We start from the raw sequence: 56,276 nt of genomic DNA on the forward strand, positions 1-56,276 counted from the left end.
CCGCAACCCAAGCGCGCGCCTGGCCTGGTCGGAAGTGGACGACGACGTACTGCTGTTCGCCAGCGGCCAGAGCCGTTACCTGCCGGGCAAACTGCGCGAACTGCTGAAGATGATCTGCGCCGCCGACGCCCTGCACGTGGACAACCTGGGTCCGTGGCTGGCCGATGAAGATGGCCGCGACCTGCTATGCGAACTGGTCAAGCAAGGAAGCCTGGGGTTTGCCGATGAATAAAATTCGCGTACGTGTCGCAGACTGGCAAAAGGATATCGCCGAGATTCGGCGCATTCGTGAAGCGGTATTTATCGCTGAGCAATCGGTTCCACCTGAGCTGGAGTGGGACGCAGACGACGCTGGAGCCATGCATTTCCTCGCGCTGGAAGGCGACTTTCCGATTGGCACCGCTCGCCTGCTGCCCAGTGGCGAGATCGGCCGTGTGTCGGTCCTTAAGGACTGGCGCGGGCTGAAGGTCGGCGACAAGCTGATGGAAGCGGTGATGGGTGCGGCTGAGAAACGCGGCCAGACCCGGCAGTTCCTCAGCGCACAGGTGTATGCCGCGCCGTTTTATGAGCGGCTGGGGTTCAAGATCGTCAGCGGGGAGTTCCTGGAAGTCGGGATTCCCCATGTTGATATGGAGCGCGAGGGCTGACTTTAGAGCGAGTCGCGCCCTTCGCGAGCAAGCCCGTTCCCACATTTGATCAGGTTCGACCTCTGGAATGCGGTCAAGTGTGAGAGCAGGCTTGCTCGCGAAGGCGTCATCAGCAACACCCAAAAAGGCCCTGCCATCCACCGATGCCAGGGCCTTTTGCCGTCTACGATTCAACTTGCGCCCCACCAGGCCGATAAACTGGCACTATCAAGCCCAAATGACTGCAGAGATAACGGACATGTCCCTACGCACCCTAGTCGCCAGCCTGCTCATGGCCGTCAGTTTTTCAGCAATTGCAGCTACCGAAGTCCTACCCCTGAACAACCGCACCAGCGCCGACCTGTTGCCCGTTGCGCAGAATTTCATTGGCAAGGACGGCACGGTCAGCGCCTACGGCAATCAGTTGATCGTCAATGCCGAGCCGGACAAAATCCAGGGCTTGCGCGCCCTGCTCGCACAACTGGACACACCCTCCAAACGCTTGCTGATCACCGTCGACACCAACGAAAACAATCAGCAAACCAATAGCCACATCATCACCTACAGCACCGAAAGCCGTGATGGCGGGATCCAGCAAATCCAGGCCAGCGAAGGCGTGCCAGCACTGATCCAGGTCGGCCAGAGCGTGCCACTGACCACCTCCCAGCCCGACGCCTATGGCCGCCCACAGAACCAGACCCAGTACCGCAACGTCACTCAGGGCTTCTACGTGACTGCCAGCGTCACCGGCGAGACCGTACACCTGAGCATCAGCACCAATCGTGACCGCATGAGCCAGGAGCGTCCCGATGTAGTGAACGTGCAAAGCACCGACACAACTGTCAGCGGGCGCCTGGGCGAGTGGATCACCCTGGCCGGCGTCAACCGCCAGACCCAGGCTGACAAACAGGGCGCGACCCGCACCTACTCGACTCAAGGCCGGGATGACCTGACACTGCGGGTCAAAGTCGACCCCCTGAACTGAAGCACCAAAAACTGACTGATTAGTCGTATTAGACCAAAGATGTAGTGCTATAAAAAAAGCACTACAAAACATTTGACGATCCAAAAAAGCATGGGCATGATGGCCTCGCTCCCGCTAATCAGGGGCCCTGGCAAGGGCCTTCGGATCGTCGCTCTAAGCTACCCACCTGAGCCGATTCGTGTCTGTACCGCCCACAAGGCGTGTTTGACGAGGTTGCGACTGGAACGAAGTTGTCCCGAGGGACGGAAGCTAACCAGGTAACCCGGCAACACACTGATGGATCGTATCAAGGCCCACGACGCCCGAAGACTGTTCTCGGTTCGCCTCTACCTGCTCACTTTCTCCCTTGAGCTCATCGTTCATCCCGTCGCCTTCCCCGCCAAGCCCACTTTGACCGCCTAAGCTTCTGGTCAGCGAGCAGCCAAACCCACGCACTGAATACGTGGCTGGCAAACGGAATTTTCAACCCAGTAGTTTTTCCACAAAAGACGCGACGAGGTTTTTCCCCATGGCACTGACACGCGAACAGCAAATTGCAGCCCTTGAAAAAGACTGGGCTGAAAACCCACGCTGGAAAGGCGTGACTCGCGCTTACTCCGCTGCTGACGTCGTCCGCCTGCGCGGCTCGGTTCAACCTGAGCACACCTTCGCAAAACTGGGCGCCGAGAAGCTGTGGAACCTGGTCACCCAGGGCGCCAAGCCGTCCTTCCGTCCCGAGAAAGATTTCGTCAACTGCATGGGCGCCCTGACCGGTGGCCAGGCTGTGCAACAAGTCAAGGCTGGCATCCAGGCGATCTACCTGTCCGGCTGGCAAGTGGCTGCGGACAACAACTCCGCCGAGTCCATGTACCCTGACCAGTCGCTGTACCCGGTGGACTCCGTGCCAACCGTGGTCAAGCGCATCAACAACTCGTTCCGCCGCGCCGACCAGATCCAGTGGAAAGCCGGTAAAGGTCCGGGCGACGAAGGCTACATCGACTACTTCGCGCCAATCGTGGCTGACGCCGAAGCCGGTTTCGGTGGCGTACTGAACGCCTACGAGCTGATGAAGAGCATGATCGAGGCAGGCGCTGCCGGTGTTCACTTCGAAGACCAACTGGCTTCCGTGAAAAAATGCGGCCACATGGGCGGCAAGGTACTGGTCCCGACCCAGGAAGCCGTACAGAAGCTGACCGCTGCCCGCCTGGCTGCTGACGTTGCCGGCACCCCGACCATCATCCTGGCCCGTACCGACGCCAACGCAGCTGATCTGCTGACGTCGGACTGCGACCCGTACGACCAGCCGTTCGTGACTGGCGAACGCACTCAGGAAGGCTTCTACAAAGTACGCGCCGGTCTCGACCAGGCGATCGCCCGTGGCCTGGCCTACGCACCGTACGCCGACCTGATCTGGTGCGAAACCGCCAAGCCAGACCTGGACGAAGCCCGTCGCTTCGCTGAAGCGATCAAAAAGGAATACCCGGACCAACTGCTGTCCTACAACTGCTCGCCTTCTTTCAACTGGAAGAAGAACCTGGACGACGCGACCATCGCCAAGTTCCAGCGCGAACTGTCCGCCATGGGCTACAAGCACCAGTTCATCACCCTGGCCGGCATTCACAACATGTGGCACAGCATGTTCAACCTGGCGCACGACTACGCCCGCAACGACATGACTGCCTACGTGAAGCTGCAAGAGCAGGAATTTGCCGACGCGTCCAAAGGTTACACCTTCGTGGCGCACCAGCAGGAAGTGGGCACTGGCTACTTCGACGACATGACCACCGTAATCCAGGGCGGCTCCTCGTCCGTGACCGCGCTGACCGGCTCGACCGAAGAAGAACAGTTTCACTAAGTGACCTGAGCACACGGCCATTGCGGGCCCGATAGAAAGCTAACCGCAGTGCCGCACAACCTGACGCCCCGACTGGTTCGGGGCGTTTTTTTGCCCCGAGAAAACCCTCCTGCCCCAGCGAAGATCAGAATCTCCCACAATAAAAATGCGACCAACCTGATGTTTTGCGCAAAACCTTGATCCAGAGCGGTATTCACTTAGGAAAAATCGGTTAAAAGTTGCGCGCTAGCAACTTGCGCCAAACGGGCAAGTAACAACAACTTCCCCCGCGACGCGCCCAACACCCGCTTAAAACTCTTGCAAACAATATTCATTATCATTTAGAGCATTAAAACTTCGTTACACCCTAAACAAAACACAATTGATTAAAATCAAGCTAATGCCCGCAGCGTCTGGGCTCCAGCCCCATAAAGGTGCACTATGTCCTTAATTCAGCGAATAAATTAGCTACAGGAATTTTACTTGCTAGGTGTTTAGCCATAAAATCACCGCGATTGATTGCGCTGCGACATATCGTCACTGCGTCGTTACTTTTTCGAGCTCAGAGACCTTTGCTCTCTGTTAAGGATTTCCAGCATGACCGAAGCGACAGGACTCATGGCCCACAACTGGGGCTTTGCCATTTTCCTCCTCGGTGTTGTCGGCCTTTGCGCCTTCATGCTCGGTGTTTCCAGCCTCCTCGGGTCAAAAGCCTGGGGCCGCAGCAAAAACGAACCGTTCGAGTCCGGCATGCTACCTACAGGTGGCGCCCGCTTGCGGCTCTCAGCCAAATTCTATCTGGTCGCGATGCTATTCGTGATCTTCGATATCGAAGCCCTCTTTCTCTTTGCCTGGTCTGTGTCTGTTCGCGAAAGCGGCTGGACCGGATTCGTCGAAGCTCTCGTTTTCATAGCAATTCTGTTGGCAGGCCTTGTCTACCTATTTCGAGTGGGCGCCCTTGACTGGGCTCCGGAAGCTCGTCGCAAGCGGCAAGCGAAGCTGAAACAATGAGGCTTTGGCGATGCAATACAATCTCACCAGGATCGACCCGGATGCTCCTAACGATCAGTACCCCATCGGCGAACGGGAAACCGTCTCCGATCCGTTAGAAGACCAAGTCCACAAAAACATCTACATGGGCAAGCTGGAAGACGTGCTGAGTGGCGCGGTCAACTGGGGGCGCAAGAATTCCCTGTGGCCGTACAACTTCGGCCTTTCGTGCTGCTACGTGGAAATGACCACCGCCTTCACGGCGCCCCATGACATCGCGCGCTTTGGCGCCGAAGTTATCCGGGCATCGCCGCGCCAGGCGGATTTCATGGTTATCGCCGGCACCTGCTTTATCAAGATGGCGCCGATCATCCAGCGTCTCTACGAGCAAATGCTCGAACCAAAGTGGGTGATCTCCATGGGTTCGTGCGCCAACTCCGGTGGCATGTACGACATCTACTCCGTGGTTCAGGGGGTGGACAAGTTCCTGCCCGTGGACGTCTACGTGCCTGGCTGCCCGCCCCGCCCTGAAGCATTCCTGCAAGGCTTGATGCTGCTGCAGGAATCGATTGGCAAGGAGCGTCGCCCGCTTTCCTGGGTCGTCGGCGATCAAGGCGTGTACCGCGCCGAGATGCCGTCGCAAAAGGAACAGCGCCGCGAACAGCGAATCGCAGTCACCAACCTGCGCAGCCCCGACGAAGTCTGATCCAGCACCGCTTCTTTTATAGAACGAAAACCTGGCTTCATTCTTTACGTTGACCGAAAGCGATAAAAAACCATGACTACAGGCAGTGCTCTGTACATCCCGCCTTATAAGGCAGACGACCAGGATGTGGTCGTCGAACTCAATAACCGTTTTGGCCCTGACGCCTTCACCGCCCAGGCCACGCGCACCGGTATGCCGGTGCTGTGGGTGGCGCGTGCCAAACTCGTCGAAGTCCTGACCTTCCTGCGCAACCTGCCCAAGCCGTACGTCATGCTCTATGACCTGCATGGCGTGGACGAGCGTCTGCGTACCAAGCGCCAGGGGCTGCCGAGCGGCGCCGACTTCACCGTGTTCTATCACCTGATGTCGCTGGAACGTAACAGCGACGTGATGATCAAGGTTGCCCTCTCGGAAAGCGACTTGAGCATCCCGACCGTGACCGGCATCTGGCCGAACGCCAGCTGGTACGAGCGTGAAGTCTGGGACATGTTCGGTATCGACTTCCCGGGCCACCCGCACCTGACGCGCATCATGATGCCGCCGACCTGGGAAGGTCACCCGCTGCGCAAGGACTTCCCGGCGCGCGCCACCGAATTCGACCCGTTCAGCCTGAACCTGGCCAAGCAGCAGCTTGAAGAAGAAGCCGCACGCTTCCGCCCGGAAGACTGGGGCATGAAGCGTTCCGGCACCAACGAGGACTACATGTTCCTCAACCTGGGCCCGAACCACCCTTCGGCCCACGGCGCATTCCGTATCATCCTGCAGTTGGACGGCGAGGAAATCGTCGACTGCGTGCCCGACATTGGCTACCACCACCGTGGTGCCGAGAAGATGGCCGAGCGCCAGTCCTGGCACAGTTTCATCCCGTACACCGACCGTATCGACTACCTCGGCGGCGTGATGAACAACCTGCCGTACGTGCTCTCGGTCGAGAAGCTGGCCGGCATCAAGGTCCCGGACCGCGTCGACACCATCCGCATCATGATGGCCGAGTTCTTCCGGATCACCAGCCACCTGCTGTTCCTGGGTACCTATATCCAGGACGTCGGCGCCATGACCCCGGTGTTCTTCACCTTCACCGACCGTCAGCGTGCGTACAAGGTCATCGAAGCCATCACGGGCTTCCGCCTGCACCCGGCCTGGTACCGCATCGGCGGTGTGGCCCACGACCTGCCGAACGGCTGGGAGCGCCTGGTCAAGGAGTTCATCGACTGGATGCCCAAGCGTCTGGACGAGTACCAGAAAGCCGCCCTGGACAACAGCATCCTCAAGGGTCGGACCATCGGCGTCGCTGCCTACAACACCAAAGAGGCCCTGGAATGGGGCGTCACCGGTGCGGGCTTGCGTTCGACGGGTTGCGATTTCGACCTGCGCAAGGCGCGTCCGTACTCCGGCTACGAGAACTTCGAGTTCGAAGTCCCGCTGGCGGCCAATGGCGATGCCTACGACCGTTGCATCGTGCGCGTCGAAGAAATGCGCCAGAGCCTGAAGATCATCGAGCAGTGCATGCGCAACATGCCGGCAGGCCCGTACAAGGCGGATCACCCGCTGACCACGCCGCCGCCTAAAGAGCGCACCCTGCAACACATCGAAACCCTGATCACGCACTTCCTGCAAGTCTCGTGGGGCCCGGTGATGCCGGCCAACGAGTCCTTCCAGATGATCGAAGCGACCAAGGGTATCAACAGTTATTACCTGACGAGCGATGGCGGCACCATGAGCTACCGCACCCGGATTCGCACCCCAAGCTTCCCGCACTTGCAGCAGATCCCTTCGGTGATCAAAGGCGAGATGGTCGCGGACTTGATTGCGTACCTGGGTAGTATCGATTTCGTTATGGCCGACGTGGACCGCTAAGCATGAACAGCACGCTTATCCAGACAGACCGTTTCACCTTGAGTGAAACCGAGCGCTCGGCCATCGAGCACGAGCTGCATCACTACGAAGATCCGCGCGCAGCGTCGATCGAAGCCTTGAAGATCGTCCAGAAGGAACGTGGCTGGGTGCCCGACGGCGCCCTCTACGCCATTGGCGAGATCCTCGGCATCCCGGCCAGCGACGTTGAAGGCGTGGCCACGTTCTACAGCCAGATCTTCCGCCAGCCGGTCGGCCGCCACATTATTCGCGTGTGCGACAGCATGGTCTGCTACATCGGCGGCCACGAGTCGGTGGTCGACGCGATCCAGAGCAAGCTGGGCATCGGCCTCGGCCAGACCACTGCAGACGGGCGTTTCACCCTGCTGCCGGTGTGCTGCCTGGGTAACTGCGACAAGGCGCCGGCGTTGATGATCGACGACGACACATTCGGCGACGTCCAGGCCTCTGGCGTCACCCAATTGCTTGAGGGCTACCCATGACCCTGACTTCCTTTGGCCCGGCCAACCTGATCAAGCGTTCGGCCGAAACCCACCCGCTGACCTGGCGCCTGCGTGACGACGGCGAGGCAGTATGGCTTGACGAGTACCAGGCCAAGAACGGTTATGCCGCAGCGCGCAAGGCTTTTTCCGACATGGCCCAGGACGATATCGTCCAGACCGTGAAGGATGCCGGCCTCAAGGGTCGCGGCGGTGCTGGCTTCCCCACGGGTGTGAAGTGGGGCCTGATGCCCAAGGACGAATCCATCAACATCCGCTACTTGCTGTGCAACGCGGATGAAATGGAGCCCAACACCTGGAAAGACCGCATGCTGATGGAGCAACTGCCCCATCTTCTGATCGAGGGCATGCTGATCAGTGCCCGCGCGCTGAAAACCTACCGTGGCTATATCTTCCTGCGTGGCGAATACACCACCGCCGCCAAGCACCTGAACCGTGCCGTGGAAGAAGCCAAGGCCGCAGGCCTGTTGGGCAAGAACATCCTCGGTTCGGGTTTTGACTTCGAGCTGTTCGTGCACACCGGCGCCGGGCGTTATATCTGCGGTGAAGAAACCGCCCTGATCAACTCCCTTGAAGGCCGCCGTGCCAACCCGCGTTCCAAGCCGCCCTTCCCTGCCGCCGTGGGCGTGTGGGGCAAGCCGACCTGCGTGAACAACGTCGAGACCCTGTGCAACGTGCCGGCGATCATCGCCGACGGCGTGGACTGGTACAAATCCCTGGCCCGCGAAGGCAGCGAAGACATGGGCACCAAGCTCATGGGCTTCTCCGGCAAGGTCAAGAACCCGGGCCTGTGGGAACTGCCATTCGGCGTGACCGCCCGCGAGCTGTTTGAGGACTACGCCGGCGGCATGCGCGACGGCTACACCCTGAAAGCCTGGCAGCCAGGCGGCGCCGGTACCGGCTTCCTGCTCCCTGAACACCTCGACGCACAAATGTATGCCGGCGGCATCGGCAAGGTAGGCACCCGGATGGGTACCGGCCTGGCGATGGCGGTGGACAATACCGTGAACATGGTGTCGTTGCTGCGCAACATGGAGCAGTTCTTCGCCCGTGAATCCTGTGGTTTCTGCACCCCGTGCCGCGATGGCCTGCCATGGAGCGTCAAGCTCCTGATGTCCATCGAGAAAGGCGAAGGCCAGCCGGGGGATATCGAGACCCTGCTGGGCCTGGTCGGTTTCCTCGGCCCTGGCAAGACCTTCTGTGCTCACGCACCGGGTGCCGTGGAGCCACTGGGCAGCGCAATCAAGTACTTCCGCTCGGAGTTCGAAGCCGGCATCGCGCCCAAAAGCGCCGCCGTCCCGCCTCTGGCAAAGCCGATCGTAGTCGGCGCGTAACGCTTCAATAAGCGAAGGGTCCGTGCCCTTCGCTTTGTCATGTGCTGACGCCTTGAAGGCTGTGTTGATGCACATGAATAACAAGATTCCATTAGCCACGCCCGCTGACAACGGGCCAACGAAGAACTTTGAACCATGGCCACTATCCACGTAGACGGCAAAGCGCTCGAAGTCGATGGGGCAGACAACCTGTTACAGGCGTGTCTGTCACTAGGCCTCGACATCCCTTATTTCTGCTGGCACCCCGCGCTTGGTAGCGTCGGTGCCTGTCGCCAGTGTGCGGTCAAGCAGTACACCGACGAGAACGACACCCGTGGTCGTATCGTCATGTCCTGCATGACCCCAGCCACCGACAACACCTGGATCTCCATCGAAGATGAAGAGTCCAAGGCGTTCCGCGCCAGCGTTGTCGAATGGCTGATGACCAACCACCCCCACGACTGCCCGGTCTGTGAGGAAGGCGGTCACTGCCACCTGCAAGACATGACGGTGATGACCGGCCACAACGAGCGCCGTTATCGCTTCACCAAGCGTACCCACCAGAACCAGGAACTGGGCCCGTTCATTTCCCACGAAATGAACCGCTGCATCGCCTGCTACCGCTGCGTGCGTTTCTATAAAGACTACGCCGGCGGCACCGACCTGGGCGTCTTCGGTGCCCACGACAACGTGTACTTCGGTCGCGTTGAAGACGGCGTGCTCGAAAGCGAATTCTCCGGCAACCTCACCGAGGTCTGCCCGACCGGTGTGTTCACCGACAAGACCCACTCCGAGCGCTACAACCGCAAGTGGGACATGCAGTTCGCCCCGAGCATCTGCCATGGCTGCTCCAGCGGTTGCAACATTTCCCCGGGCGAGCGCTACGGGGAACTGCGTCGCATCGAAAACCGCTTCAACGGTTCGGTCAACCAGTACTTCCTGTGCGACCGTGGCCGTTTCGGCTATGGCTACGTCAACCGCGAAGACCGTCCGCGTCAGCCACTGCTGCCCGATGGTGCCAAGCTGAGCCTGGACGACGCGCTGGATAAAGCCGCCGACCTGCTGCGCGGCCGTAACATCGTCGGTATCGGTTCGCCGCGAGCCAGCCTCGAAAGCAACTACGCGTTGCGCGAACTGGTCGGTGCCGAGCACTTCTACAGCGGTATCGAAGCCGCTGAACTGGAGCGCATCCGCCTGGTCCTGCAGGTGCTGAACGACAGCCCGCTGCCCGTGCCGAACATGCGCGACATCGAAGACCACGATGCGATCTTCGTCCTCGGTGAAGACCTGACCCAGACCGCCGCCCGTGTGGCACTGTCCCTGCGTCAGTCGGTCAAAGGCAAGGCCGAAGAAATGGCCGACGCCATGCGCGTCCAGCCGTGGCTTGACGCCGCCGTGAAAAACATCGGCCAGCACGCGCTGAACCCGCTGTTTATCGCAAGCCTGGCTGAAACCAAGCTCGACGATATCGCCGAAGAGTGCGTGCACGCAGCGCCAGACGACCTGGCCCGCATCGGTTTCGCCGTGGCCCACGCCCTTGACGCCAGCGCGCCTGCCGTCGAAGGCCTGGACGCAGAAGCCGTGGCCCTGGCCCAGCGCATCGCCGACGCCCTGCTGGCGGCCAAGCGTCCTTTGATCATTGCCGGTACCTCGTTGGGTTCCAAGGCGCTGATCGAGGCCGCAGCCAACATCGCCAAGGCCCTCAAGCTGCGCGACAAGAACGGCTCCATCAGCCTGGTTGTACCGGAAGCCAACAGCCTTGGCCTGGCCATGCTCGGCGGCGAATCCGTGGACGCAGCCCTGCAAGCGGTGATCGACGGCAATGCCGACGCCATTGTGGTGCTGGAAAACGATCTGTACACCCGCACCGATGCCGCCAAGGTTGACGCTGCACTGAACGCCGCCAAAGTGCTGATCGTCGCCGACCACCAGAAGACCGCCACCAGCGACCGTGCCCACCTGGTGCTGCCAGCCGCCACCTTCGCCGAAGGCGACGGTACCCTGGTCAGCCAGGAAGGCCGCGCCCAGCGCTTCTTCCAGGTGTTCGATCCGAAGTACATGGACGCCAGCATCCTGGTTCACGAAGGCTGGCGCTGGCTGCATGCCCTGCGCGCAACCCTGCTGAACCAGCCGATCGACTGGACCCAGCTCGACCACGTCACCGCAGCCGTCGCCTCCAGCGCACCGCAACTGGCGCGTATCGTCGATGCCGCACCGTCCGCCGCGTTCCGCATCAAGGGCATGAAACTGGCCCGTGAACCGCTGCGTTACTCCGGGCGTACCGCCATGCGCGCTGACATCAGCGTGCACGAACCGCGTACTCCACAAGACAACGACACCGCGTTCGCCTTCTCCATGGAAGGTTACTCGGGTTCGGTCGAGCCACGTCAGCAGGTGCCTTTCGCCTGGTCGCCGGGCTGGAACTCGCCGCAGGCCTGGAACAAGTTCCAGGACGAAGTCGGTGGTCATATCCGCGCTGGCGACCCGGGCACCCGCCTGATCGAAAGCACCGGTGACTCGCTGAACTGGTTCGCTGGTGTGCCGCGTCCGTTCAACCCGGCCCAGGGCACCTGGCAGGTTGTGCCGTTCTTCCACCTGTTCGGCAGCGAAGAGAACTCTTCCAAGGCCGCGCCGGTGCAAGAGCGCATCCCGGCGGCCTACGTGGCGCTGGCCAAGTCCGAAGCCGACCGCCTGGGCGTCAACGACGGTGCCCTGCTCAGCTTGAACGTAGCCGGCCAGACCCTGCGTCTGCCGCTGCGCATCAACGACGAGTTGGGTGCTGGCCTGGTTGCCCTGCCAAAAGGCATCGCCGGCATTCCGCCGGCGATCTTCGGCCACACCGTTGACGGTCTGCAGGAGGCAGCGCAATGACTTGGTTCACTCCTGAAGTGATCGACGTGATCATCTCGGTGGTCAAGGCCATCGTGATCCTGCTGGCCGTGGTGGTCGCGGGCGCCCTGCTCAGCTTCGTCGAACGTCGCCTGCTGGGCTGGTGGCAGGACCGTTATGGTCCGAACCGCGTAGGCCCGTTCGGCATGTTCCAGATCGCTGCCGACATGCTGAAAATGTTCTTCAAGGAAGACTGGACCCCACCGTTTGCCGACAAGGTGATCTTCACCCTGGCACCGGTCGTGGCCATGAGCGCCTTGCTGATTGCCTTCGCAATCATCCCGATCACCCCGACCTGGGGCGTGGCGGACCTGAACATCGGCTTGCTGTTCTTCTTCGCCATGGCCGGTTTGTCGGTCTACGCGGTGCTGTTCGCCGGTTGGGCCAGTAACAACAAGTTCGCCCTGCTGGGCAGCTTGCGGGCCTCGGCCCAGACTGTGTCCTACGAAGTGTTCATGGGCCTGGCGCTGATGGGCATCGTGGTGCAGGTTGGCTCGTTCAACATGCGCGACATCGTCGAGTACCAGGCGCAGAACCTGTGGTTCATCATCCCGCAGTTCTTTGGCTTCTGTACCTTCTTCATCGCTGGCGTGGCCGTGACTCACCGTCACCCCTTCGACCAACCGGAAGCGGAACAGGAACTGGCCGACGGCTACCACATTGAATACGCCGGCATGAAATGGGGCATGTTCTTCGTCGGTGAGTACATCGGCATCATCTTGATCTCGGCCCTGCTGGTCACGCTGTTCTTCGGCGGCTGGCACGGTCCGTTCGGCATCCTGCCGCAGTTGGCGTTCTTCTGGTTCTTCCTCAAGACCGCGTTCTTCATCATGTTGTTTATCCTGCTGCGCGCTTCCATTCCGCGCCCACGATACGACCAGGTGATGGATTTCAGCTGGCGCTTCTGCCTGCCGCTGACCCTGATCAATTTGCTGGTGACTGCTGCCGTTGTGTTGTTGAACACGCCAGCGGGCGCGGTTCAGTGAGGATTTGACCCATGTTCAAATATATTGGCGACATCGTTAAGGGTACCGGTACCCAGTTGCGAAGCCTGGTGATGGTTTTCGGCCATGGCTTTCGCAAACGCGACACCCTGCAATACCCGGAAGAAGCGGTGTACCTGCCGCCGCGCTATCGCGGCCGTATCGTGCTGACCCGCGACCCCGACGGCGAAGAGCGTTGTGTAGCCTGCAACCTGTGCGCCGTGGCGTGCCCGGTGGGCTGTATTTCCCTGCAGAAAGCTGAAACCGAAGACGGTCGCTGGTACCCGGACTTCTTCCGCATCAACTTCTCGCGCTGCATTTTCTGCGGCCTGTGCGAGGAAGCTTGCCCGACCACCGCGATCCAGCTGACACCGGATTTCGAGATGGCCGAGTTCAAACGTCAGGACCTGGTGTACGAGAAAGAAGATCTGCTGATCTCCGGTCCCGGTAAAAACCCTGATTACAACTTCTATCGTGTTGCAGGTATGGCCGTTGCCGGTAAGCCGAAGGGCGCCGCACAAAACGAAGCCGAGCCGATCAACGTGAAGAGCTTGCTGCCTTAAGGAAGAAAGATGGAATTCGCTTTCTATTTCGCATCGGGTATTGCAGTGGTGTCCACGCTTCGCGTGATCACCAACACCAACCCCGTGCACGCCCTGCTCTACCTGATCATTTCGCTGATCGCCGTGGCCATGACCTTTTTCAGCCTCGGCGCACCGTTTGCCGGTGTCCTGGAAGTGATCGCCTACGCTGGCGCCATCATGGTGCTGTTCGTGTTTGTGGTGATGATGCTCAACCTGGGGCCCGCTTCGGTCGCCCAGGAACGCGTCTGGCTCAAGCCCGGCATCTGGCTTGGCCCGGTGATCCTGGCAGCCCTGCTGCTGGCTGAACTGCTGTATGTACTGTTCGCTCACCAGAGCGGCCAGGCCATCGGCCACACCACCGTAGACGCCAAGGCCGTGGGCATCAGCCTGTTCGGCCCGTACCTGCTGGTGGTCGAACTGGCTTCGATGCTGCTGCTCGCTGCAGCCATCACTGCCTTCCACTTGGGCCGCAACGAAGCCAAGGAGCAATGACGATGCCTGCTATCCCTTTGGAGCATGGTCTGGCGGTTGCCGGCATCCTGTTCTGCCTTGGCCTGGTCGGCCTGATGGTTCGCCGTAACATCCTGTTTGTGTTGATGAGCCTGGAAATCATGATGAACGCTGCTGCACTGGCCTTCATCGTGGCGGGTGCGCGTTGGGGCCAGCCGGATGGACAAGTGATGTTCATCCTGGTGATCAGCCTGGCAGCCGCCGAGGCCAGTATTGGCCTGGCGATCCTGCTGCAACTGTATCGTCGCTTCCACACGCTTGATATCGACGCTGCCAGTGAGATGCGCGGATGAACATGATCTTTCTGACTTTCGTATTCCCCCTGATCGGTTTCCTGCTGCTGTCGTTCTCCCGTGGACGCTGGTCGGAAAACCTCTCGGCCCTGGTCGGCGTGGGTTCCATTGGCCTGTCGGCGATTGTTGCCGCCTACGTCATCTGGCAATTCAACGTTGCACCGCCCGAAGCCGGTCACTACACCCTGGTGCTGTGGCAGTGGATGGCGGTCGAGGGCTTCAAGCCTGACTTCGCCCTCTACGTCGATGGCCTGTCGATCACCATGCTCGGCGTGGTGGTGGGCGTGGGCTTCCTGATCCACCTGTTCGCGTCCTGGTACATGCGCGGTGAAGCCGGCTACTCGCGCTTCTTCGCCTACACCAACCTGTTTATCGCCAGCATGCTGTTCCTGGTGCTGGGCGATAACCTGTTGTTCCTGTACTTCGGCTGGGAAGGCGTGGGCCTGTGCTCGTACCTGTTGATCGGTTTCTACTACAGCAACCGCAACAACGGTAATGCGGCACTCAAGGCCTTTGTCGTGACCCGGATCGGCGACGTGTTCATGGCCATCGGCTTGTTCATCCTGTTCCAACAGGTGGGCACGCTGAATATCCAGGAACTGCTGGTGCTGGCACCGCAGAAATTCCAGGTCGGCGACTTCTGGATCACCCTGGCAACCCTGATGCTGCTGGGTGGCGCTGTCGGTAAATCGGCACAACTGCCCCTGCAAACCTGGCTGGCAGACGCCATGGCCGGTCCTACCCCGGTGTCGGCACTGATCCACGCCGCTACCATGGTGACCGCCGGTGTCTACCTGATCGCCCGTACCCACGGCCTGTTCACCCTGGCGCCGGAGATTCTGCATCTGGTGGGCCTGGTAGGTGGCGTGACCCTGGTCCTGGCCGGCTTCGCCGCGCTGGTGCAGACCGACATCAAGCGGATCCTCGCCTACTCGACCATGAGCCAGATCGGCTACATGTTCCTGGCCCTGGGCGTCGGCGCCTGGGACGGCGCGATCTTCCACCTGATGACCCACGCCTTCTTCAAGGCCCTGCTGTTCCTGGCGTCCGGTGCGGTGATCGTTGCCTGCCATCACGAGCAGAACATCTTCAAGATGGGCGGCCTGTGGAAGAAACTGCCGTTGGCCTACGCCAGCTTCATCGTCGGTGGTGCCGCGCTTGCAGCCCTGCCACTGGTGACCGCAGGTTTCTACTCGAAAGACGAAATCCTCTGGGAAGCCTTTGCCAGCGGTAACCAAGGCCTGCTGTACGCCGGTCTGGTGGGTGCGTTCATGACCTCGCTGTACACCTTCCGCCTGATCTTCATCACCTTCCACGGTGAAGCCAAGACTGAAGCGCACGCAGGCCACGGCATCTCCCACTGGCTGCCACTGTCGGTGCTGATCATCCTGTCGACCTTCGTCGGCGCCATGATCACCCCGCCACTGGCTGGCGTACTGCCACAAAGCGTCGGGCATGCCGGCGGCGATGCCAAGCACAGCCTGGAAATCGCCTCGGGCGCCATTGCCATCGCCGGTATCCTACTGGCGGCCCTGCTGTTCCTCGGCAAGCGTCGCTTCGTGACTGCCGTGGCCAACAGCGGCATTGGCCGCTTCCTTTCGGCCTGGTGGTTCGCCGCCTGGGGCTTCGACTGGATCTACGACAAACTGTTCGTCAAGCCTTACCTTGCGATCAGCCATGTACTGCGCAAAGACCCGCTCGACCAGACCATTGGTTTGATCCCGCGTGCTGCCAAGGCCGGCCACACCGCCCTGAGCCGCACCGAGACAGGCCAATTGCGTTGGTATGCAGCTTCCATGGCGGCCGGTGCCGTGCTGGTGATCGGCGCCATCGTAGTGGTAGCGGTCTGATATGAACTTTGCGAACTTGCGAAAGGAAACGAGCCCGTCATGATTCTGCCCTGGCTAATCCTGATCCCCTTTATCGGCGGCCTGCTCTGCTGGATGGGTGAACGCTTCGGCGCCACCCTGCCCCGCTGGATTGCGTTGCTGACCATGTCCCTGGAACTCGCACTCGGCCTCTGGCTGTGGGCCCATGGCGACTATTCATTTGCTCCGGCACCGGGTGTCGATCCAACCTTCGCGCTTGAATTCAAGCACGTCTGGATCGAGCGCTTCGGCATCAACGTGCACCTGGCCCTCGACGGCCTGTCGCTGTTGATGATCCTGCTGACCGGCCTGCTGGGTATCCTCTCGGTACTTTGCTCCTGGAAAGAAATCGAGCGTCACGTGGGCTTCTTCCACCTGAACCTGATGTGGATCCTGGGCGGCGTGGTTGGCGTGTTCCTCGCCCTCGACCTGTTCATGTTCTTCTTCTTCTGGGAAATGATGCTGGTGCCGATGTACTTCCTCATCGCGCTCTGGGGTCACAGTTCTTCGGACGGCAAGAAAACCCGGATCTACGCGGCAACCAAGTTCTTCATCTTCACCCAGGCTTCCGGCCTGATCATGTTGGTGGCGATCCTGGGCCTGGTCCTGGTCAACTTCAACAACACCGGCGTGATTACCTTCAACTACGCCGACCTGTTGAAAACCAAGATGTCGATGACTACCGAGTACATTCTCATGCTCGGTTTCTTCATCGCCTTCGCGGTGAAGCTGCCGGTGGTGCCGTTCCACTCCTGGCTGCCTGACGCTCACGCACAGGCGCCAACCGCAGGTTCCGTGGACCTGGCCGGTATCCTGTTGAAGACGGCGGCCTACGGCCTGCTGCGTTTCGCCCTGCCGCTGTTCCCGAATGCTTCGGCCGAATTTGCGCCGATCGCCATGACCCTGGGTCTGATCGGGATCTTCTACGGCGCATTCCTGGCCTTCGCGCAAACCGACATCAAGCGTCTGATTGCCTTCTCGTCCGTTTCCCACATGGGTTTCGTACTGATCGGCATCTACTCCGGCAGCCAGCTGGCGTTGCAAGGCGCAGTGATCCAGATGTTGGCCCACGGTGTTTCAGCCGCCGCACTGTTTATCCTCAGTGGCCAGTTGTACGAGCGCCTGCACACCCGTGACATGCGTGAGATGGGCGGCATCTGGTCGCGTATCGCCTACCTGCCGGCGATCAGCCTGTTCTTTGCCGCCGCGTCCCTGGGCTTGCCGGGTACGGGTAACTTTGTCGGTGAGTTCCTGATCCTGATGGGCAGCTTCGTCAGTGCGCCATGGATCACCGCGATTGCCACTTCCGGCCTGGTGTTCGGTTCGGTCTACTCGCTGATCATGATCCACCGCGCCTACTTCGGCCCGACCAAGTCGGACGCCGTCCTCAAAGGGATGGATGCTCGCGAACTGATCATGGTGCTCGGCCTTGCGGTACTGCTGGTGTACATCGGCGTGTATCCGCAACCGTTCCTCGACACCTCTGCCGCCACGATGCATGGCGTGCAGCAGTGGTTGAGCACCGCCTTCACTCAACTCGCTTCGGCCCGGTAAGAGCGCTATGGAATTCACGATCCAACACTTTATCGCGCTTGCGCCGCTGCTGATTACCAGCCTCACCATTGTGGTGGTGATGCTGGCGATCGCCTGGCGCCGCAATCACTCGCAGACGTTCCTGCTGTCCACCGCAGGCCTGAACCTGGCCCTGCTGTCGATTATCCCGGCCCTCAAGGTCGCCCCGCTGGCGGTGACCCCGCTGGTCATGATCGATGACTTCGCGCTGCTGTACACCGCGTTGATCCTCGTTGCGACACTGGCCTGCGTCACCCTCGCCCACGCCTACCTCGGCGAAGGCGGCACCGGCTACCCGGGCAACCGCGAAGAGCTGTACCTGCTGATCCTGCTGGCTGCGGCCGGCGGTATCGTGCTGGTCAGCGCGCAGCACCTGGCCGGTTTGTTCATCGGCCTGGAACTGCTGTCGATCCCGACCTACGGCCTGGTGGCGTACGCCTTCTTCAACAAGCGCTCCCTGGAAGCCGGCATCAAGTACATGGTGCTGTCGGCCGCCGGTTCCGCGTTCCTGTTGTTCGGTATGGCCCTGCTCTACGCCGAAGCCGGCAGCCTGAGCTTCAGCGGTATCGGCCACGCCCTGGCCACCACCAGCATGCCTGCGCCCATCGCCCAACTGGGCCTGGCCATGATGCTGATCGGCCTGGCGTTCAAGCTGTCGCTGGTACCCTTCCACCTGTGGACCCCAGACGTGTACGAAGGCGCCCCGGCGCCGGTGGCCGCGTTCCTGGCAACCGCCTCGAAGGTTGCAGTGTTTGCGGTGATGGTGCGTCTGTTCCAGATCTCCCCTGCCGCCAACACGGGCGTGCTGAGCGACGTGCTGACCGTGATCGCCATCGCGTCGATCCTGTTCGGTAACCTGCTGGCCCTGACCCAGAACAACCTCAAGCGTCTGCTGGGTTACTCGTCCATCGCCCACTTCGGCTACCTGCTGATCGCCCTGGTGGCGAGCAAAGGCCTGGCCGTGGAAGCCATCGGCGTGTATCTGGTCACCTACGTGATCACCAGCCTTGGCGCTTTCGGTGTGATCACCCTGATGTCCTCGCCGTACAAAGGCCGTGACGCCGACGCCCTGTACGAGTATCGCGGCCTGTTCTGGCGCCGTCCGTACCTGACTGCCGTGCTGACCGTGATGATGCTGTCCCTGGCCGGCATCCCGCTGACCGCAGGCTTTATCGGCAAGTTCTACATCGTCGCGACCGGTGTCGAAGCCCACGAATGGTGGCTGGTTGCCTCCCTGGTGTTGGGCAGTGCCATCGGCGTGTTCTACTACCTGCGCGTGATGGTCACCCTGTACCTGATCGAGCCAAACCTGCGCCGTGTGGATGCCGAGCTGCACTGGGAACAGAAAGCCGGCGGCGTGATGCTGCTGGCTATCGCCCTGCTGGCATTCTTCCTGGGTGTGTACCCACAACCGTTGCTCACCCTGGTGCAGCATGCGGTGATGGCGGGTTGATCGCTTAGGCTCAAGCAGTAAACAGAACGGCACCTTAGGGTGCCGTTTTGCGTTTCTGGGAAAGGTTGAAGCCCCCTGCCCAGCTCAAGGAATATTCCTTACTGAAATGCCTCTGTGTCTGGCATCTACCTGCCAGAGCCGCTCGTATGGTGTATGCGCTTTAGGAAGAATCCCACACCAGGGTCACTTGACCCCTGGTACATGGGCCACCAAACTATACGCAGGCTACGTACAGAACATGGATGCTCTATTTATTGAACTGCCGCCCTTTGAGCGGTACCGCAAGGACTATCTGACTGACGAACTGTTTCACGGCTTCCAACAAGAGTTAATGAAGAACCCCGAAGCGGGAGCCGTGATGGAAGGCACCGGTGGGTTACGCAAGCTGCGCTTCGTCGATGAACGACGAAACAAAAGCAAGCGAGGTGGATTGCGCGTCATCTACTACTGGTGGTCAGGTGGCACTCAATTTTGGCTGTTTACGCTGTACGGCAAGCACGAGCAGAGCGACTTGAGCCAACAACACAAAAAAGCCCTCAAACACATGCTGGACAGGGAAATCAAAGCGAGAGGATTCACATGAACCGTGACATTTTTTCCGAACTGGTCGAAGGCTTCGATGCATTGGCCAATGAGCGCCAAGGCAAGGTCACACTACGTACTCATACCGTGCAGCAAAACAAACTGGCCCCTCTCACCGCTGAAGACGTCATTGCAGTACGACAACAACTCAATCTTTCCCGTGCTGTATTTGCCATGTACCTACGCACCAATACACGCACCCTGGAAAACTGGGAGCAAGGCCGCGCGCGACCTAATGCCCAGGCGGCCATACTGATTCGCCTGGTATCAAAGTTTCCGGATACGGTGGAACGATTGGCATTGCTAAGCTAATTATCTGCCTTAAAGACTGCTGAAGCGGTCTTTCACACATCAACAAAAACGGCACCTCACGGTGCCGTTTTACTATCCGACCTACCTCACTTACGCGCCGCCTCCCACGACTTGAGCAAATCGGCATAGTTCACGGTTTCACCCTTGGGTTTCTCGTTCGCCAGTTTCGGCTTCGGTGCGCCCGGCTGGTCGAACCAGTACTGGGCGTCGCGCTCGGGGTTCATCTTCGGTCCGCAGATCGGCTGCACCTTGGAGCGCTCCAGGCGCGTCATGATCGCGTCCTGGTCCTTGGCCAGGCCATCCAGTGCCTGTTGCGGGGTTTTCTCGCCGCTGGCGGCTTCCGAAATGTGGCTCCACCACAGTTGGGCCAGGCGTGGATAGTCCGGCACGTTGGTACCGGTCGGTGTCCACTGCACCCGCGCCGGGCTGCGGTAGAACTCCACCAGGCCGCCGAGTTTGGGGGCCAGGTCGGTCATGGCCTGGGAGTTGATGTCGGATTCGCGGATTGGCGTCAGGCCGACGATGGTTTTTTTCAGGGAGACGGTTTTCGACGTCACGAACTGCGCATAGAGCCAAGCCGCGAGTTTTTGCTTCTCAGGCGTGGACTTGAGGAACGTCCAGGAACCCACGTCCTGATACCCCAGCTTCATCCCCTCCTCCCAATACGGCCCGCGTGGCGACGGTGCCATGCGCCACTTCGGCGTACCGTCGGTATTCATCACCGGCAGCCCGGGTTTGGTCATGTCGGCGGTAAAAGCGGTATACCAGAAGATCTGCTGGGCGATATTGCCCTGGGACGGCACCGGCCCCGACTCGGAGAAGGTCATGCCCGCCGCTTCCGGTGGCGCATAGGCGCGCATCCAGTCGACATACTTCTGCGTGGCAAACACCGCGGCCGGGCCGTTGGTGTCGCCGCCGCGAGTCACGCTGGAACCCACCGGATGGCAGTCCTCGACCCGGATCCCCCACTCGTCTACCGGCAAGCCATTGGGCAGGCCCTTGTCGCCGCCACCCGCCATGGAGAACCAGGCATCGGTAAAGCGCCAGCCCAGGGACGGGTCTTTCTTGCCGTAGTCCATATGCCCGTAGACGCGCTTGCCGTCGATTTCCTTGACGTCTTCGCTGAAGAACTTGGCGATGTCTTCATAGGCTGACCAGTTCACCGGTACGCCCAGTTCATAACCGTACTTTTCCTTGAACTTGGCTTTCAGGTCAGCACGCTCGAACCAGTCAGCGCGGAACCAATAGAGGTTGGCGAACTGCTGGTCGGGCAACTGATAGATCTTGCCGTCTGGTGCGGTGGTAAACGAGATGCCGATAAAGTCCTTGAGGTCCAGGGTCGGCGAGGTGAAGTCCTTGCCTTCATTGGCCATCAGGTCGGTGATGGACTCGGTCTTGCCATAACGAAAGTGCGTACCGATCAAGTCGGAGTCATTGACCCAGCCGTCATAGATATTCTTGTCGGACTGCATCTGGGTTTGCAGTTTCTCCACCACATCGCCTTCCTGCAGCAGGTCGTGGGTCAGCTTGATCCCGGTGATTTCACTGAAGGCCTTGGCCAGTACCTTGGATTCGTACTCGTGGGTGGTGAGGGTTTCCGACACCACATTGATCTTCATCCCACGAAACGACTCGGCCGCCTTGATAAACCACTTCAACTCTTCAAGCTGCTGGGCTTGCGTCAGGGTGGACGGTTTGAACTCGCTGCCGATCCATTTTTTCGCGGCATCTTCATAGGCATCAGCCCAGGCCGCAGCACTCAAGCCGCTGAGGGCCAAGACGGCGGCCAATGAAATGCTATGTCGCAGCTTATTGTTTTTATCGAACATAGAGACCTCCTGGTTGATTTCAGACGGGACCGACAGATGCCCCGACCCATGTAGGAGCGAGCTTGCTCGCGAAAAACCCCAAGACACCGCGTTAATCCAGACAACCTGCGTTATCGTTGACGACTTTCGCGAGCAAGCTCGCTCCTACAGGGGTATGGGGACCACCTCAGCCCCAGCGCATCACAGACAACAGCCACACCACAGACAGCGCGGACGCCACCCAGATGCTCCAGCCGGTTACGCCAATCACCAGCAGGTGCAGGTAGGCGCTCCCGAGAAGACCGATAAACAAGCGATCACCACGCGTCGTGCTGATCGGTAACAAACCGCGCCGGGGAATACTCGGCGAACGCAGCTCCCACGTGGTCATGCCCGCCAACAGCAGGGCAATCGCCGCAAAAAACAGTGCCGTCGGGGTGGTCCAGGCCATCCATTCCATCATCGTTTCCTCAGACCCGACCCAGGGCAAAGCCCTTGGCCACATGGTTGCGAACAAACCAGATCACCAGCATGCCCGGCAAAATGGTCAACACCCCGGCCGCCGCGAGCACGCCCCAATCAATGCCGGAGGCCGATACCGTACGCGTCATCACGGCGGCAATCGGCTTGGCGTTCACCGAGGTCAGCGTGCGCGCCAGCAGCAGTTCGACCCAGGAAAACATGAAGCAGAAAAACGCTGTGACCCCGATCCCAGAGCCAATCAATGGGATAAATATCTTCACGAAGAACTTCGGAAAGCTGTAACCGTCGATGTAGGCAGTTTCGTCGATCTCTTTGGGCACCCCCGACATGAATCCCTCCAGAATCCACACCGCCAGCGGTACGTTGAACAGGCAGTGAGCCAGAGCTACCGCGATATGGGTGTCGAACAGGCCAATCGACGAATACAGCTGGAAAAACGGCAGCAGAAACACCGCCGGCGGCGCCATGCGGTTGGTCAGCAACCAGAAGAACAGGTGCTTGTCGCCCAGGAAGCGGTAGCGCGAAAACGCGTAGGCCGCCGGTAGCGCTACTGTCAGGGAAATAACCGTGTTCAGGCTTACGTAATACAACGAGTTGAGGTAGCCGGTGTACCAACTGGGGTCGGTGAAAATCACCTTGTAGTTGGCGAAGGTGAAGTCCTGGGGAAACAGCGTCAGCCCTCCGAGGATTTCGGTGTTGCTCTTGAAGGACATGTTCAACAGCCAGTAGATCGGCACCAGCAGGAACAGGATGTAGATCAGCAGTGGGATGACCTTGCGCTTGCTCATGTTGGCGGCCTCAGCGGTTGGCGTCGGAGTGGGTCATGGCGGTGTAGAACAGCCAGGACACCAACAGGATGATCAGGAAATACACCAGGGAAAACGCAGCAGCCGGGCCCAGGTCGAATTGTCCTATCGCCATCTGGGTCAAGGTCTGACTCAAGAAGGTAGTGGCATTACCCGGTCCACCGCCGGTCAGCACAAACGGCTCGGTGTAGATCATGAAACTGTCCATGAAACGCAGCATCACCGCGATCAACAGCACGCTCTTCATCTTCGGCAATTGGATATGTCGGAATACGGCCCAGGCCGATGCCCGATCAATCCGCGCAGCCTGGTAGTACACATCCGGGATTGCTCGCAGCCCCGAGTAGCACAGCAGCGCCACCAGGGACGTCCAATGCCAGACGTCCATCACCAGTACCGTGACCCAGGCATCCATGGTGTTGGCGGCATAGTTATAGTTGATGCCCATGGCATTCAGGGTCGAGCCCAACAGGCCGATATCGGCACGTCCAAAAATCTGCCAGATGGTGCCGACCACGTTCCACGGGATCAGTAGCGGGATGGCCATCACAATCAATACCAGGGACGACCAGCGGCCCTTGGTCGGCATGGTCAGGGCGATCGCGATACCCAGCGGGATTTCGATCAGCAGCACACAGGCCGAATAGATGAACTGGCGCAGCAGCGAATCATGCAGGCGCGGGTCAAGCAGCACCTGTTTGTACCAGTCAGCCCCGACGAAATAGCGGCTGGACTGGTCGAAGATGTCCTGCACCGAGTAGTTGACCACGGTCATCATCGGGATCACCGCGCTGAACGCCACCAGCAGGAACACCGGCAATACCAGCCACCAGGCCTTGTTGTTCTGCACCTTGTTCATGGCCGCACCTCCAGCAGGTAATCGTCGGCATACACCATCAGCCATTGCGCCGGAAAACTGATCGAGGCCCGCCCCTCGGGCACCGGCTTGTCTTCGGCCAGGCGTACTTTCAACGGCGCACCGTCGAGGTTGAGCGTCATGATCTTGTAGGTGCCCAGGTCTTCGACATGCATGACGTCGGCCTGCAACGCGTCGGGATTGGGCTCGTCCCACACATGGATAAACTCTGGACGAATCCCGACCTGAAGTTTCTTGTAGGCTTTTTCCGAAATCTGACGTTGCTGCAGCTCGGACAACGCCAGGTGAGTACCGGCAAAACGCACACCACCGGCGTCAGCCTGCACCTCAATCAGATTCATCCCAGGGCTACCGATGAAATAGCCGACAAAGGTATGACTGGGGCGCTCGAACAACTCCCGCGGTGTGCCGAACTGCACAATCTGCCCGCCGTACATCACCGCAATCTTGTCGGCAAAGGTCGAGGCCTCCAACTGATCGTGGGTGACGTAGACCATGGTGATGTTGAACTGCTCGTGGATCTGCTTGAGCTTGCGCCGCAGTTTCCACTTCAGATGCGGATCGATCACTGTCAGCGGCTCATCAAACAGGATCGCCGAGACGTCATCGCGCACCAGCCCACGGCCCATCGATACCTTCTGCTTTTCATCGGCGCTGAGGTTGCGGGCTTTTTTGCCCAACAGGTTCTGCAGGTCGAGCACCTCGGCAATTTCCTGCACCTTGCTGTGCACTTTCGCCTCGGCCATGCCCTGGTTACGCAGGGGGAATGCCAGGTTGTCGAACACCGTCATGGTGTCGTAGACCACCGGGAACTGGAACACCTGGGCGATATTGCGTTTTTCCGGAGTCAGGTCATTCACCACCTTGCTGTCGAACAGTACCTGGCCTTCCGAAGGGCTAAGCAGGCCAGAGATGATATTGAGCAACGTCGACTTGCCACAGCCCGACGGGCCGAGCAACGCGTAGGCGCCACCCTGCTCCCAGACGTGGTTCATTTCACGAATGGCGTAGTCCTCGGGACCGGCAGGCGTAGGGCTGTAGCTATGCGCCAGGTTCTGCAAATGGATCTCGGCCATCAGGCAACCCTCGCGACACGGCGCCCGGGCGCCTGGACCAAGCAGCCCTGGCCATCGAACACAAACAGTTTATGGGTGGGGATATAGATCCGGATCGGCGCATCGACGTCGTATTCGTGCACCCCAGGCAGGTGCAACACCAGTAGGAAATGGTCACTGCGTACATGCAGAAAGGTTTCCGAACCACTGATCTCCGCCACTTCCACGGTCACGGCCAGTTCCAGGTCATCGTCATTGCTGGGTACCAGGCTGATATGACTGGGGCGCACGCCAAAACGGAACTCGCCTTCACCAATCGGCCGCAGGTCCACATTCAATGGGAAGTGCACATCGTTGGCGAAGCTCACCTCGTTGCCGCTAATCCGCCCCGGCATCAGGTTGATTGGCGGTTCGGAAAACAGCTCGGCGGCCAGCACCGTTTGCGGCTGGTGATAGACCTCGGCGGCCTTGCCGCTCTGTATCACCCGGCCTTCATGGAGGATCGTGGTGGTGCCGCCCAGGGCCAGGGCTTCATTGGGCTCGGTGGTGGCGTAGATGGCGATGGTGTTGCGCGCCTTGAACAGCTCGCGCATTTCCTGACGCAGCTCTTCGCGCAATTTGTAGTCCAGGTTCACCAGAGGCTCATCAAACAGGATCAATTCGGCGTCCTTGACCAGCGCCCGGGCCATGGCCGTTCGTTGCTGCTGGCCACCGGACAGCTCCAGGGGATGGCGTTGCAGGAACTTGTCGATGCGCAGCATCTGCGCGGTTTCCAGCACTTTGCTCTGGATCAGTTCGTTGGACACCCCGGCCTGGCGCAAGGGCGAGGCGATGTTTTCGAACACAGTCATGGTCGGGTAGTTGATGAACTGCTGGTAGACCATCGACACATTGCGCAAACGCACGGGCTTGTGGGTAACGTCCACACCGTTCATCAGGATGCGCCCATTGTCAGGCTTATCCAGGCCGGCCATCAGACGCATCAGACTGGTCTTGCCGGACAGCGTACGGCCGAGCAGGACATTGAAGGAGCCTGCTTCGAAGCGCAGGTTGGCATCATCGATCCAGGTCTGGCCTTCGACAACGCGGGTGACATGTTCCAGGGTCAATGACATGACACGACCTTTTTATTATTGGAATTGTTCTTCCAAGGCCAGAGCGAGTTTCGTGCCAGAAATAAAAAGCGCCTATGGTTCAATAAGTTGAGGAAAACCGCCGTTCAGCCCTGAACAGAAATGAACATTCGCAACTGAACAATTGAACAACCAGCGGGTTGACAATGAACAGTTCTGAACAACACTGAATAAGCCTCACCAACGACACAGATCGAAATGTGGGAGCGGGCTTGCTCGCGATAGCGCTGGTTCAGGCACCTGACCTGCAACTGATACACCGCTATCGCGAGCAAGCCCGCTCCCACAATTTGATCGCTTTTCACCGTTAGATTGCGCAAGCCCCAAATAACAATAAAAAGAAGGTCTCCATGGCCGAATCCTTGCCCCACGACACCATCATCCAGGACTCCTGGCGCCGCTGCCGTGCCTTTGGCCTCGATCACCAAAGCGCCCCCAGCTTCGACCAACTGCCCGCCGAGGGCATCAGCCAATTGCTGGAAAGCCAACATTCCCTGGTGCAGACCACTCACCAGGAAGTCCTGCCCTATTACGAGAACATCCTCAGCAACTCCAATTGCCTGATCATGCTCGCCGACAACCACGGCCAGGTCCTCACCTCCTGGGGCACCCAACGCTTTATCGAGCCCAAGCTGGCACGAGGCTTCAATGCCGGGGCCAGTTGGCTGGAGCGCGCCACCGGCACCAATGCCATTGGTACCGCCCTGGCCTGCGCCCAGGCGGTGCATATCGAGCATGACGAACACTTCCTCAAGGCCAACCGCTTCATGACCGGCTCAGCGGCGCCGATCTTTGATGCCAACCGCGAGATCATCGCGGTGCTGGATGTCTCCAGTGACAGCTACCTGCCACCCTCCCACACCCTGGGCATGGTCAAGATGATGAGCCAGACCGTGGAAAACCGGCTGATCCTCAACCTGTTTGGCGGCGAGCACTTCCAACTGACTTTCAACACCGGCCTGAACAACCTCGACAGCCAGTGGGCCGGCCTGCTGATTTTCGATGAAAGTGGCCAGGTGCTTTCAGCCAACCGCCGTGCCGACAACCTGCTGGGCATCAGCCTGTCACGGGTGATGATCGACAGCCTGTTCAAGGTCTCGCTGCTGGAGTTGCTCAATCAGCCCGAAGGCCAGCCCTTTGCCCTACAGGCTGCGGGGCGCAACCGTTTCCAGTGCTTGCTCAAACGGCCCAAACAATCGCCGGTACAGGCCCGGATCTTTAGCGAGCCCGCCCCTGTAACCATTGGCCTGAAGACCCTGCACTTTGGCGACAGCCGCGTGGAAAAGGCCGTGCGCCAAGCCGAACGCCTGCTGGAAAAAGATATCCCGCTGCTGATCCACGGTGAAACCGGTGTCGGCAAGGAAGTCTTCGTCAAAGCCCTGCACCAGGCCAGCTCCCGCAGCCAACAGGCTTTTATCGCAGTCAACTGTGCGGCAATTCCTGCCGAGTTGGTGGAATCGGAGCTGTTTGGCTACGAAAAAGGCGCGTTCACCGGTGCCAACCAAAAAGGCAGCATCGGCCTGATCCGCAAGGCGGACAAAGGCACGCTGTTTCTCGATGAAATCGGTGACATGCCCCTCCCGACCCAGGCCCGGCTGCTGCGGGTATTGCAAGAGCGCTGCGTGCAACCGGTGGGCAGCAGCGAACTGTTCCCGGTGGACCTGCGCATTATCTCGGCCACCAACCGTTCACTGCGCGAGCAGGTGCAGATCGGCAGGTTTCGTGAGGATTTGTACTACCGTATCGGCGGCCTGACCCTGGAACTGCCGCCCCTGCGTGAGCGCAGCGATAAACAGGCGCTGTTCAAGCAACTATGGCAACAGCATCGCGAACCGACGCAATGGGCCGGCCTCAGTGCTGAAGTGCTGGCGTTATTCGAGCAACACCCTTGGCCAGGCAACTTGCGCCAGGTCAGCAGTGTGATGCAGGTCGCGCTGGCCATGGCCGAAGACCAACCAATCCGCCCGGAGCATCTGCCCGATGATTTCTTTGTCGACCTGGGCCAAGCCTCGCCTGCTACGCCATTGGTAATAGGCGATCTGGACGATATCCAGAACCTTCAGCAAAGACTGGCAGCGGTCGGCGGAAATATCTCCCACCTGGCGCGGGAGCTGGGGGTTAGCCGTAATACCTTATACAAGCGGTTACGCGCCGCTACGTAACGGTAACCGACCCTACGGGCAGCCAGCCTCAGATTTATCCGACAGCGTTTTAGGGTTGCTGCTCGGAAGATGCCCCAATAATCTTCGGCAGTCGCTGCAAATTCAGCGACCGGGTTTCGCAGCCCGGTTAAACTCTAGACGCACAGCGTCCACCACAAGATAACGGGCGCTTTTTTATGCCTGATGTCATGGCGGCTGTGCGCGGGATACCTTCGGGTATGCCGGGTTCCTAGAGTCCCGGTCTGCGAACCTGCGTACAGCTGCCACCCAGGTATCGTTTCGCAGCGATGGGTAGCAGTTCCATAACTCTGGGAGCCTTGCCATGATCAAACACAGCCCAAACCCGCCGTTAGACTCAACCTCGCTTCAGGCAGTTGCTCAACGAGCGATTGACTACTATCTGAACCCTCCTGCCGAAACCAAGCGGCCTACTGAAAACCACCGCCTTTTCACCGTGCGCGAAGGGTTAAATGCAGAGGTATTGTTGATCAACGCCTCGGAAGACCTTGCATCGGCTCAAGTATTGGCAACCCATTTGGCTTTTGAAGTAGACGGCACTGCACGGCGTGTGGCGCTAGGAATTTGTCGGATGCTGGAAGGAGTTGAGCTATTGGTGAACAGCGCCGTCGTTCAATGTGGAACTGAGCAAGAAAGAACAAGGCCCACTCACCATCCAGATTAGTCTGCGATAGCCCGTCCGCCATCGCTGGCAAGCCAGCGCCTACAGTTGAGCGGTGTTGATTGGCAAAACCAGCACAAATAAAAACGCCCCGAACCAGTCGGGGCGTTTTTATTCAGCTTGAAGCAATCAGCCGTCAGTCAGCCAAGCGCCAGGTCGTCCCGCCCTTCCCGTCTTCCAACACCACGCCCATGGCGGTGAGTTGGTCGCGGATGCGGTCGGATTCTGCCCAGTCCTTGTTGGCACGGGCATTCAGGCGCGCCTGGATCAGTGCGTCGACCTCAGCTGCATCCACACGCCCTTCGGCGCCGGCTTGCAGGAAGTCGTCGGCTTCCATTTGCAGAACGCCCAGTACGCTGGCCAGTTCTTTCAAACGGGCTGCCAAACCAGCTGCTGCATGCAGATCGCTCTCGCGCAGGCGGTTGATCTCGCGGACCATTTCAAACAGTACGGCGCAGGCTTCGGGGGTGCCGAAGTCGTCGTTCATCACGCTGGTGAAGCGTTCAACAAATGCTTCGCCACCGGCCGGAGCCACCACTGGCAGGCCTTTCAACGCGTGGTAGAAACGTTCGAGGGCGCCCTTGGCGTCCTTGAGGTTGTCTTCCGAGTAGTTGATGGCGCTGCGGTAGTGGCTCGATACCAGCAGGTAACGCACGACTTCCGGGTGGTACTTTTCCAGCACGTCGCGAATGGTGAAGAAGTTGTTCAAGGACTTGGACATCTTCTCGCCATTGATGCGAATCATGCCGCAATGCATCCACGCGTTGGCGTAGGTCTTGCCGGTGGCCGCTTCGCTCTGGGCGATTTCGTTTTCGTGGTGCGGGAACTCAAGGTCGCTGCCGCCGCCATGAATGTCGAAGGTCTCGCCCAGGCAGCAGGTAGACATCACCGAGCATTCGATGTGCCAGCCCGGACGCCCGGCGCCCCACGGCGACTCCCAGCTCGGCTCGCCCGGCTTGGTGCCTTTCCACAGCACGAAGTCCAGCGGATCCTGCTTGGCTTCGTCGACTTCGATGCGTGCACCGATGCGCAGGTCTTCGATCTTCTTGCGCGACAGCTTGCCGTAGCCCATGAACTTGGCGACGCGGTAGTACACGTCGCCATTGCCCGGGGCGTAGGCGTAGCCCTTGTCGATCAAGGTCTGGATCATCGCGTGCATGCCAGGGATGTGGTCCGTGGCACGCGGTTCCATGTCCGGCTTGAGGATGTTGAGGCGCGCCTCGTCCTCGTGCATGGCAGCAATCATGCGCTCGGTCAGCGCATCGAACGACTCGCCGTTTTCGTTGGCGCGATTGATGATCTTGTCGTCGATGTCGGTAATGTTGCGCACATACGTCAAGTCGTAGCCGCTGAAACGCAACCAGCGGGTCACCAGGTCAAAGGCAACCATGCTGCGGCCGTGGCCGATGTGGCAGTAGTCGTACACGGTCATGCCGCACACGTACATGCGCACCTTGTTGCCATCCAGCGGCTTGAAGACTTCTTTGGTCTTGCTGAGCGTGTTGTAGATCGTTAGCACGATGAATCCCTTAAGACTGAATCACTGACCCCACGAATCACGCAAGGTCACGGTACGGTTGAATACCGGAGCGCCTGGTTTCGAGTCCTTGATATCCGCGCAGAAGTAGCCTTCGCGCTCGAACTGGAAACGGTCTTCCGGCTGTGCTTCGCCCAACGATGGCTCGGCACGACAACCAGTGAGTACTTGCAGGGAGTCAGGGTTGATGTTGTCGAGGAAACTGGCGCTGTCTTCGGCCTTCTCAGGGTTGGCCGAACGGAACAGGCGATCGTACAGGCGCACTTCGCACTCGACGCTGGCCGCCGCCGGCACCCAGTGCACCACGCCCTTGACCTTGCGGCCTTCAGGGTTCTTGCCCAGGGTGTCCGGATCGTAGGAGCAACGCAGTTCGACGATGTTGCCATCGGCATCCTTGATCGCTTCGTCAGCACGGATCACGTAGCTGCCGCGCAGGCGCACTTCGCCGTTCGGCTCCAGGCGCTTGTAGCCTTTTGGCGGTTCTTCCATGAAGTCATCACGGTCGATATAGATTTCACGGGCGAACGGCAACTTGCGCACACCCAGTTCTTCTTTCTGCGGATGACGCGGCAGTTCGAGGTTCTCGACCTGGCCTTCCGGGTAGTTGGTGATCACGACTTTCAACGGACGCAGCACGCACATGGCGCGCGGGGCGTTGTGGTCCAGGTCCTGGCGAATGCTGAATTCCAGCATGCCGAAGTCGACCACGCCGTCGGAACGGTTGGTGCCGACCATGTCGCAGAAGTTACGGATCGACGCCGGGGTGTAGCCGCGGCGGCGGAAGCCCGACAGCGTCGACATGCGTGGGTCGTCCCAGCCAAACACGTGCTTTTCATCGACCAGTTGCTTGAGCTTGCGCTTGCTGGTGATGGTGTAGTTCAGGTTCAGGCGGCTGAATTCGTACTGACGCGGATGCGCCGGTACTGGCAGGCTGTCGAGGAACCATTCGTACAGCGGACGGTGACTTTCGAACTCCAGGGTGCAAATGGAGTGAGTGATGCCTTCGATGGCGTCCGACTGGCCGTGGGTGAAGTCGTAGTTGGGGTAGATGCACCACTTGTCACCGGTCTGGTGGTGATGGGCATGGCGGATGCGGTACATGATCGGGTCGCGCAGGTTCATGTTCGGCGAGGCCATGTCGATCTTGGCGCGCAGCACACGTGCACCGTCGGCGAACTCACCGTCGCGCATGCGGGTGAACCAGTCCAGGTTCTCTTCTACCGAACGGTCGCGGAACGGGCTGTTCTTGCCAGGCTCAGTCAGGGTGCCACGGTATTCCTTGGCCTGCGCAGGCGTCAGGTCGTCGACGTAGGCCTTGCCGGCCTTGATCAGTTCCACGGCCCAGTCGAACAACTGGTCGAAGTACTTGGAGGCGTAGCGCACTTCACCGGACCATTCGAAGCCCAGCCACTTGATGTCGCTTTCGATGGCGTCGATGTATTCCTGGTCTTCCTTGGCCGGGTTGGTGTCGTCGAAACGCAGGTGCGTGACGCCACCGAACTCCTGGGCCAGGCCGAAGTTCACACAGATCGACTTGGCGTGACCGATGTGCAGGTAGCCGTTGGGCTCTGGCGGGAAGCGGGTGACGATCTGCGTGTGCTTGCCCGAATCCAGGTCCGCCTGGATGATCGGGCGCAGGAAGTTGACCGGGACGGCAGGTCCGGTCTTGGAATTCGAGGTAGGGTCGACAGTGGGCTTGCTCATAAGATCCTTGAACAGACAGGTTCGTGGCCGGTTGGGGCCAGATAAAACAAAGGGCTTATCATAGCCGAAGCTGTCAAGCCGCTGACAGAGCAGGCTCAAAAACTGCTGCATTTATTGCATGGGCGGTAAAAAACCACCTCGAAATTCCTGCAGGGCACGCTAAACTGCGCGCCTTGGCAGTGTATTGCTGAACGGATGCAGGCGTTGAATACGCCCAACCCCACGAATTCCTTGAAAGAGTAGTGAACATGACTCAAGTCAAACTGAGCACCAACCACGGTGACATCGTCATCGAGCTGAACGCCGAGAAAGCGCCGACCACCGTCGCCAACTTCATCGAGTACGTCAAAGCCGGCCACTACGAAAACACTGTTTTCCACCGTGTCATCGGCAACTTCATGATCCAGGGCGGTGGTTTCGAACCCGGCATGAAAGAAAAGAAAGACAAGCGTGCCAGCATCCAGAACGAAGCGGACAACGGTCTTTCCAACGACAAGTACACCGTCGCCATGGCCCGTACCATGGAGCCGCATTCGGCCTCCGCGCAGTTCTTCATCAACGTGGCTGATAACAGCTTCCTCAACCACAGCGCCAAGACCGTGCAGGGTTGGGGCTACGCGGTATTCGGTAAAGTCACCGAAGGCACCGACGTCGTGGACAAGATCAAGGGTGTTTCCACCACCATGAAATCCGGCCACCAGGACGTACCAGCAGACGACGTGATCATCGAGAAAGCCGAGATCATTGCGTGATATTGCTGATTTCAGACTTACATCTGGAAGAGGAGCGCCCGGATATTACCCGGGCGTTTCTGGGTTTACTCAACGGCCGCGCCCGTAGTGCGCAAGCGTTGTACATCCTGGGAGATTTTTTCGAAGCCTGGATTGGCGACGATGCGATGACCCCGTTCCAGCGCTCCATTTGCGAGGCTCTGCGTGAGCTGAGCGACAGCGGCACTCAGCTATTTTTGATGCATGGCAACCGGGATTTCCTGATCGGCAAGGCATTCTGCAAAGCAGCAGGCGTGACCTTGCTCAAGGACCCCACTGTCGTGCAGTTGCATGGCGAGCCCGTGCTGTTGATGCACGGCGACAGCCTGTGTACCCGCGACCTCGGCTATATGAAGCTGCGGCGCATCCTGCGTAACCCCATCGTGCTGTTTATCCTGCGCCACCTGCCCTTGCGCACCCGCCATAAACTGGCGCGCAAACTGCGCAGTGAAAGCCGTGCGCAAACGCGGATGAAGGCCAACGATATTGTCGATGTGACGCCCGAGGAAGTACCACGGGTGATGCAGCAGTTCGGCGTGCGCACCCTGGTCCACGGCCACACCCACCGCCCGGCCATTCACAAATTGCAGATTGGCGAGCAGGCAGCCAAGCGCATTGTGCTGGGAGACTGGGACAAGCAAGGTTGGGCGTTGCAAGTGGATGAGCAAGGTTTCCAGTTGGCGGCGTTTGACTTCGTCAATCCGCAGTTGGCGTTGCCTGGCGCCTGAGTTACCAACAACACGAATCAAATGGGGGAATGGGCTTGCTCGCGATGAGGGCCCAAAAACCACCCAATCACCCGCGCCGGGCACCGCGCTCGCGCAAATACTCCAGCACCGCAGCCTGCTCCCCGGCAAACTCGATCCGCGCGCCTTTCTTCTCACGCTGGAAGGCGTACATCGGGTCGTAGTACTCGCGCAGCCCGACAATCCAGCCCCGGTGCAAGTCCACACTTCCCGTGCGGGCTTGCTCGGCCAGGGCGTCCTGCATCAGTCCATGCAAATGCTGGTAGCGCTCCCCACCCAGGCGTTTGTGGATATTGGCCAGGCTCTGGGTCAAACGTTCGGCGAACAGGCTCAAACCTGCTTCGCCAAACTCGGCGTTGAACTGTGCGCACAGATCAATGACATAGTCGCGCAAGACCCGCTCGACGCGGTTTTCCAGGCTTTCTTCCAGCCACACCATCGGGTACGCCTGCATGCCCCGATGCAGGTTCAGCGGCAAGGCGCAGCTACCGATCATGCGACTTTCGTCCTCAAGCACAAACTGCTCGATACCCCGCGCGCGCTTTTTCAACACGTCCACCGCCAGGCGGTTCTCGAAATCGATATTGGACGGCTGGCCCGTGGCCCGTTTACCAAAACTGGAGCCCCGGTGATTGGCGTAGCCTTCCAGGTCCAGACCATTGTGCAACTGATGGAGCACCTCAGTCTTGCCGCTGCCGGTCAGACCACCCAGCAGGACGAAATCGCACTGCTCGACAGCCTGCTCCACCGTCTCCAGCAAGAACGTACGCATGGCCTTGTAGCCACCGCCAACCCGGGGATAGTCGATACCCGACTCGTCCTTGAGCACCTTCTGCACCAAGTGCGAACGCAAGCCGCCACGGAAGCAATACAGGTAACCATCAGGGTTGGCCTGGGCAAACGCGGTCCAACGCGCCAGCCGCTCTTGCAAGGTCGCGCCACTGACCAACTGATGCCCCAGCACAATCGCCGCCTGCTGCCCCTGCTGCTTGTAGCAAGTACCCACCCGCTGGCGCTCGTCGTCGGTCATCAACGGCAGGTTGACCACGCCGGGGAACGCGCCCTTGACGAACTCAACCGGGGCGCGGGTATCCATCATCGGGCGGTCGTTGAGAAAAATATCGCGGTAATCGGTGATGTCGATGGGCATCAAGACACCTCTACCGCGTTGCTCTGTCGCTCAACCAACTGACCGATAGGCGCAAGGTTAAGCCCCAGCTCGGCGGCCACCGCCAGGAACTCGGCCTCGCCCTGCGGCGTCACGGCCACCAACAGGCCACCGCTGGTTTGCGGGTCGCACAGCACGCGCTTGTGCAACTCCTGGATGCGTCCCAACTGGCTGGCATAGCTGTCGAAATTGCGCAAAGTGCCGCCGGGCACACAGCCCTGCTCCAGGTAGTACTCGACCCCCGGCAGGCGTGGGACTTTTTCGTATTCGATCAGGGCAGTCAAACCGCTGCCGTCGGCCATTTCCACCAGATGGCCGAGCAGGCCGAAACCGGTGACGTCGGTCATCGCGGTCACGCCAGCCAGCTTGCCAAAGCGGCTGCCAGGCTTGTTGAGGGTACACATCCAGTCCCGCGCCAGGCCGATATCGGCTTCACGCAGTTTGCCCTTCTTCTCGGCCGTGGTGAGGATGCCGATGCCCAGGGGTTTGGTCAGGTACAAGCGGCAGCCGGCGGTGGCCGTGTCGTTGCGCTTCATATGGCGCTTGTCCACCAGACCGGTGACGGCCAGGCCGAAGATTGGCTCCGGGGCGTCGATGGAATGGCCGCCGGCCAGGGGAATACCCGCCGCGTCGCACACTGAGCGGCCACCGCGAATCACTTCCCGGGCGATTTCCGGGGCCAGTACATTGACCGGCCAGCCGAGAATGGCAATGGCCATCAACGGGTCGCCACCCATCGCGTAGATATCACTGATGGCGTTGGTGGCGGCAATTCGCCCAAAGTCGAAGGGATCGTCAACGATAGGCATGAAAAAGTCAGTGGTGGAGACCACGCCGCGCTCTTCATCGATGGCGTACACCGCCGCATCGTCCCGCGAGGCATTGCCTACCCAGAGCTTGGGGTCGAGGTTCTGCGCGCCGCTGCCGGCGAGGATCACTTCCAGCACCTGTGGCGAAATCTTGCAGCCGCAACCGGCACCGTGGCTGTACTGGGTCAGGCGAATCGGCTCGTTCATGGTGGACCTCAAGCTATCAAGTGCGGGGAGTCTACCAGACAGCAAAAAGCCGGCTGGGCTCTTGAGAGCGCAGCCGGCCTTTGGGGTTCAGCGGTTACTGACGGGCAGCGAGCAAACGCTTGTGCCGATTGCGCCGTGCAATGTTCAGGCACTCGATCGCAGCCGAGAACGCCATGGCCGCGTACACGTAGCCTTTAGGCACATGGGCACCGAAGCCTTCGGCGATCAGCGTCATGCCGATCATGATCAAAAAGCCCAGGGCCAGCATGACCACGGTCGGGTTGTCGTTGATGAACTTGGCCAGGGGTTCGGCCGCCACCAGCATCACGATCACCGAGGTCACCACCGCAATGATCATGATCGGCAAGTGCTCGGTCATGCCCACGGCGGTAATGATGCTGTCGATGGAGAACACCAAGTCGAGCAACAGGATCTGCCCGATCGCGGCGGCGAAGCCGATGGCCACGACATTGCCAGTGCTGGTTTTCTCTTCGGGTTCCGGGTCCATGCTGTGATGGATCTCGGTGGTGGCCTTCCACACCAGGAACAGGCCGCCGGCGATCAGGATCATGTCCTTCCACGAGAACGCCTGGCCGAACACTTCGAACACCGGTGCAGTCAACTGCACGATGAACGCGATGGTGCTCAACAGACCCAGGCGCAAGACCAACGCCATGCTGATACCGATGCGCCGCGCCTTGGCCCGGTGCTTCTCCGGCAATTTGTTGGTGAGGATCGAGATGAAGATCAGGTTATCGATGCCCAGCACGATTTCCATGACGATCAGGGTTGCCAGCGCCACCCAGGCGGTGGGGCTGGCGGCCAGTTGTAAAAGGTAATCCATAGGTCAGTCCTGACGTTGTGCTGGGAGATTAGGTTTCTTTGGTGTTCGATTCAGACTCTTTAGTTTCCTGATCGTCCTTTTTTTCTGGACTGATCAAGCCTTGTGTCGCTTCACTCAATGCCTGCTCGGCAGCCTTCTGGGTGTCGTCGATCGCTTGCTTGGCCGATTCACTGGCTTTGTCCAGGACCTGCTGCGTGCTTTTTTCGACCTGATCGCAGCCGCTGATCATCACCAATGAAAGCGCAAGCAACGATGCCGCGCCGAAAGAATTGAGTTTCATGATGTATTCCTCGTTAGAACCATTGGGTCCAAGTAGTGGCCCCGCGATAGCGAGGCATTCTATGCAGGTGAACACTTCAGTAAAATTCGTATTTTTCTCGCGTATACTTCGGTTTTTACGAAGTGATGGCCGTCATGCTCAATTACCGACAACTGCATTACTTCTGGGTGGTGGCCAAGACTGGCAGCATCGTGCGCGCCTGTGAGCAGTTGAACCTCACCCCGCAGACCATCAGCGGGCAAATCAGCCTGCTCGAACAGACATTCGGCATCGCCCTGTTTCAACGGGTCGGGCGCCAACTGGAACTCACCGAAGCCGGGCGCCGGGCCCTGCCCTATGCCGAGCAGATGTTCCAGACCGGCAATGAGCTGGAAGCAATGCTGCGCGCCCAGCCCAATGAACAGCAGATCGTGTTTCGCGTCGGCGTGGCGGATGTGGTGCCCAAGTCCATCGTCTATCGACTGATCGCGCCGACCATGGAATTGAGCGAGCCGCTGCGCATTACCTGCCGCGAAGACAAACTGGAACGCCTGTTGGCCGACCTGGCGATCCAGCGCCTGGACCTGGTGATTTCCGACAGCCCGATGCCGACACACCTGGACATCAAGGGCTACAGCCAGAAACTGGGGGAATGTGGCATCAGTTTTTTCGCTACCCAGGCATTGGCTGATAAGCATAGTGGTGATTTCCCACAGTGCCTGCACGGCGCACCGCTGCTGATTCCCGGCGCGGAAACCGTGGTGCGCAGCCGTTTGCAGCGCTGGTTCGCCGAACAGCAGATCCAGCCCAGGATCATCGGCGAATTCGACGATAGCGCCTTGATGCAGGCCTTTGGTCAATCCGGCAGCGGGATTTTCATCGCCCCCAGCGTGATTGCCGATGAAGTGCTGCGCCAGTACGGCGTGGCACTGATTGGTCAGACGGACGCCGTCACCGAGTCGTTCTACGCGATCTCGGTGGAGCGCAAGGTCAAGCACCCCGGCATCGTGGCGATTACCGAAGGTGCGCGGCGCGAGTTGTTCACCTCACTGCCGGTCTAGGCGCAGGCAACCCGAGTCTTGGCGGTCATCAACCACAGGGCCAGCAGGATCGACAGCAGGATAAAGCCGGATGCCGCGAACCCCAGGCTGCCCAGCCCCAGAGTGTCGATCACCCGCCCGCCGACCATCGCCCCCAGGCCAATGCCCAGGTTGGCCCCGGCAATGTTCAGCGACGCCGCGAATGCCGGGGCATGGGGCGCGGCCTTCATCAACCGCACATGGCTGACCAGGAACAGCGCCGCCTGGGTCACGCCCCAAATGCCCATGGCCGCTGCCAGGCCGAGGGTGGAGTGAATCGCCGGCACCAGTGCCACCATGCCGGCGATCATAAAGCCGCAGAACACCATGGACGCGATCAGCGGATGCTTGTCGACCATGCGCCCACCCAACGAGTTGCCGATCAGGCCCACGGCGCCAAAGCCCATCAGGCACCATCCGACCAGCGTGCCGTCGAAGCCGGCCAGACGCTCAAGAATGTCCGCCAGGTAGGTATAAGCGGTGAACATGCCGCTAAATACCAGGATCGACAGTAAAACGTGGCCCTGCATCAAGGGGTTGCGCAGGATCTTGAACTGCGAGCGCAGGGTTACGTCGTCTTTCTTCACCTTCGTCGCCGGCAGATACACCCACAGCAGCAACGCCTTGAGCACCGCCACCACCGCCAGAATGCCAAAAGCAGTGCGCCAGCCGAACATATCGGAGATCAGGGTACCGACCGGAATCCCGAATACGGTGGCGCAGACGATGCCAAAGCCGATCTTGGCAATCGCCCGGCCAGCGTAGTCCGGGCCGACGATATCCACCGCCGTTTCACTGGCCAGGGCCCAGAACACCGGCAACCCCAGCGCCGGAATCAGCCGTGCCACGGCCATCACCCAGATATTCGGCGCCAGGGCCGCCAGGGTATTGGCCGCGCCGAACATCAACAGAATGCTGATAAACAGGCGCTTGCGCTCGAAACGCGCGAAATACGCGGTAAGAAACGGCCCAAACGCGGCCACGGTGAAGGCAAACAGGGTTACCAGCAAACCGGCCTGGGACACGCTCACATCCAGGTCGCGAGCGATGGACGGCAACAGGCCCACGATCACAAATTCGGTGGTCAACACCGTAAAACCGGCCGCCGACAGCAGCAGGATGGGCAACAACATGAACAACTCCAGAAACGGCGACGCCAGCGTTAGCCCAAGGGCCCGCTGACAGAGAGATAAGAAGAGGATGGCGAATCTTAACAGAATGTGACCAAACCACGCACGGCGCTGGCGACTGAATGCCGCAGCAAACCGGATATTTCCTACAGCATGTTAGACTTCGCGCCCTGCATAGCGCTGCACACATTAAAAAAACTAGAGACAACTCTTTATGACTGCTGCCCCTTCGCTGCTTCAACGCCTCATGCGCGTCAGCCTGGTGACCCAAATTATCATCGGCCTGGTTGCTGGCATCCTACTGGCCCTGCTGTCGCCCAGCGCGGCCCTGTCCACCGCGTTTATCGGCAAGGTATTTGTCTCGGCGCTCAAGGCCGTCGCGCCGATCCTGGTGTTTGTGCTGGTGATGGCCTCGATTGCCAACCACAAGCATGGCCAGGAAACCCATATCCGCCCGATCCTGTTCCTGTACTTGCTGGGTACCTTTTCGGCAGCGGTCGTGGCGGTGATTGCCAGCACCCTGTTCCCGTCGAGCCTGGTCCTGGCCACCCATGACGTGGCCGTCAGCGCGCCGGGCGGTATCGGTGAAGTGCTGCAGAGCCTGCTGCTCAGCGTGGTGGACAACCCGGTCAGCGCCCTGATGAACGCCAACTTCATCGGCATCCTGGCCTGGGCCATCGGCATGGGCATTGCAATTCGCCATGCCGGGCAAACCACGCGCACGGTGCTGGACGACCTGTCCAACGGTGTCACGCTGATCGTGCGCGTAGTGATTCGCTTTGCGCCGCTGGGCATTTTCGGCCTGGTGGCCTCGACCCTCGCCGCTTCTGGCTTCGACGCGTTGCTCGGCTATGCGCACCTGTTGCTGGTACTGATCGGCTGCATGCTGTTCGTGGCCCTGGTGGTCAACCCGGCCATCGTGTTCTGGAAACTGCGTCGCAACCCCTACCCGCTGGTGCTGCTGTGCCTGCGCGAGAGCGGTATCACTGCATTCTTCACCCGCAGTTCGGCGGCCAATATCCCGGTCAACCTGGCGTTGAGTGAACGCCTGGGCCTGCATGAAGACACCTATTCGGTATCGATCCCGTTGGGCGCAACCATCAACATGGCCGGCGCCGCCATCACCATCACCGTGCTGACCCTGGCGGCCGTGCATACCTTGGGCATTGCCGTTGACCTGCCGACTGCCGTGCTGCTCAGCGTGGTGGCTGCGGTGTGTGCCTGTGGCGCATCCGGCGTGGCCGGTGGCTCGTTGCTGTTGATTCCACTGGCGTGCAGCCTGTTCGGCATCCCAAGTGAAATCGCGATGCAAGTGGTAGCCGTGGGCTTCATCATCGGGGTGTTGCAGGATTCGGCGGAGACTGCGCTGAACTCGTCCACTGACGTGTTGTTCACCGCAGCGGCGTGCCTGGGCCAGGAAGACAAGAACCCAGCCTGACACAACAGTGGGCGCTGACTTCTGTAGGAGCTGGCTTGCCTGCGATAGCATCACCTCGGTGCAACTGATAGACCGAGGTGCCTGCATCGCAGGCAAGCCAGCTCCTACAGAGCCAGCGCCCACATTTGTTTTGGGGTGTTACTCAGTACTTAGAACGCGCCCATGTAGTCGCGCTTGCCCACTTCCACACCGTTATGACGCAGCAAAGCGTAAGCGGTGGTGACGTGGAAGAAGAACTGCGGCAGGCCGTAGGTCAGCAGGTAGGACTGGCCGCTGAAGCGTTTTTCTTTCGGGGTGCCTGGGCGGGTGACGATCTCGATACCTTCCTTGCCGTCGATCTGCGCCGGGGTGATGGTGTCGATAAAGGCCAGGACCTTGGCGATCAGCGCTTGCAGGTCAGCGAAAGTGACTTCGCTGTCTTCGTATTTCGGTACTTCGATCTCGGCCAGGCGCGCGGAAACGCCCTTGGCAAAGTCCACGGCGATCTGCACCTGGCGTACCAGCGGGAACATATCCGGGAACAGGCGCGCCTGCAGCAAGGCATTGGGGTCGATGTTCTTGGCAGTGGCGTGGGCCTCGGCCTTGTTCAGCACGTCGCTCAGGGCGTTGAGCATTTGCTTGAAGACTGGGAGGGAAGCGGCGTACAGGGAAATAGTCATGACAGTCTCGACAATAGTGGCGGGGTTGGACAGCGGCGATTATAGCCATGCGCGTCGCTTGTCTTTTATTTTTTCGGGATTAGGCTAGTGGGCTCACAGCATAGGGAAAGCGCGATGACCACCGAGCACGACACCACTTCCTCCGAACCGCGCCTCAACAGCACGGAAATCCGCGTCCTGGGCAGCCTGATCGAAAAACAGGCGACCAACCCGGAAACCTACCCGCTGACCCTCAATGCCCTGGTGCTGGCCTGCAACCAGAAAACCAGCCGGGAGCCTGTGACCAACCTCAGCCAGGGCCAGGTCGGCCAAAGCCTGCGCGCCCTGGAGGGACGGGGTTTTACCAAGCTTGTGATGGGCAGCCGCGCCGATCGCTGGGAACACCGCGTGGACAAGGCCCTGGAATTGGTGCCGGCGCAGGTGATCCTCACTGGCCTGATGTTTCTGCGCGGCCCACAGACGGTCAATGAACTGCTGACCCGCAGCGGGCGCATGCATGACTTTGAAGATGCCGAACAGGTGGTACACCAACTCGAACGCCTGATCGCCCGTGACCTGGCGGTGTTGGTGCCCAAGCAGGCCGGGCAGCGCGAAGATCGCTACACCCATTCCCTGGGCGACCCGGCGGATATCGAGGCGATCCTCGCCGCTCGTGGTAACCCGGCGGAGCGCAGCAGCGCAGGCGCAGTTTCCGTGGAGCGCATCGAAGAGCTGGAGGCGCGGATTGCGGCGCTGGAAGAGCGCCTGTCGCGTCTCGAATAACACCTTGTCCCTTGTAGGAGCGAGCTTGCTCGCTCCTACAGAAAGCAGAATCCGCTTAACTGACTGGCATTAGGGCAAGCCAGCTCCCACATGGATCAACTGTGTTTTTTCAGAGCGATTACTGTCGAGCGAACGCCACCGCTTTCTGAAACTGCTCATCCGTCGGTCGGATGCCGGTGTACAGCACGAACTGCTCCAGCGCCTGGATCGCAATCACTTCCAGGCCAGTAATCACCCGCTTGCCCTGGGCCCGGCCACGCACAATCAGCGGTGTTTCGGCGGGAATCGCCACCACATCGAACACCGTGTCCGCCAAGTCAATCGCAGCAGCCTCAAACGCCAGATCCTCGGCCTGGGCGCCGCCGGTCATGCCGATCGGCGTCACATTGACCAGCATCTGCGGGCGCGTCTCGCCCAATGTCGCCTGCCACGTATACCCCAGGTTGTGCGCCAGGGCCCGGCCGGCGGCTTCGTTACGGGCAACGATCAGGCCATTGGCGTAGCCACCATCGCGCAAGGCACTGGCCACAGCCTTGGCCATGCCGCCACTGCCGTGCAGGGCGAAGGTCGAATCCTTGGGCACGGCATGCTTTTTCAGCAACTGCTCAATGGCAATGTAATCGGTGTTGTAGGCCTTGAGATGGCCGGCGGTGTTGACGATGGTGTTGATCGAAGCGATAGCACGGGCCGAGTCATCCAGTTCATCGACCAGCTCGATGCAGGCCTCCTTGAACGGCATCGACACGCCGCAGCCGCGAATACCCAGGGCGCGGATACCGGCCACGGCGCCGTTTAAATCCTGGCTGCTGAAAGCCTTGTAATAGAAATTGAGCCCCAACTGCTCATACAAATGGTTATGAAAACGTAGGCCGAAATTACCTGGGCGGGCCGACAGTGACATGCACAGTTGGGTATCTTTGTTGGGGTTCATCAACATCCAATGACTCCTTCATCAAGTAAGCAAACCGGTACAGACCTTACACAACCTTTACCTAGTGGCGGTGCTGTTTTCCTGAAATACGTTGTCTTAAAAGTATCCCCGCGACAATCCTTGAGTCTATTGATTGCAGACCACAAGCGCAGGGGCCAACCGAGGAAAGACCATGATGCGTAAAATCCCCAGGATCGCCTTGCTGATCGGTGCGCTCGCTGTAGCCGGCCAAGCTTCCGCCCATGGCGGCGGTTGGGGTGGCCCGGCCGTATTGGGTGCGGTTGTCGGCGCAGCCGTAGTGGGCTCAGTGATCGCCAGCCATGATCGGCCGGTATATGTGCAGCAGCAACCGGTGTATTACCAGCCCCAGCCGGTGTACGCCGCCCCGCCGCCGGTCTATTACCAGCCAGCGCCGGTGTATGTGCAGCAGCCGGTGTATTACCGCCCGGCGCCCGTGTATTACGGGCCACCACGTGGCTACTACGGCCCACCCCACGGCTATTACAGGCGCGGTTGGTAAGCACCGCAAAAAGCCCCGCATGCCAGGCGGGGCTTTTTTATGGGTTGCCGGTCTGAATAAATCTTGCCAAGGTCGCTATGGGGACAACGCTGGCTGTTAAATCCGACATTATCAAGGCCAACGTGCGCTTGCCCAATCGGGGCCTGCGCTGTCATGTTTGTGTCACACGGCACTCTCACTATCGAAACTGTCCATCCCTAACAGGCCATAACAACAAGGACGATCCAGCATGCCCACACAAAATCCGCACCGTACCGCCGGTCTCTGCACGTCGAGCAAAGTCTATAGCGCCTTGACCGAACTCAAGCACCTGGAAGGCCATCGCAGTGCCAAGTTTCTCTCGTTGCTGGCCGAAAACCTGGTCCACAAGGGCCTGCTCAACGAGCAGGAAGTGCTGAACATGCTGGATCAGGTCGTGGACTGAGCGCCTGCGGGCGCAGTCTCGATAACAATGATGTTGACTATCGAGCAGGGTGATTTTCCCTCAAGCGCTGGCCGCCGTAAGGTTACCTCCATCAGCAATGGAGGTAGATATGCCCACTATCCAGATCATGTCCGTCGTCGGCAGTGCCGTCCCCGTCCCTCTTCGGGAGTTGGGTTTGCTGGCCTGCTGGTACTTGGTACGCGACGGTGAAGCCATCAGTGGCCCGCTGACTTCACTGTCGGCTGCGCAAGCGCAAAGCCGCAAGCTTGAAGCTTAAGGCAAACGCACTTGTCGTTTGGTTTCGACAAACAGCGCCCAGCTGGACATGAACAACGCGGCAATCAATGGCCCGATGACAAAACCATTGAGGCCGAAGATCGACAGGCCACCCAGGGTCGAGATCAGGATCAGGTAATCCGGCATCTTGGTGTCCTTGCCCACCAGGATCGGGCGCAGCACGTTGTCCACCAGGCCGATCACAAACACCCCAAACAAGGCCAGCACCACCCCTTGCCAGATTGAACCACTGAGCAGGAAGTACGCGGCTACCGGCCCCCAGACAATTCCCGCGCCCACCGCCGGCAGCAGCGACAGAAACGCCATCAGCACCGCCCAGAGCAATGCACTGGGAATTTCCAGAAACCAGAAAATCAAACCGCCCAACGCGCCCTGGGTCACCGCCACCAGCACGTTGCCCTTGACGGTCGCCCGCACCACGCGGTTGAACTTGAGCTGCAAGCGACGCTTCTGCGGCTCGGCCAGCGGCACCGCCGTACGCACTTTGCGCACCAGTTCGGGGCCGTCGCGTAGCAGGAAGAACAGCAAGTACAGCATGATGAAAAAGCTCACCAGGAAATCAAAGGTGCCCTGGCCAAAGCTGAACGCCTGGCTGGCGAAGAACTGGCTGCCCTGCATCGCGGCCTTGACGATCTTCTCGCGCAGCCCCTCCAGGTTACCCATGCCGAAGCGGTCCAGCAGATGCTGGAAGTAAGGCGGCAGGAAGTTCTTGAACTGTTCGATGTAACCGGCGATATCCAGCCTGCCGCTTTCGACGTTCCGGTACAGCGTCGCGCCCTCCTGCACCAGCAAGGCACTGGTGATGATCACCGGCAAAATCGCGATCACCAGGCACACCATCAAGGTACAGAGCGACGTCAGGTTGCGATTCCAGCCAAACTTGAGCTGCAGGCGCCGCTGCATGGGCGCAAAGATGATCCCGAGGATCACCGCCCAGAACACCGCGCCATAGAACGGCAGCAGGATCCAGAAAAACGCGACGGTCACCATGACCAGCAGCAACAGCAAGGTTTTGAATTGCAGATTCGTTTGGTTCATGTCCGATCCGTGCCAGAAAAACGCCAGGCGCCCAGCGCGCCCTGTTGCTTAGTCCACCGCGCATCGCACGAGTGCCATCTTTATTTCTACAGCGTAGACCCAGATCAATAACCGCCAGGTCCGGCTCGGCTACCCTGCCGCCCTTTTGCGACCTGAATCCCCATGCCCTCTGTTCTTGCCCCCGAATTGCTCGCCCCTGCCGGCACCCTGAAAAACATGCGCTACGCCTTTGCCTACGGTGCCGATGCGGTCTACGCCGGCCAACCGCGCTACAGCTTGCGGGTGCGCAATAACGAGTTCGACCACGCCAACCTGGCCCTGGGCATCGCCGAGGCGCAATCGCGGGGCAAGCGCTTTTATGTGGTGGTCAATATCGCGCCGCACAATGCCAAGCTAAAAACCTTCCTCAAGGACCTGGAACCGGTGATCGCCATGGGCCCGGACGCGCTGATCATGTCCGACCCAGGCTTGATCATGCTCGTGCGCCGGCACTTCCCGCAGATGCCGATCCATCTATCGGTGCAAGCCAACACGGTGAACTGGGCCAGTGTCGAGTTCTGGCAACAGCAAGGCCTCTGCCGGATCATCCTGTCGCGGGAACTGTCCCTGGAAGAAATCGCCGAGATCCGCCAACAGGTACCAGCCATGGAGCTGGAAGTGTTTGTGCATGGCGCGCTGTGCATGGCCTACTCCGGGCGCTGCCTGTTGTCCGGCTATATGAACAAGCGCGACGCCAACCAGGGCACCTGCACCAACGCTTGCCGCTGGAAATACCAGGCCACACCGGCCGAGGAAAACACCGTGGGCGATATCGTCCAGCAGTATCAGCCCGAGCCGACCCTGGGCCTCGGCGCGCCCACCGACCAGGTGTTCCTGCTTCAGGAAGCCAATCGCCCGGACGAACAGATGCCGGCCTTCGAGGACGAGCACGGCACCTACATCATGAACGCCAAGGACTTGCGGGCAGTGCAGCATGTCGAACGCCTGACACAGATGGGCGTGCATTCACTGAAGATCGAAGGCCGCACCAAATCCCACTTCTATGTGGCGCGCACCACCCAGGTGTACCGCCAGGCCATCGATGACGCGGTGGCCGGTCGTGCGTTCGACCGTGGCTTGATGACCAATCTTGAATCCCTGGCCCAGCGCGGCTACACCGAAGGCTTCCTGCGCCGCCATGTGCATGACGAATACCAGAACTACCAGAACGGCAGCTCAGTCTCCGAACGCCAGCAGTTTGTCGGCGAATTGACCGGCGAGCGGCGCGGGGAGTTGGCCGAGGTCAAGGTGAAGAACCGCTTTGCCGTGGGCAATCATCTGGAATTGATGACCCCGGCGGGGAACTTCCATTTTGACCTGGGGCTGATGCACAACGCCAAGGGTGAAGCCATCGAGGTGGCGCCGGGGGATGGGCATACGGTGTATGTGCCGGTGCCGCTGGAAATGGATATCGGGTTTGGGTTGTTGATGCGGGATGTGTAGCGACTGTTAGCAAGCCCACATTCTGAACTGCGAATACATTCAAAATGTGGGCTTGCTCACGAAGAGGCCAGAACAAGCACCGCAATTCCCAAGTCAGATCCTGAACTGCCCCACCAACTGCCCCAACCGCTGCCCCAGGTCCGCCAAGCTGCGGGAGGTCTGTGCGCCCTGCTGGGTCTCATCCGCCACGCTGTCCACCGCTACGGCAATCTGATGCACGCTGCGGTTGATCTCTTCGGCCACGGCGGTTTGTTCTTCGGCGGCACTGGCAATCTGCGCGTTCATCGTGTTGATGGTGCCGATCAGTTGCGCCATGGTATCGAGGGACGCCCCGGCTTCGTTGGCCTGGGCCGAGGTGCCCTCACCGGCATCGCTGGAACGGCGCATGGACTCCACGGCGGCCTCGGTACCCTTTTGCAGGCGGTCGATCATGCCCTGGATTTCCTGGGTACTTTGCTGGGTGCGGCTGGCCAGCGCACGCACCTCATCGGCCACCACCGCAAACCCACGCCCGGCTTCACCGGCACGCGCCGCTTCAATGGCCGCGTTGAGGGCCAGCAGGTTGGTCTGCTCGGCAATCGAACGGATCACCCCGAGCACGCTGACAATCGATGACACGTCCTGTTGCAGGCTATCGAGGGATACGCCACTGCTGCGGATGTCACTCACCAACGCATGAATCTGCGCAATGCTGCCATCCACCACGCGCTTGGCGCTCTGGCCTTCTACGTCAGTCTGTTGCGCCGCCACCGCGGCGCCCTGGGCGCTGCGGGCCACTTCATGGGCCGCAGAGGACATTTCATTGATCGCCGTCGCCACCTGATCGGTCTCCTGGCGCTGACGCTCCATGGCCTGTTCCGAACGCTGGGCTTGCTCGGACACCTGGCTGACCAGGCCGGTCAGTTGCGACGTCATGTCGGTGATCTGGCGTACCAGACCATGGATCTTGTCGACAAACCGGTTGAACGAGCCTGCCAATTCGCCCAGCTCATCCTGGCTGGTGATCGCCAGGCGCCGGGTCAAATCACCTTCGCCGGCAGCGATGTCATCGAGGTTGGCCTTCATCAGGTGCAACGGCCGCAGGATGGTATTGGCCAGCACCATGCCCACCGCAGCGATCAGCAACAGCAGGACCACGGCGATCCCGATGATGCTCAACAGCACCCCTTCCATACGTTCGTTGACCTTGGCCTCGACCTCGCTGACCAGGGCATCGATACCGTCCAGGTTGACCGACGTACCAATCACCATGTCCCACTTGGGCAGGTATTCGGTGTAGCCGAGCTTGGGCACCAGTTCGGTTTGCCCCGGTTGCGTGGAACTGTATTGCAGGTAATGGGTGCCGTCCTTGCCGACCTTCACCAGGTCGCGGTTGACGTAGACGCCATTAGGGTCGCGATTGTCCTTGAAGCTTTTGCCTACGCCATCGGGGCTATTACCCTTGAACAGGCGGATGGTTTCCGAGTCGTAGCCAAAGAAGTAGCCGTCCTTGCCGTAGGTCGTGTTGGATAACAGCTTGACCACTTGCGCCCGCGCCTGCGTATCACCAGGGGTGGCGGCGTCGTACAGCGGTTTGATAGTGGTCATCGCCACTTCTACATAACTTTGCAGGGTGGCCTTGGCGTTGTTGAGCAGGCGCTGGCGGGTTTCGGCCACCTCGGTGCGCGCCTGCTCCTTGAGGATCCACACCGTGGTCAGGCTGATGACCACGGCAAACAACAACACCGGTAGGACGGCGAGGGACAGGACTTTGGCCTTCAGACTCAGACGCATGGATCTTCTCTCTTCTCGGGCAATGTTAAGAGGTTAACGGCCCTGTGAGAGAAAACTGTAGGAGCGAGCTTGCTCGCGAAAAAGCTCGGCAATAACACCGGCATCCTGGATGGGCGCGGTGCCCTTGAGTCCTTCGCGAGCAAGCTCGCTCCTACAGGAGAGGTCAGAGAGTCATCGCGGCAAACCAGCCGAACACCAGCAACGGCAGGTTGTAGTGCAGGAACGTCGGGACCACGGTGTCCCAGATGTGGTGATGCTGGCCGTCGATATTCAAACCCGAGGTCGGCCCCAGGGTCGAGTCCGAAGCTGGCGAACCGGCGTCACCGAGGGCCCCGGCGGTACCGACGATGCACACAATGGCCAGCGGGCTGAAGCCCAGTTGCACACACAACGGCACAAAAATCGCTGCGAGGATCGGCACCGTGGAGAACGACGAGCCAATGCCCATGGTCACCAGCAAGCCCACCAGCAACATCAACAGCGCACCCACGCCACGGCTGTGGCCGATGAAGGCGGCGGAGGATTCCACCAGGGTCTGCACCTGGCCGGTGGCCTTGAGCACTTCGGCAAACCCCGAGGCGGCGATCATGATGAAGCCGATCATCGCCATCATCTTCATGCCTTCGGTGAACAGATCATCAGTGTCGCGCCAGCGCACGATGCCCGATACCGAGAAGATCAGGAAACCGGCCAGGGCACCGACGATCATCGAGTCCAGCCACAACTGGATGATAAACGCCGAGGCAATGGCCACCCCGGCCACCAACAGGGTCAGCGGGTTGTATTGCACCGCTACTTGTTCGACCCGTTCGATCTTCTCCAGGTCGTAGACGCGCTTTTTGCGGTAGCTGATAAACACCGCGACCAACAGGCCGAACACCATGCCCAACGCCGGGATGCCCATGGCGTGGGTGACGTTGACCTGGCTGATATCCACGCCGCTCTTGGCGACATTGGCCAGCAGGATCTGGTTGAGGAAAATATTGCCAAACCCTACCGGCAGGAACATGTACGGGGTGATCAGGCCAAAGGTCATGACGCAGGCGATCAGGCGCCGGTCAATCTGCAACTTGGTCAGCACATACAGCAGCGGCGGCACCAGCAGCGGGATAAAGGCGATATGGATCGGCAGGATGTTCTGCGAGGCAATCGCCACCGCCCCCAGCAGGCAGATCAGCAGCCATTTGACGTGATTGCCGCCGCTCGCCTCCTGGCGCCCCACCAGCAGCAGGGCCTTGTCCGCCAGGGCATGGGCCAGGCCGGACTTGGCAATCGCCACGGCGAAAGCGCCGAGCAATGCGTAGGACAGCGCCACCGTGGCACCGCCGCCCAGACCGCTGTTGAATGCGCTGAGCGTCGCGTCGATCCCAAGACCGCCGGTCAAGCCGCCGACCAGGGCGCCGACGATGATCGCGATGACCACATGCACGCGGGACAGGCTGAGCACCAGCATGGTACCGACCGCGGCGATTACTGCGTTAATCATGGTTACCTCAAGACAGAAACGTAATGCAGGAGCGAGCTTGCTCGCGAATAACCCAAGAACGCCGCGATCAACCGGCAAACCAGCATGATCGTTCACGATCTTCGCGAGCAAGCTCGCGCCTACCAAAAACACACGCCAGGGCCTCGCCCGCCGGGGTAACGGCAGTGTGGACGCCAGCAGAAAAGGAGTTTTATTAGAGGGCGCGCACTTTGCAGCAGCAGGCGCGCCATGTCAAAGCGCGACGTCGCAGACAGAATTCAATTGAGCGTATGAATAAAGAAAAAAACCGTGCGGCCGATACAACGGATCATCTCTGTCGTAACGAAAGGTTAAGGATCTCCATGTCGCTCAGGCAGCTGTCCATTCAATGGAAAATCACCCTCCTCGCCGGCCTTTGTCTGCTGGGCATCGTGACCCTGCTGGTGGGCCTTTCGCTGTATCGGATGGACCAGAGCTCGCAACGCGTCCAGGCCTCCAGCACCGAGATGCTCAACGTCGCGGCCCAATCGCGCATCGAAGCCCAAGGTGAAGTCCAGGCCCTGGGCATTCGCCAGCAGTTCATGGATGCCTACCAGTACGGCCATGGCTTTTCGCGCCAGGTGCTGTTTTTGCGCGAACAGGCCGAGAAACGCTTCCTCGATGCCTTCGACCTGCGTGAAGACCTGACCCGCCAGGTCAAGGCCGCCCTGCAAGCCAACCCGGACCTGCTGGGCCTGTCCCTGGTCTTCGAAGCCAATGCCCTGGATGGCAAGGATGAGCTGTTCGCCGGTCAACAGGAGCTGGGCAGCAACGAAAAAGGCCGCTTCGCCCTGTACTGGTCACAGCCGACACCCGGCACACTGACTTCGATGGCGCTGCCGGAAAGCGACATGTCCGACACCAGCATCGGCCCCAGCGGCGAAAAGGCCAACACGTGGTTCACCTGCCCGCGTACCACGCTCAAACCGTGTGTGATCGAGCCGTACTTCTATGTGATCGACGGGCAAAACGTATTGCTGACCAGCATCGTGTTCCCGCTCACGGTCAATGGCAAAGTCATCGCCTCGCTGTCGGTGGACATCAACCTCAACAGCTTGCAGGCCGTCAGCCAGAACGCCAGCCGCAAGCTCTATGACGGCCAGACCCGTGTCAGCATCATCAGCCCGGTGGGTTTGCTCGCTGGCTACAGCCCGGATGCAAGCAAGCTCAGCCAACGCCTGGACAGCGTCGACACCACCAGCGGTGCGCAATTGATCAGCGCCATGGCCAACAGCACCCAGACCTTTAGCCTGCGCACCGATCATCAGCTCAAGGTGCTGGCACCGTTTCAACCGATTCCCGACGGCAAGTCGTGGGGTGTGTTGCTGGATGTCCCGGAAAAAGTCCTGATCGGCCCCACCGAAGCGCTCAAGGCCGAACTGGATGCCGACAACACCAAAGGCACCCTGCTGGAACTGGGCCTGGGCTTGCTGGCCGCAATTGTCGGCCTGTTGCTGGTGTGGCTGATGGCCCGCAGCGTCACCCGGCCAATCCTCGGTGTGGCCCATATGCTGGAAGATATCGCCAGCGGCGAAGGCGACCTGACCCGACGCCTGGCCTACGACAAGCGCGACGAACTCGGTGAACTGGCGAGTTGGTTCAACCGCTTCCTCGACAAACTGCAACCGATCATTGCCGAGGTTAAACGTTCGGTGCAGGACGCGCGCAGCACCGCCGACCAATCAGCGGCCATTGCCAGCCAGACCAGCGCCGGCATGGACCAGCAATACCGCCAGGTCGACCAGGTAGCCACCGCCTCCCACGAAATGAGCGCCACCGCCCAGGATGTGGCCCGCAGCGCCGCACAGGCCGCACAGGCCGCCCGCGATGCCGACCAGGCCACCCGCGAAGGCCTGACCGTGATCGACCGCACCACCGCCAGCATCGGCGCCCTGGCGGCAGATATGAGCACGGCCATGACCCAGGTCGAAGGCCTGGCAGCCAATAGCGAACAGATCGGTTCCGTTCTGGAAGTGATCCGCGCGATTGCCGAGCAGACCAACTTGCTGGCGCTCAACGCCGCCATTGAGGCGGCCCGCGCCGGTGAGGCTGGCCGTGGCTTTGCGGTGGTGGCGGATGAGGTGCGCAACCTCGCCCGACGCACCCAGGAGTCGGTGGAGGAAACCCGCCAGGTGATCGAGCAGTTGCAGAGCGGCACCCGGGAAGTGGTGGGTTCCATGAACAACAGCCATCGCCAGGCCCAGGGCAGTGTCGAGCAGGTGGGCCAGGCCGTTACGGCATTGCGCCAGATCGGCGATGCGGTGACGGTGATCAGCGACATGAACCTGCAGATCGCCAGCGCCGCCGAGCAGCAAAGCGCGGTGGCCGAGGAGATCAACAGCAACGTGGCGACCATTCGCGACGTGACCGAGTCGCTGTCGGGCCAGGCCAATGAATCGGCGCGGGTCAGCCAGACGCTCAACAGCCTGGCCAATCAACAGCAAGGCTTGATGGACCAGTTCCGGGTTTGAGGGTGATTTAACTGGCGCTGTACGGCGCCAGCTCACAACTCCAGAGCTCCACCGCCGGCTGGCGCGCCTGTGGCGGGCCGAGCCAGGTGCTCATCGACTGGCAACGCTGGTTGAAACACAGTTGATAATCCCCGGCTTCGGGTGTTCGCCCCAGGCGCAGGGGTTGCAGCGGGGGCAGTTGACGCTGGTAATGCCAACTGCCCTCGCGCAGTTCGGCGCCGTGCGGAATTTCCATACCGGCCCCGGAACCCTTGACCCGCGCCTCGCCCAACACCAGCCCCTCGGGCCTCACGCGGTAATCCTCCTCCCAGCGTACTTGCTCAATCGTATGCGTCCAGGCCAGGGTGAAGGCCGGCGTGGGCACCTGTGCCCACACCGTGCCCGCCAAGCCCAGACACAGGCCGATCACACCGTAGCCGCCTGGGCACGATGGGCACGCCAGCAGTGCTGCGCGATCAACAATGCCGCCAGGGCAAAGCCGATTTCATCGCTTAACGGCGTTGCCAGAATCAGGCTGGCGCCGGCGGCAAAGCCCAGCAAGCGCTCCCACCCGCTCAGCCTGGCCTGCAAGTAACCGGTAAACGCAGCGCCCCAGATGCCAATGGCCAGCAACGCCTTGGCCACCACATAAAAAGTGGCCAGCAGGCTATCGCCCTGCAGCATCAGTGCCGGTTCGTACACCGCCATAAACGGCACGACAAACCCGGCAACGGCGATGCGCACCGCCCAGAAGCTGATCTTCAGGCCGCTCTCCCGGGCAATCGGTGCCGCCGCGAAACAGGCCAGCGCCACCGGCGGCGTGAGGTCGGCCATGATGCCGAAATAGAACACGAACATATGCGACACAATCAGCGGCACGCCCAGGTCCAACAGTGCCGGGGCGGCAATCGAGCTGGTGATGATGTAGTTGGGAATCGTCGGTATGCCCATGCCCAGCACCAGGCAGGTCAGCATGGTGAGCACCAGCGAGAGGAACAGATTGTCCTGGCCGATGGCGAGGATGTAGCCGGCAAAGGTCGAGGCCACCCCGGTCAGCGACACCACCCCGATGATCACCCCCACCAGCGCGCAGGCGATCCCCACCGGTACTGCATGGCGTGCGCCTTCAACCAGAGCATGCAGGCAGATTGTCAGGGTGTCGCGGCCGCCCTTGATGAACCAGCACACCGCCACCAACAGCGCCACTACCCCGAATACCATGCCGATACCCAGCCGGAAGAAGCCCGCGCACAGCACGCCCAGGACGATCCAGAAGACAAAGCGCATGGCCGTGGACGACACCCGCAGGATGATCGCCGAGCCAAGAATCACAATGGACGTGAGGGCCAGGCCGACCATGCCGGAGAACAACGGGGTGCGCCCGGAGAACAGCAGGTAGATCAGCACAAACAGCGGAATCAGCAGGTACCAGCGCTGCTTCACCGCCGCCCAGGGGTTCGGGCACTCATCCTTGGGCAAGCCACACAGGTTGGAGCGCTTGGCTTCCAGGTGAACCATCCAGAATACCGAGCCGAAGTACAACAGGGCCGGAATCAGCGCGGCCTTGGCCACCTCGAAAAACGGCACGTTGATCGTCTCGGCCATGATAAAGGCCACAGCGCCCATGATCGGCGGCATGATCTGGCTGCCCATCGACGCGGTCGCCTCCACGCCACCGGCAAACGCCGACTTATAGCCGAAACGCTTCATCAACGGGATGGTGAACTGGCCGGTGGTGACCACGTTGGCCACACCTGAACCGGTGATCGTGCCCATCAGCGCGGAGGACACCACCGAAACCTTGGCCGGGCCACCGAGCTTGTGGCCGAACAGGCCCATGGCGAAGTCGGTGAACAGCCTGATCATCCCTGCCTGTTCGAGAAACGCGCCGAACAGGATGAACAGGAAGATATACGTGGCCGATACGTAGGTCGGAGTGCCGTACAGCCCTTCGGTGCCAAAGGCCAGTTGGTTGACGATCTGGTCAATGGCATAGCCACGGTGCATCAACTCGCCCGGCAGGTACTGGCCGAACAGGCCATAGGCCAGAAACAGCGCACAGATCAGCGGCAAGGCAATGCCCATCACCCGTCGCGCGGCTTCGAATACCAGCACGATCAGCACCAGGCCTGCGACCATGTCGCTACGGGTCAGGTCGCCGGAGCGTTGAATCAGGTCGGCCTCGAAATACCACTGGTAGAACGCCGTCGCCATCCCCGCAAGGCCCAGTAGCCAGGCCATTGGCTGCCAGGGCTGTTCCTTGCCACGTGCCGGAAAACACAAAAACACCACCAGCAGCAGAAAGCCCACATGCACGGCACGCAGAATCTGGCTGGATACCGGGTGAAAGGCTGCAGTGATGATCTGGAAGATGGAAAACAGTAGCGCGACATAGAACAGCGCTCTCGGCCAACTGCCGGGATTGGCGGCGAGGCCTTGGTCCTGCTCGCTCATGGGGTCACTCCCTGGTTACAACGTCGATGTGCGAACAAGACCCGCGCGCGGTGGGCGCCGGTTTTGTTCGCAGAGCCAGCACATGGCCGGAGCGGTTGACGCGGGCAAAGCGCCCTACTGTCCCGTCACTTACAGCGCGCCCGCTTCCTTGTAGAACCGCTCGGCGCCAGGGTGCAGCGGGATCGGCAGGCCCTTGGCCGCGCCTTCGAGCTTGATGTCCTTGGCGGCCGAGTGAGCGTTACCCAGGCGGTCGAGGTTGTTGAACATGAGTTTGGTCATCTGGTAGGCGACGTCATCGGACACGCCATCATGGCTGACCAGCAGGTTGGTGATGGCCACGGTCGGAACATCGCTGTCCTGGCCGTCGTAGGTGCCCGCCGGGATCGAGGCCGCCTGGTAAGCCGCGTTATCGATCTTCGCAGTGACATCCGCCGGAATGGCCACGAAGGTGATCGGCATAGTCGCGGCCAGGTCGCGGATCGCCGCCATGCCCAGGCCCGAAGACTGCAAAGTGGCGTCCAACTGACGGTTCTTGATCAGCTCGACCGATTCGGCGTACGGCAGGAACTCGACCTTGCCCATGTCTTCGTAGCTCAGGCCGGCGGCCTTGAAGATGGCGCGGGCATTCAGTTCGGTACCGGACTTCGGCGCGCCGACGGAAATGCGCTTGTTTTTCAGGTCGGCCAGGGTGGTGATGCCCGACTCCTTGCTGGCGACAACCTGGATGTAGTTCGGATAGGTACCGGCAATCGCCCGCAGCTTTTTCAGTGGCGTCTTGAAGCCGGCGTCTTCCACGCCATTCCAGGCATCGGCTACCGAGTCGCCGAGGGCAAAGGCCAGCTCACCGCGACCGGCTTGCAGCAGGTTGAGGTTTTCCACCGACGCCTTGGTGGCCTGTACCGAGGTCTTCGAGCCCTCGATACCGTTGCTGTATAACTGCGACAAGGCCACGCCAATCGGGTAATACACGCCACTGGTGCCACCGGTCAGTACGTTGATAAAGGTCGGGGCGGCGAGCGCCGAGGAACTGGCGGCAAGGGCTGCGGCAGCAGCAAACAGACTGAAGCGTTTGGTCATTCGCATGGATTCACCTTTTATCTTTCTTATTAGGTGCCGAGCAGCCGAGTATCTGGCTGACGAGCGCAATGGCAGATGCCGTGCCTGCAAGCCTGGGAAACTTGCTTGGCACGGCTAGCCAGGTCGTTGTTATATGCGAAATTGTCCCGCCCAGGCGCCGCAAGAAAAGTCTTGTTGCAAATCGGCTCCCCACATTGATGGCCTTTCGGCCAATCAGGTTGGGCGTCGAGGCAACTCGATCAGCACCTTGAGGCCGCCCAGTTCACTCTCGTGCAACTGCAACGCGCCCCCCCACACCTCGACGATATCGCGCACGATGCCCAACCCCAGGCCGTGTCCATGGGTTTGTTCGTCCAG

53 protein-coding genes and 1 pseudogene (2 of these 54 only partly in view) are annotated in these 56,276 nt (G+C 60.2%); 31 read left to right on the forward strand and 23 right to left on the reverse strand.

What is annotated here, in order from left to right; translation table 11 throughout:
* From FJD34_RS17495 to FJD34_RS17590, 19 genes are all read left to right on the forward strand, one after another.
* Window positions 1-232, forward strand: the 3' end of a protein-coding gene (locus FJD34_RS17495) for a ribosomal protein uL16 3-hydroxylase (RefSeq protein ID WP_032857375.1). It extends 938 nt beyond the left edge of the window; the window shows 232 of its 1,170 coding nt (coding positions 939-1,170); the start codon falls outside the window, past its left edge; its stop codon occupies window positions 230-232.
* On the forward strand, window positions 225-647 hold the full coding sequence (locus FJD34_RS17500) for a GNAT family N-acetyltransferase (protein ID WP_032857376.1): 423 nt from the start codon (window positions 225-227) through the stop codon (window positions 645-647). The genes FJD34_RS17495 and FJD34_RS17500 overlap by 8 nt, the downstream gene beginning before the upstream one ends.
* A gap of 238 nt (window positions 648-885) precedes the next feature.
* Complete coding sequence (locus FJD34_RS17505) at window positions 886-1,611, forward strand: secretin N-terminal domain-containing protein (RefSeq protein WP_032857378.1); 726 nt, start codon at window positions 886-888, stop codon at window positions 1,609-1,611.
* A gap of 508 nt (window positions 1,612-2,119) precedes the next feature.
* On the forward strand, window positions 2,120-3,445 hold the full coding sequence (gene aceA, locus FJD34_RS17515; protein WP_007946425.1) for an isocitrate lyase: 1,326 nt from the start codon (window positions 2,120-2,122) through the stop codon (window positions 3,443-3,445).
* A gap of 576 nt (window positions 3,446-4,021) precedes the next feature.
* A complete protein-coding gene (locus tag FJD34_RS17520) occupies window positions 4,022-4,435 on the forward strand; it encodes an NADH-quinone oxidoreductase subunit A (RefSeq protein ID WP_003219575.1) in 414 nt (137 codons plus the stop codon).
* Window positions 4,436-4,445: 10 nt separating this feature from the next.
* Complete coding sequence (locus tag FJD34_RS17525; RefSeq protein WP_012724951.1) at window positions 4,446-5,120, forward strand: NuoB/complex I 20 kDa subunit family protein; 675 nt, start codon at window positions 4,446-4,448, stop codon at window positions 5,118-5,120.
* Between the two features lie 72 nt (window positions 5,121-5,192).
* The gene (nuoC, locus tag FJD34_RS17530; protein WP_032857382.1) at window positions 5,193-6,977 is read left to right on the forward strand and encodes an NADH-quinone oxidoreductase subunit C/D; all 1,785 of its coding nucleotides are present in this window, start codon (window positions 5,193-5,195) and stop codon (window positions 6,975-6,977) included.
* Window positions 6,978-6,979: 2 nt separating this feature from the next.
* On the forward strand, window positions 6,980-7,477 hold the full coding sequence (nuoE, locus tag FJD34_RS17535) for an NADH-quinone oxidoreductase subunit NuoE (protein WP_029293358.1): 498 nt from the start codon (window positions 6,980-6,982) through the stop codon (window positions 7,475-7,477).
* Window positions 7,474-8,829 (forward strand): NADH-quinone oxidoreductase subunit NuoF, encoded by a 1,356-nt coding sequence (nuoF, locus tag FJD34_RS17540; RefSeq protein ID WP_090291413.1) that lies wholly within the window; start codon window positions 7,474-7,476, stop codon window positions 8,827-8,829. The genes nuoE and nuoF overlap by 4 nt, the downstream gene beginning before the upstream one ends.
* Window positions 8,830-8,964: 135 nt before the next feature.
* Window positions 8,965-11,679, forward strand: a complete 2,715-nt coding sequence (gene nuoG, locus FJD34_RS17545) for an NADH-quinone oxidoreductase subunit NuoG (protein WP_090291414.1) — start codon at window positions 8,965-8,967, stop codon at window positions 11,677-11,679.
* The gene (gene nuoH, locus FJD34_RS17550; protein ID WP_017737147.1) at window positions 11,676-12,683 is read left to right on the forward strand and encodes an NADH-quinone oxidoreductase subunit NuoH; all 1,008 of its coding nucleotides are present in this window, start codon (window positions 11,676-11,678) and stop codon (window positions 12,681-12,683) included. The genes nuoG and nuoH overlap by 4 nt, the downstream gene beginning before the upstream one ends.
* A gap of 11 nt (window positions 12,684-12,694) precedes the next feature.
* A complete protein-coding gene (gene nuoI / locus FJD34_RS17555) occupies window positions 12,695-13,243 on the forward strand; it encodes an NADH-quinone oxidoreductase subunit NuoI (RefSeq protein WP_003174725.1) in 549 nt (182 codons plus the stop codon).
* Between the two features lie 9 nt (window positions 13,244-13,252).
* Window positions 13,253-13,756, forward strand: a complete 504-nt coding sequence (gene nuoJ, locus FJD34_RS17560; RefSeq protein WP_017476146.1) for an NADH-quinone oxidoreductase subunit J — start codon at window positions 13,253-13,255, stop codon at window positions 13,754-13,756.
* A 2-nt stretch (window positions 13,757-13,758) separates the two neighbouring features.
* Window positions 13,759-14,067, forward strand: coding sequence for an NADH-quinone oxidoreductase subunit NuoK (gene nuoK / locus FJD34_RS17565; RefSeq protein ID WP_003174727.1), 309 nt, complete (start codon window positions 13,759-13,761; stop codon window positions 14,065-14,067).
* Window positions 14,064-15,917 carry an NADH-quinone oxidoreductase subunit L gene (gene nuoL, locus FJD34_RS17570; protein WP_032857391.1) on the forward strand — a complete coding sequence of 618 codons (1,854 nt, stop codon included), beginning with the start codon at window positions 14,064-14,066 and terminating at the stop codon, window positions 15,915-15,917. The genes nuoK and nuoL overlap by 4 nt, the downstream gene beginning before the upstream one ends.
* Before the next feature lie 39 nt (window positions 15,918-15,956).
* Window positions 15,957-17,489: an NADH-quinone oxidoreductase subunit M gene (gene nuoM, locus FJD34_RS17575; RefSeq protein ID WP_029293337.1), complete on the forward strand. Its 1,533-nt coding sequence runs from the start codon at window positions 15,957-15,959 to the stop codon at window positions 17,487-17,489.
* Between the two features lie 7 nt (window positions 17,490-17,496).
* Complete coding sequence (nuoN, locus tag FJD34_RS17580; RefSeq protein ID WP_029293335.1) at window positions 17,497-18,960, forward strand: NADH-quinone oxidoreductase subunit NuoN; 1,464 nt, start codon at window positions 17,497-17,499, stop codon at window positions 18,958-18,960.
* A 238-nt stretch (window positions 18,961-19,198) separates the two neighbouring features.
* The gene (locus tag FJD34_RS17585) at window positions 19,199-19,543 is read left to right on the forward strand and encodes a toxin (RefSeq protein ID WP_090291415.1); all 345 of its coding nucleotides are present in this window, start codon (window positions 19,199-19,201) and stop codon (window positions 19,541-19,543) included.
* Window positions 19,540-19,854: a helix-turn-helix domain-containing protein gene (locus FJD34_RS17590; RefSeq protein WP_032857393.1), complete on the forward strand. Its 315-nt coding sequence runs from the start codon at window positions 19,540-19,542 to the stop codon at window positions 19,852-19,854. Before FJD34_RS17585 ends, FJD34_RS17590 begins: the two co-directional genes overlap by 4 nt.
* A gap of 86 nt (window positions 19,855-19,940) precedes the next feature.
* Here the strand turns inward: FJD34_RS17590 and FJD34_RS17595 are convergent, their stop codons facing one another.
* The 6 genes from FJD34_RS17595 to FJD34_RS17620 all read right to left on the reverse strand — a co-directional run bounded on the left by FJD34_RS17595 (window position 19,941) and on the right by FJD34_RS17620 (window position 25,998).
* Window positions 19,941-21,683: an ABC transporter substrate-binding protein gene (locus FJD34_RS17595; protein WP_090291416.1), complete on the reverse strand. Its 1,743-nt coding sequence runs from the start codon at window positions 21,681-21,683 to the stop codon at window positions 19,941-19,943.
* A 166-nt stretch (window positions 21,684-21,849) separates the two neighbouring features.
* Window positions 21,850-22,122 (reverse strand): DUF2160 domain-containing protein, encoded by a 273-nt coding sequence (locus FJD34_RS17600; RefSeq protein ID WP_029293327.1) that lies wholly within the window; start codon window positions 22,120-22,122, stop codon window positions 21,850-21,852.
* A 10-nt stretch (window positions 22,123-22,132) separates the two neighbouring features.
* Window positions 22,133-22,933: a carbohydrate ABC transporter permease gene (locus FJD34_RS17605; protein ID WP_032857395.1), complete on the reverse strand. Its 801-nt coding sequence runs from the start codon at window positions 22,931-22,933 to the stop codon at window positions 22,133-22,135.
* Between the two features lie 10 nt (window positions 22,934-22,943).
* Window positions 22,944-23,810, reverse strand: coding sequence for a carbohydrate ABC transporter permease (locus FJD34_RS17610; RefSeq protein ID WP_032857398.1), 867 nt, complete (start codon window positions 23,808-23,810; stop codon window positions 22,944-22,946).
* On the reverse strand, window positions 23,807-24,904 hold the full coding sequence (locus FJD34_RS17615; protein ID WP_032857399.1) for an ABC transporter ATP-binding protein: 1,098 nt from the start codon (window positions 24,902-24,904) through the stop codon (window positions 23,807-23,809). The genes FJD34_RS17610 and FJD34_RS17615 overlap by 4 nt, the downstream gene beginning before the upstream one ends.
* Window positions 24,904-25,998, reverse strand: a complete 1,095-nt coding sequence (locus FJD34_RS17620; RefSeq protein ID WP_032857401.1) for an ABC transporter ATP-binding protein — start codon at window positions 25,996-25,998, stop codon at window positions 24,904-24,906. Before FJD34_RS17620 ends, FJD34_RS17615 begins: the two co-directional genes overlap by 1 nt.
* A gap of 368 nt (window positions 25,999-26,366) precedes the next feature.
* Between FJD34_RS17620 and FJD34_RS17625 the strand changes: the two genes are divergently transcribed.
* Together FJD34_RS17625 and FJD34_RS17630 are read left to right on the forward strand one after the other, a co-directional pair.
* Window positions 26,367-28,178, forward strand: a complete 1,812-nt coding sequence (locus FJD34_RS17625) for a sigma-54-dependent Fis family transcriptional regulator (RefSeq protein ID WP_090291417.1) — start codon at window positions 26,367-26,369, stop codon at window positions 28,176-28,178.
* A gap of 322 nt (window positions 28,179-28,500) precedes the next feature.
* Window positions 28,501-28,860, forward strand: coding sequence for a DUF6124 family protein (locus FJD34_RS17630; RefSeq protein WP_090291418.1), 360 nt, complete (start codon window positions 28,501-28,503; stop codon window positions 28,858-28,860).
* A gap of 133 nt (window positions 28,861-28,993) precedes the next feature.
* Here FJD34_RS17630 and cysS read toward each other — a convergent pair whose 3' ends face one another.
* Window positions 28,994-30,376: a cysteine--tRNA ligase gene (gene cysS, locus FJD34_RS17635; RefSeq protein WP_032857406.1), complete on the reverse strand. Its 1,383-nt coding sequence runs from the start codon at window positions 30,374-30,376 to the stop codon at window positions 28,994-28,996.
* Between the two features lie 21 nt (window positions 30,377-30,397).
* Complete coding sequence (locus FJD34_RS17640) at window positions 30,398-32,098, reverse strand: glutamine--tRNA ligase/YqeY domain fusion protein (protein ID WP_032857408.1); 1,701 nt, start codon at window positions 32,096-32,098, stop codon at window positions 30,398-30,400.
* Window positions 32,099-32,346: 248 nt separating this feature from the next.
* On the opposite strand from FJD34_RS17640, the gene FJD34_RS17645 reads away from it, so the two are divergent.
* Window positions 32,347-32,850, forward strand: a complete 504-nt coding sequence (locus FJD34_RS17645) for a peptidylprolyl isomerase (RefSeq protein ID WP_032857410.1) — start codon at window positions 32,347-32,349, stop codon at window positions 32,848-32,850.
* Window positions 32,847-33,596, forward strand: a complete 750-nt coding sequence (gene lpxH, locus FJD34_RS17650; RefSeq protein ID WP_032857411.1) for a UDP-2,3-diacylglucosamine diphosphatase — start codon at window positions 32,847-32,849, stop codon at window positions 33,594-33,596. The genes FJD34_RS17645 and lpxH overlap by 4 nt, the downstream gene beginning before the upstream one ends.
* Before the next feature lie 67 nt (window positions 33,597-33,663).
* Here the strand turns inward: lpxH and mnmH are convergent, their stop codons facing one another.
* The 4 genes from mnmH to FJD34_RS17670 form a co-directional block, all read right to left on the reverse strand.
* A complete protein-coding gene (mnmH, locus tag FJD34_RS17655) occupies window positions 33,664-34,764 on the reverse strand; it encodes a tRNA 2-selenouridine(34) synthase MnmH (RefSeq protein ID WP_090291419.1) in 1,101 nt (366 codons plus the stop codon).
* Window positions 34,764-35,798: a selenide, water dikinase SelD gene (gene selD / locus FJD34_RS17660; protein ID WP_032857414.1), complete on the reverse strand. Its 1,035-nt coding sequence runs from the start codon at window positions 35,796-35,798 to the stop codon at window positions 34,764-34,766. The genes mnmH and selD overlap by 1 nt, the downstream gene beginning before the upstream one ends.
* A 94-nt stretch (window positions 35,799-35,892) precedes the next feature.
* A complete protein-coding gene (locus FJD34_RS17665) occupies window positions 35,893-36,642 on the reverse strand; it encodes a TerC family protein (RefSeq protein ID WP_032857415.1) in 750 nt (249 codons plus the stop codon).
* A gap of 28 nt (window positions 36,643-36,670) precedes the next feature.
* Window positions 36,671-36,922, reverse strand: a complete 252-nt coding sequence (locus FJD34_RS17670; RefSeq protein WP_032857417.1) for a hypothetical protein — start codon at window positions 36,920-36,922, stop codon at window positions 36,671-36,673.
* A 134-nt stretch (window positions 36,923-37,056) separates the two neighbouring features.
* Between FJD34_RS17670 and nhaR the strand changes: the two genes are divergently transcribed.
* Window positions 37,057-37,962 (forward strand): transcriptional activator NhaR, encoded by a 906-nt coding sequence (gene nhaR, locus FJD34_RS17675; protein WP_032857418.1) that lies wholly within the window; start codon window positions 37,057-37,059, stop codon window positions 37,960-37,962.
* Here the strand turns inward: nhaR and FJD34_RS17680 are convergent.
* Window positions 37,959-39,113 carry an MFS transporter gene (locus FJD34_RS17680; RefSeq protein ID WP_032857421.1) on the reverse strand — a complete coding sequence of 385 codons (1,155 nt, stop codon included), beginning with the start codon at window positions 39,111-39,113 and terminating at the stop codon, window positions 37,959-37,961. The two genes, nhaR and FJD34_RS17680, sit on opposite strands and share 4 nt — an antisense overlap.
* Before the next feature lie 211 nt (window positions 39,114-39,324).
* Between FJD34_RS17680 and sstT the strand changes: the two genes are divergently transcribed.
* Window positions 39,325-40,548 (forward strand): serine/threonine transporter SstT, encoded by a 1,224-nt coding sequence (sstT, locus tag FJD34_RS17685; protein ID WP_032857422.1) that lies wholly within the window; start codon window positions 39,325-39,327, stop codon window positions 40,546-40,548.
* Window positions 40,549-40,697: 149 nt separating this feature from the next.
* Here the strand turns inward: sstT and FJD34_RS17690 are convergent, their stop codons facing one another.
* On the reverse strand, window positions 40,698-41,207 hold the full coding sequence (locus FJD34_RS17690) for a DUF1993 domain-containing protein (protein ID WP_032857425.1): 510 nt from the start codon (window positions 41,205-41,207) through the stop codon (window positions 40,698-40,700).
* Window positions 41,208-41,321: 114 nt separating this feature from the next.
* Here FJD34_RS17690 and FJD34_RS17695 point away from each other — a divergent pair, with 114 nt between their 5' ends.
* The gene (locus FJD34_RS17695; protein ID WP_032857427.1) at window positions 41,322-41,969 is read left to right on the forward strand and encodes a YceH family protein; all 648 of its coding nucleotides are present in this window, start codon (window positions 41,322-41,324) and stop codon (window positions 41,967-41,969) included.
* 118 nt (window positions 41,970-42,087) lie between these two features.
* On the opposite strand, the gene FJD34_RS17700 is transcribed toward FJD34_RS17695, so the two are convergent.
* Window positions 42,088-42,906: a shikimate 5-dehydrogenase gene (locus FJD34_RS17700; RefSeq protein ID WP_065944423.1), complete on the reverse strand. Its 819-nt coding sequence runs from the start codon at window positions 42,904-42,906 to the stop codon at window positions 42,088-42,090.
* A gap of 166 nt (window positions 42,907-43,072) precedes the next feature.
* Here FJD34_RS17700 and FJD34_RS17705 point away from each other — a divergent pair, with 166 nt between their 5' ends.
* The 3 genes from FJD34_RS17705 (at window position 43,073) to FJD34_RS28090 (ending at window position 44,121) form a co-directional block, all read left to right on the forward strand.
* The gene (locus FJD34_RS17705) at window positions 43,073-43,420 is read left to right on the forward strand and encodes a hypothetical protein (protein WP_032857429.1); all 348 of its coding nucleotides are present in this window, start codon (window positions 43,073-43,075) and stop codon (window positions 43,418-43,420) included.
* A gap of 229 nt (window positions 43,421-43,649) precedes the next feature.
* The gene (locus FJD34_RS17710) at window positions 43,650-43,844 is read left to right on the forward strand and encodes a hypothetical protein (protein WP_032857430.1); all 195 of its coding nucleotides are present in this window, start codon (window positions 43,650-43,652) and stop codon (window positions 43,842-43,844) included.
* Between the two features lie 109 nt (window positions 43,845-43,953).
* Window positions 43,954-44,121, forward strand: a complete 168-nt coding sequence (locus FJD34_RS28090) for a hypothetical protein (protein WP_032857432.1) — start codon at window positions 43,954-43,956, stop codon at window positions 44,119-44,121.
* On the opposite strand, the gene FJD34_RS17715 is transcribed toward FJD34_RS28090, so the two are convergent.
* Window positions 44,118-45,179: an AI-2E family transporter gene (locus FJD34_RS17715; protein WP_032857433.1), complete on the reverse strand. Its 1,062-nt coding sequence runs from the start codon at window positions 45,177-45,179 to the stop codon at window positions 44,118-44,120. The genes FJD34_RS28090 and FJD34_RS17715 overlap by 4 nt on opposite strands.
* A gap of 162 nt (window positions 45,180-45,341) precedes the next feature.
* Between FJD34_RS17715 and trhP the strand changes: the two genes are divergently transcribed.
* The gene (trhP, locus tag FJD34_RS17720) at window positions 45,342-46,661 is read left to right on the forward strand and encodes a prephenate-dependent tRNA uridine(34) hydroxylase TrhP (RefSeq protein WP_032857434.1); all 1,320 of its coding nucleotides are present in this window, start codon (window positions 45,342-45,344) and stop codon (window positions 46,659-46,661) included.
* Between the two features lie 93 nt (window positions 46,662-46,754).
* Here trhP and FJD34_RS28860 read toward each other — a convergent pair whose 3' ends face one another.
* The 3 genes and pseudogenes from FJD34_RS28860 to FJD34_RS17730 form a co-directional block, all read right to left on the reverse strand.
* Complete coding sequence (locus tag FJD34_RS28860; protein ID WP_373290102.1) at window positions 46,755-47,576, reverse strand: methyl-accepting chemotaxis protein; 822 nt, start codon at window positions 47,574-47,576, stop codon at window positions 46,755-46,757.
* Between the two features lie 36 nt (window positions 47,577-47,612).
* Window positions 47,613-48,434: pseudogene (locus tag FJD34_RS28865) on the reverse strand (cache domain-containing protein); the annotation flags it as partial.
* A gap of 163 nt (window positions 48,435-48,597) precedes the next feature.
* A complete protein-coding gene (locus FJD34_RS17730; protein WP_162237631.1) occupies window positions 48,598-49,917 on the reverse strand; it encodes a Na+/H+ antiporter family protein in 1,320 nt (439 codons plus the stop codon).
* 344 nt (window positions 49,918-50,261) lie between these two features.
* On the opposite strand from FJD34_RS17730, the gene FJD34_RS17735 reads away from it, so the two are divergent.
* Entirely contained in the window at window positions 50,262-52,409 is a 2,148-nt protein-coding gene (locus FJD34_RS17735; protein WP_090291422.1) for a methyl-accepting chemotaxis protein, read from the forward strand.
* Window positions 52,410-52,416: 7 nt separating this feature from the next.
* Here FJD34_RS17735 and FJD34_RS17740 read toward each other — a convergent pair whose 3' ends face one another.
* The 4 genes from FJD34_RS17740 to FJD34_RS17755 form a co-directional block, all read right to left on the reverse strand.
* A complete protein-coding gene (locus tag FJD34_RS17740; protein WP_032857444.1) occupies window positions 52,417-52,818 on the reverse strand; it encodes a DUF1850 domain-containing protein in 402 nt (133 codons plus the stop codon).
* Complete coding sequence (locus tag FJD34_RS17745; protein ID WP_032857447.1) at window positions 52,815-54,842, reverse strand: TRAP transporter permease; 2,028 nt, start codon at window positions 54,840-54,842, stop codon at window positions 52,815-52,817. Before FJD34_RS17745 ends, FJD34_RS17740 begins: the two co-directional genes overlap by 4 nt.
* Before the next feature lie 129 nt (window positions 54,843-54,971).
* Window positions 54,972-55,925, reverse strand: a complete 954-nt coding sequence (locus FJD34_RS17750) for a TAXI family TRAP transporter solute-binding subunit (RefSeq protein WP_032857449.1) — start codon at window positions 55,923-55,925, stop codon at window positions 54,972-54,974.
* 207 nt (window positions 55,926-56,132) lie between these two features.
* Window positions 56,133-56,276: the final stretch of a sensor histidine kinase gene (locus FJD34_RS17755; protein ID WP_090291424.1), read on the reverse strand. 1,176 nt of this gene lie beyond the right edge of the window; only the last 144 of its 1,320 coding nucleotides appear in the window; the start codon falls outside the window, past its right edge; its stop codon occupies window positions 56,133-56,135.

It is taken from the genome of Pseudomonas brenneri, assembly GCF_007858285.1.
GTDB lineage: Bacteria > Pseudomonadota > Gammaproteobacteria > Pseudomonadales > Pseudomonadaceae > Aquipseudomonas > Aquipseudomonas brenneri.

What these genes read in the sequence shown, in the direction of transcription:
- FJD34_RS17500 (WP_032857376.1), top strand. Translation starts at nt 225, where the DNA reads ATGAATAAAATTCGCGTACGTGTCGCAGACTGGCAAAAGGATATCGCC.
- FJD34_RS17505 (WP_032857378.1), top strand. Translation starts at nt 886, where the DNA reads ATGTCCCTACGCACCCTAGTCGCCAGCCTGCTCATGGCCGTCAGTTTT.
- aceA (WP_007946425.1), top strand. Translation starts at nt 2,120, where the DNA reads ATGGCACTGACACGCGAACAGCAAATTGCAGCCCTTGAAAAAGACTGG.
- FJD34_RS17520 (WP_003219575.1), top strand. Translation starts at nt 4,022, where the DNA reads ATGACCGAAGCGACAGGACTCATGGCCCACAACTGGGGCTTTGCCATT.
- FJD34_RS17525 (WP_012724951.1), top strand. Translation starts at nt 4,446, where the DNA reads ATGCAATACAATCTCACCAGGATCGACCCGGATGCTCCTAACGATCAG.
- nuoC (WP_032857382.1), top strand. Translation starts at nt 5,193, where the DNA reads ATGACTACAGGCAGTGCTCTGTACATCCCGCCTTATAAGGCAGACGAC.
- nuoE (WP_029293358.1), top strand. Translation starts at nt 6,980, where the DNA reads ATGAACAGCACGCTTATCCAGACAGACCGTTTCACCTTGAGTGAAACC.
- nuoF (WP_090291413.1), top strand. Translation starts at nt 7,474, where the DNA reads ATGACCCTGACTTCCTTTGGCCCGGCCAACCTGATCAAGCGTTCGGCC.
- nuoG (WP_090291414.1), top strand. Translation starts at nt 8,965, where the DNA reads ATGGCCACTATCCACGTAGACGGCAAAGCGCTCGAAGTCGATGGGGCA.
- nuoH (WP_017737147.1), top strand. Translation starts at nt 11,676, where the DNA reads ATGACTTGGTTCACTCCTGAAGTGATCGACGTGATCATCTCGGTGGTC.
- nuoI (WP_003174725.1), top strand. Translation starts at nt 12,695, where the DNA reads ATGTTCAAATATATTGGCGACATCGTTAAGGGTACCGGTACCCAGTTG.
- nuoJ (WP_017476146.1), top strand. Translation starts at nt 13,253, where the DNA reads ATGGAATTCGCTTTCTATTTCGCATCGGGTATTGCAGTGGTGTCCACG.
- nuoK (WP_003174727.1), top strand. Translation starts at nt 13,759, where the DNA reads ATGCCTGCTATCCCTTTGGAGCATGGTCTGGCGGTTGCCGGCATCCTG.
- nuoL (WP_032857391.1), top strand. Translation starts at nt 14,064, where the DNA reads ATGAACATGATCTTTCTGACTTTCGTATTCCCCCTGATCGGTTTCCTG.
- nuoM (WP_029293337.1), top strand. Translation starts at nt 15,957, where the DNA reads ATGATTCTGCCCTGGCTAATCCTGATCCCCTTTATCGGCGGCCTGCTC.
- nuoN (WP_029293335.1), top strand. Translation starts at nt 17,497, where the DNA reads ATGGAATTCACGATCCAACACTTTATCGCGCTTGCGCCGCTGCTGATT.
- FJD34_RS17585 (WP_090291415.1), top strand. Translation starts at nt 19,199, where the DNA reads ATGGATGCTCTATTTATTGAACTGCCGCCCTTTGAGCGGTACCGCAAG.
- FJD34_RS17590 (WP_032857393.1), top strand. Translation starts at nt 19,540, where the DNA reads ATGAACCGTGACATTTTTTCCGAACTGGTCGAAGGCTTCGATGCATTG.
- FJD34_RS17595 (WP_090291416.1), bottom strand. Translation starts at nt 21,683, where the DNA reads ATGTTCGATAAAAACAATAAGCTGCGACATAGCATTTCATTGGCCGCC.
- FJD34_RS17600 (WP_029293327.1), bottom strand. Translation starts at nt 22,122, where the DNA reads ATGGAATGGATGGCCTGGACCACCCCGACGGCACTGTTTTTTGCGGCG.
- FJD34_RS17605 (WP_032857395.1), bottom strand. Translation starts at nt 22,933, where the DNA reads ATGAGCAAGCGCAAGGTCATCCCACTGCTGATCTACATCCTGTTCCTG.
- FJD34_RS17610 (WP_032857398.1), bottom strand. Translation starts at nt 23,810, where the DNA reads ATGAACAAGGTGCAGAACAACAAGGCCTGGTGGCTGGTATTGCCGGTG.
- FJD34_RS17615 (WP_032857399.1), bottom strand. Translation starts at nt 24,904, where the DNA reads ATGGCCGAGATCCATTTGCAGAACCTGGCGCATAGCTACAGCCCTACG.
- FJD34_RS17620 (WP_032857401.1), bottom strand. Translation starts at nt 25,998, where the DNA reads ATGTCATTGACCCTGGAACATGTCACCCGCGTTGTCGAAGGCCAGACC.
- FJD34_RS17625 (WP_090291417.1), top strand. Translation starts at nt 26,367, where the DNA reads ATGGCCGAATCCTTGCCCCACGACACCATCATCCAGGACTCCTGGCGC.
- FJD34_RS17630 (WP_090291418.1), top strand. Translation starts at nt 28,501, where the DNA reads ATGATCAAACACAGCCCAAACCCGCCGTTAGACTCAACCTCGCTTCAG.
- FJD34_RS17640 (WP_032857408.1), bottom strand. Translation starts at nt 32,098, where the DNA reads ATGAGCAAGCCCACTGTCGACCCTACCTCGAATTCCAAGACCGGACCT.
- FJD34_RS17645 (WP_032857410.1), top strand. Translation starts at nt 32,347, where the DNA reads ATGACTCAAGTCAAACTGAGCACCAACCACGGTGACATCGTCATCGAG.
- mnmH (WP_090291419.1), bottom strand. Translation starts at nt 34,764, where the DNA reads ATGCCCATCGACATCACCGATTACCGCGATATTTTTCTCAACGACCGC.
- selD (WP_032857414.1), bottom strand. Translation starts at nt 35,798, where the DNA reads ATGAACGAGCCGATTCGCCTGACCCAGTACAGCCACGGTGCCGGTTGC.
- FJD34_RS17665 (WP_032857415.1), bottom strand. Translation starts at nt 36,642, where the DNA reads ATGGATTACCTTTTACAACTGGCCGCCAGCCCCACCGCCTGGGTGGCG.
- FJD34_RS17670 (WP_032857417.1), bottom strand. Translation starts at nt 36,922, where the DNA reads ATGAAACTCAATTCTTTCGGCGCGGCATCGTTGCTTGCGCTTTCATTG.
- nhaR (WP_032857418.1), top strand. Translation starts at nt 37,057, where the DNA reads ATGCTCAATTACCGACAACTGCATTACTTCTGGGTGGTGGCCAAGACT.
- FJD34_RS17680 (WP_032857421.1), bottom strand. Translation starts at nt 39,113, where the DNA reads ATGTTGTTGCCCATCCTGCTGCTGTCGGCGGCCGGTTTTACGGTGTTG.
- sstT (WP_032857422.1), top strand. Translation starts at nt 39,325, where the DNA reads ATGACTGCTGCCCCTTCGCTGCTTCAACGCCTCATGCGCGTCAGCCTG.
- FJD34_RS17690 (WP_032857425.1), bottom strand. Translation starts at nt 41,207, where the DNA reads ATGACTATTTCCCTGTACGCCGCTTCCCTCCCAGTCTTCAAGCAAATG.
- FJD34_RS17695 (WP_032857427.1), top strand. Translation starts at nt 41,322, where the DNA reads ATGACCACCGAGCACGACACCACTTCCTCCGAACCGCGCCTCAACAGC.
- FJD34_RS17700 (WP_065944423.1), bottom strand. Translation starts at nt 42,906, where the DNA reads ATGTTGATGAACCCCAACAAAGATACCCAACTGTGCATGTCACTGTCG.
- FJD34_RS17705 (WP_032857429.1), top strand. Translation starts at nt 43,073, where the DNA reads ATGATGCGTAAAATCCCCAGGATCGCCTTGCTGATCGGTGCGCTCGCT.
- FJD34_RS17710 (WP_032857430.1), top strand. Translation starts at nt 43,650, where the DNA reads ATGCCCACACAAAATCCGCACCGTACCGCCGGTCTCTGCACGTCGAGC.
- FJD34_RS28090 (WP_032857432.1), top strand. Translation starts at nt 43,954, where the DNA reads ATGCCCACTATCCAGATCATGTCCGTCGTCGGCAGTGCCGTCCCCGTC.
- FJD34_RS17715 (WP_032857433.1), bottom strand. Translation starts at nt 45,179, where the DNA reads ATGAACCAAACGAATCTGCAATTCAAAACCTTGCTGTTGCTGCTGGTC.
- trhP (WP_032857434.1), top strand. Translation starts at nt 45,342, where the DNA reads ATGCCCTCTGTTCTTGCCCCCGAATTGCTCGCCCCTGCCGGCACCCTG.
- FJD34_RS28860 (WP_373290102.1), bottom strand. Translation starts at nt 47,576, where the DNA reads ATGACGTCGCAACTGACCGGCCTGGTCAGCCAGGTGTCCGAGCAAGCC.
- FJD34_RS17735 (WP_090291422.1), top strand. Translation starts at nt 50,262, where the DNA reads ATGTCGCTCAGGCAGCTGTCCATTCAATGGAAAATCACCCTCCTCGCC.
- FJD34_RS17745 (WP_032857447.1), bottom strand. Translation starts at nt 54,842, where the DNA reads ATGAGCGAGCAGGACCAAGGCCTCGCCGCCAATCCCGGCAGTTGGCCG.
- FJD34_RS17750 (WP_032857449.1), bottom strand. Translation starts at nt 55,925, where the DNA reads ATGCGAATGACCAAACGCTTCAGTCTGTTTGCTGCTGCCGCAGCCCTT.